Source organism: Staphylococcus simiae (assembly GCF_002902085.1).
GTDB classification, from domain to species: domain Bacteria; phylum Bacillota; class Bacilli; order Staphylococcales; family Staphylococcaceae; genus Staphylococcus; species Staphylococcus simiae.
This window is the reverse complement of record NZ_PPQR01000034.1, coordinates 1-44,231: the sequence shown is the minus strand read 5'-3', so window position 1 is coordinate 44,231 and position 44,231 is coordinate 1. Positions and strand designations below refer to the sequence as shown.

Sequence of the window (44,231 nt, the reverse complement as noted above, 5' to 3'; positions counted from 1 at the left end):
ATGTATACTATAACTAAACGTTTTCGTTATAAACCTTTTAATAAAAGAAAAAGTTATTATGATAAAATTAATTCAATTCTCAAAAGATTTAGAATTGAATATCAAATTACTGTAAGCCCTATCTTGTATATGCTACAATTTATATTGGTGGAGGGGTGACATATTGAATAACATCCAACAATCATTTTTAAATACATTAAAAGTTGAAAGAAACTTTTCTGAACATACATTAAAATCATATCATGATGATTTAGTTCAATTTAATCAATTTTTGAAACAAGAACATTTAGAATTAAATACGTTTCAGTATCGAGATGCTAGAAATTATTTAAGTTACTTATATTCAAATAAGTTGAAAAGAACTTCAGTATCTCGTAAAATCTCAACGTTACGTACTTTTTATGAATATTGGATGACTATGGATGACTCCATCATTAATCCATTTGTGCAATTAGTACACCCTAAAAAAGAACAATATCTTCCTCAATTTTTCTATGAAGAAGAGATGGAAGCTTTGTTTAATACGGTACAACAAGATGCCAAAAAAGGTATTAGAGATAGAGTGATTTTGGAATTGTTGTATGCAACAGGTATTCGAGTATCTGAATTAGTTAATATTAAGCGACAAGATATTGATATGTATTCTAATGGCGTAACGGTTTTAGGAAAAGGTAATAAACAACGCTTTGTTCCTTTCGGTGAATTCTGTAAACAAAGTATTGAACAATATTTATCTGATTTCAAACCAATACAACATTCAAAACATGATTTTTTGATTGTAAATTTAAAAGGTGAAGCAATTACTGAACGTGGTGTTAGATATGTCCTTAACGACATAGTTAAACGTACATCAGGAGTAAGTAAGATACACCCTCATAAATTAAGACATACTTTTGCTACACATTTATTAAATGAAGGTGCTGATTTACGGACTGTTCAAGCACTATTAGGACATGTAAATTTATCGACAACAGGAAAATATACTCACGTATCGAATCAACAATTGAGAAAGGTGTATTTAAATGCACATCCTAGAGCAAAAAAGGAGAATGAATAATGAGTAATAATACTTTACATGCAACGACTATTTATGCCGTAAGACATAATGGAGAAGCAGCTATGGCTGGTGATGGGCAAGTGACATTAGGACAACAAGTCATTATGAAACAAACTGCCCGCAAAGTAAGACGCTTATATGATGGCAAAGTTTTAGCTGGTTTTGCTGGAAGTGTTGCTGATGCCTTTACACTATTTGAAAAATTCGAAACAAAATTACAACAATTTAGTGGTAATTTGGAGCGAGCTGCAGTCGAATTAGCACAAGAATGGCGTGGAGATAAACAATTACGTCAACTTGAAGCGATGTTGATCGTCATGGATAAAGATGCAATTTTAGTCGTAAGTGGTACTGGTGAAGTTATAGCACCAGATGATGACTTAATTGCAATTGGTTCTGGTGGTAATTATGCTTTAAGTGCAGGTAGAGCATTAAAACGACATGCATCACATATGTCAGCTAAAGAAATGGCTTATGAAAGCCTTAAAGTAGCATCAGATATTTGTGTCTTTACGAATGATAATATTGTGGTAGAGACATTATAAAGTTAGAAATTTGGAAATGAATACTGAATTTTAGTGCAAAATGGAGGAATGAAATTAATGGATACAACTGGAATTAAATTGACTCCAAAAGAGATAGTATCAAAATTAAACGAATATATTGTTGGACAAGATGATGCTAAGCGTAAAGTTGCGATTGCTTTACGTAATAGATACAGAAGAAGCTTATTAAATGAAGAAGCTAAGCAAGAAATATCTCCTAAGAATATTCTTATGATTGGACCAACTGGTGTAGGTAAAACTGAAATTGCAAGAAGAATGGCCAAAGTTGTTGGTGCACCTTTTATTAAAGTTGAAGCTACTAAATTCACAGAGGTAGGTTATGTTGGTCGAGATGTTGAAAGTATGGTAAGAGATTTAGTAGATGTTTCAGTTAGGTTAGTAAAAAATAACAAAAAAGCATTAGTTAAAGATGAAGCAACAAATAAAGCAAATGAAAAACTTGTCAAATTGTTAGTACCAAGTATGAAAAAGAAAGCCTCACAATCAAATAATCCGCTGGAATCTCTATTTGGAGGTGCGATTCCTAATTTTGGTCAAGACAATGAAGAAGAGGAAGAAGCACCAACTGAAGAAATTAAAACGAAGCGTTCTGAAATTAAACAACAATTGCTAGAAGGTAAACTTGAAAAAGAAAAGGTACGAATTAAAGTAGAACAAGACCCTGGTGCTTTAGGCATGTTAGGAACGAATCAAAATCAACAAATGCAAGATATGATGAATCAATTAATGCCTAAGAAAAAAGTTGAAAGAGAAGTTGCAGTTGAAACAGCACGTAAAATTTTGGCAGATGACTTTGCTGACCAATTAATCGATCAAGAGACAGCAAATCAGGAAGCATTAGAATTAGCCGAACAAATGGGGATTATTTTCATTGATGAAATAGATAAAGTAGCTACTAATAATCAAAATAGTGGACAAGATGTTTCTAGACAAGGTGTACAAAGAGATATTCTACCAATTTTGGAAGGTAGCATGATACAAACAAAATATGGTACTGTGAATACTGAACATATGTTATTTATTGGAGCAGGCGCATTTCATGTTTCTAAGCCGAGTGATTTAATTCCTGAATTACAAGGTCGATTTCCAATTAGAGTTGAACTCGATAGCCTAACAGTAGCAGACTTCGTAAGTATTTTAACAGAACCTAAGTTATCGTTAATTAAGCAATACGAAGCATTATTACAGACAGAAGAAGTAACAGTTAATTTTTCAGATGAAGCCATAACGCGTTTAGCTGAAATAGCTTATCAAGTAAATCAAGATACTGATAATATAGGTGCTAGAAGATTGCATACTATTTTAGAAAAAATGCTCGAAGATTTATCATTTGAAGCACCAAATATGCCGCATGCTGTTGTAGATATAACACCTCAATATGTTGACGATAAACTAAAATCAATTTCAACAAATAAGGATTTAAGTGCATTTATTTTATAAAATATAAAAGGAGAAAGATTCATGAGCTTATTATCTAAAACTAGAGAATTAAACACATTATTACAAAAACACAAAGGTATAGCTGTAGATTTTAAAGATGTTGCACAAACAATTAGTAGCGTAACAGTTACGAATGTTTTCATCGTATCGCGTAGAGGTAAAATTTTAGGATCGAGTTTGAACGAATTATTAAAAAGTGAACGAATTATTAGTATGTTAGAAGAAAGACACATTCCAAGTGAATATACTGATCAATTAATGGAAGTTAAACAAACTGAATCTAATATTGATATTGATAATGTTTTAACAGTATTCCCACCAGAAAATAGAGAAGTTTTCATCGATAGCAGAACTACAATCTTCCCAATTTTAGGTGGTGGAGAGAGATTAGGTACACTTGTATTAGGTAGAGTACATGATGATTTTAATGAAAATGATTTAGTATTAGGTGAATATGCTGCAACAGTTATAGGTATGGAAATTTTACGAGAAAAACACAATGAAGTTGAAAAAGAAGCGAGAGACAAAGCTGCAATTACTATGGCAATTAATTCACTGTCTTATTCAGAAAAAGAAGCCATTGAACATATCTTTGATGAATTAGGTGGTACTGAAGGATTGTTAATCGCATCAAAAGTTGCTGATAGAGTTGGAATTACAAGATCTGTAATTGTTAATGCCTTGAGAAAACTTGAAAGTGCCGGTGTTATAGAATCACGTTCTTTAGGTATGAAAGGTACCTTTATTAAAGTTAAAAAAGAAAAATTCTTAGATGAATTAGAAAAAAGTAAATAGATATTACTAGAGATAGATAAGTTTGATATTTTATTCAGTCAATTGCTTATCTGTCTCTTTTAAATCTTATAAAAACTATTTGCTTTTAAGCATACAATATGTTATATTTATCTTCGGCTATAAAGCCAATACACACATTACAAATAACGATATGTAAATGGTGCAATACTTGAAGTATTGTTTTTACAGTAGTTTGTAATGGAGGTAATTTAACCATTAGGAGGAATTTATCATGGCAGTAATTTCAATGAAACAATTGCTAGAAGCAGGTGTTCACTTCGGTCACCAAACACGCCGTTGGAACCCAAAAATGAAAAAATACATCTTCACTGAAAGAAATGGTATTTATATCATCGACTTACAAAAAACAGTGAAAAAAGTTGACGAAGCTTATTACTTCTTAAAACAAGTATCTGAAGATGGCGGTAAAGTCTTATTCGTAGGTACTAAAAAACAAGCACAAGAATCAGTTAAAGCTGAAGCAGAACGTGCTGGACAATTCTACATTAACCAAAGATGGTTAGGTGGATTATTAACTAACTATAAAACAATCTCAAAACGTATCAAACGTATCTCTGAAATTGAAAAAATGGAAGAAGATGGTTTGTTCGAAGTATTACCTAAAAAAGAAGTTGTTGAACTTAAAAAAGAATACGACCGTTTAATCAAATTCTTAGGCGGTATTCGTGATATGAAAACAATGCCTCAAGCATTATTCGTAGTTGACCCTCGTAAAGAGCGTAACGCTATTGCTGAAGCACGTAAATTAAATATTCCTATCGTAGGTATCGTTGATACTAACTGTGATCCAGATGAAATCGATTACGTTATCCCAGCAAACGATGATGCTATTCGTGCCGTTAAATTATTGACTGGTAAAATGGCAGATGCTGTCTTAGAAGGACAACAAGGCGTATCTAATGAAGAAGTTGCTGCAGAGCAAAACATCGATTTAGATGAAAAAGAAAAATCAGAAGAAACAGAAGCAACTGCAGAATAATCACTGTTGACTCTGACTTGATATAGTTTTAAATGGGTGATAAGATATATATGCTTATCACCTTTTTTAAAAGAAAAATATAAATGATATGTTAAAGCTAACTGTTATTTTTATTTATGTTAAGATTTTTAGATAATTAAAGCTATGAGCCTAATAATAGCTTCAGTTATGAACAATCATTTAACTATAAAAAATTGCAAATATAGACTATTGGCAATTAAACCTAAATTAATGCTAAAATTAAAAACAAATATTGATATAATTTATTGGAGGAATAAAGAATGGCTACTATTACAGCAAAACTTGTTAAAGAATTACGTGAAAAAACTGGCGCAGGCATGATGGATTGTAAAAAAGCGCTAACTGAAACAGATGGCGATATTGATAAAGCGATTGATTACCTACGTGAAAAAGGTATTGCTAAAGCAGCTAAAAAAGCTGACCGTATTGCTGCAGAAGGTTTAGTACACGTTGAAGTAAAAGGTAATGAAGCTGCAATTGTTGAAATTAACTCAGAAACTGACTTCGTTGCTCGTAACGAAGGTTTCCAAGAATTAGTTAAAGAAATTGCTAACCAAATTCTTGAATCTAAAGCAGAAAATGTTGACGCTTTAATGGAAACTACTTTACCAAACGGTAAATCAGTTGACGAAAGAATGAAAGAAGCTATTTCTACAATTGGTGAAAAATTAAGCATTCGTCGTTTTGCAATAAGAACTAAAACTGACAATGATGCATTTGGTGCTTACTTACACATGGGTGGACGTATCGGTGTGTTAACAGTAGTTGAAGGTTCAACTGACGAAGAAGCAGCTAAAGATGTAGCTATGCATATTGCTGCAATCAACCCTAAATATGTTTCTTCAGAACAAGTTAGTGAAGAAGAAATTAATCATGAAAGAGAAGTATTAAAACAACAAGCTTTAAATGAAGGTAAACCAGAAAAAATCGTTGAAAAAATGGTTGAAGGACGTTTACGTAAATATCTACAAGAAATTTGTGCTGTAGACCAGGACTTCGTTAAAGACCCAGATCAAACAGTTGAAGCTTTCTTAAAATCAAAAGGTGGAAAACTTGTTGACTTCGTACGTTATGAAGTAGGAGAAGGTATGGAAAAACGCGAAGAAAACTTTGCTGACGAAGTAAAAGGACAAATGAAATAATCTGTCATAAAGTATAACAAGGAAGAAGACACCTATAGTACGACTTATTACTGTGTTTCACATGTTGATAAGGAGTAACCGTGTCTTCTTTACTTGTATATGTTACATATATTCACGATAGAGAGGATAAGACAATGGCTCAAAATTCTAAATATAAACGTGTAGTTTTAAAACTAAGTGGTGAAGCACTAGCAGGAGATAAAGGATTTGGTATCAATCCAATTATTATTAAAAGTGTTGCCGAACAAGTTGCAGAAGTAGCAAAAATGGACTGTGAAATTGCAGTTATTGTTGGTGGAGGTAATATTTGGAGAGGTAAAACTGGTAGTGATTTAGGCATGGATAGAGGTACTGCTGACTATATGGGTATGTTAGCTACTGTTATGAATGCATTAGCATTACAAGATAGCCTTGAACAATTAGATTGTGATACACGTGTCTTAACATCTATTGAAATGAAGCAAGTTGCAGAACCATACATTCGTCGTCGTGCAATTAGACACTTAGAGAAGAAACGAGTAGTGATTTTTGCTGCTGGTATTGGTAATCCATACTTCTCAACTGATACAACTGCTGCATTAAGAGCTGCAGAAGTAGAAGCAGATGTTATTTTAATGGGTAAAAACAATGTTGATGGTGTTTACTCAGCAGATCCTAAAGTAGATAAAAATGCAGTTAAATATGAACACTTAACTCATATTCAAATGCTACAAGAAGGTTTACAAGTAATGGATTCAACTGCATCTTCATTCTGTATGGATAATAATATTCCATTAAACGTATTCTCTATTATGGAGGAAGGAAATATTAAACGTGCTGTAATGGGTGAAAAAATTGGTACGTTAATTACAAAATAAAATACGAGGTGTTTTTATAATGAGTGACATTATTAATGAAACTAAATCAAGAATGAAAAAATCAATCGATAGTTTGTCTCGCGAACTTGCTAATATTAGTGCAGGACGAGCTAATTCCAACTTATTAAATGGTGTAACAGTTGATTACTATGGTGCACCTACGCCAGTTCAACAATTGGCTAGCATCAATGTTCCAGAAGCACGACTACTAGTTATTTCTCCATATGATAAAACATCAGTTGGAGATATTGAGAAAGCAATTATTGCAGCCAATTTAGGTGTTAATCCAACAAGTGATGGTGAAGTAATTCGTATTTCTGTACCTGCTTTGACTGAGGAACGTAGAAAAGAATTAGTTAAAGATGTAAAAAAAATCGGGGAAGACGCAAAAGTCTCTGTTCGCAATATTCGTCGTGATATGAATGAACAATTGAAAAAAGATGAAAAAAACGGTGATATTTCAGAAGATGAATTAAGAAGCCAAACAGATGATGTTCAAAAAGCTACTGATAGTTCTATCAAAGAAATTGATCAATTAGTTGCTGATAAAGAAAAAGACATCATGTCAGTATAAAAATTGTCGATTTAATTATCAAAACGATGAGATTATTGTGATAAATTAAATATTCATAAAAATGTATGAGTGATATCACATTTAATACTGTTAAGTGCACAAACACTTTATTAGCGAGTATATAAGATAAAATAAAATTATATAATTAGAATGAAGTGCTTCGTTTTAACATCAGTAGGTATGTCACGTTCATGATATAAACTGTACCGAGTACGACTTTGGTACAGTTTTTTTATTTGCTTATTCAATGCGTTAAATGAGTATGATAAAATGATAGATGATTGTTTAATACATATACTATATAACAGAGATGATCAGGCTCGGAGGAAAGACCATGTTTAAAAAGCTAATAAATAAAAAGAATAATATAAAAATCCAAGATGATAATTTGGATTTAGCAAATATACCTGAACATATTGCTATCATTATGGACGGAAATGGCAGATGGGCAAAGAATAGAAAAATGCCTAGAATCAAAGGTCATTACCAAGGAATGCAAACAGTGAAGAAAATAACGCGTAAAGCAAGTGATATAGGTGTTAAATATTTAACATTATATGCCTTTTCCACAGAAAATTGGTCAAGACCTGAAAATGAAGTAAATTATATTATGAATTTACCTGTAGATTTTTTAAAAACATTTTTACCAGAACTTATTGAAAAGAATGTTAAAGTTGAAACAATTGGGTTTACAGATAAACTTCCTAAAAAAACATTAGAAGCTATTAATAATGCGCAAGAAAAAACAGCTAATAATACTGGTTTGAAATTGATATTTGCTATAAATTATGGTGGTAGAGCAGAAATTGTACATAGTATAAAAAATATGTTTGAAGAGATGCAACAACAAGGGTTAAACAGTGATATTATCGATGAAGCATATATAAACAATCATTTGATGACTAAAGATTATCCAGATCCTGAATTATTGATTCGTACATCTGGAGAACAAAGAATAAGCAACTTTTTAATTTGGCAAGTTTCATATAGTGAATTTATCTTTAATCAAAAATTATGGCCTGACTTTGATGAAGATGAACTAGTAGAATGTATTAAAATTTATCAGTCACGTCAACGTCGTTTTGGCGGATTAAATGAGGAGTAGTAAAGTATGAAAGTAAGAACGCTAACTGCAATCATTGCCTTATTGGTTTTCTTGCCCATATTGTTAAAAGGTGGACTAATTTTAATGTTATTTGCTAATCTATTAGCATTAATTGCATTAAAAGAGCTACTCAATATGAACATGATTAAATTTGTTTCTTTTCCAGGAATAATAAGTGCAATCGCATTAATCATTATTATGTTACCTCAAGATGCTGGTGTATGGGTACAAGTGATACAATTAAAAAGTTTAATTGCAATGAGTTTTATTGTTTTAAGTTATACAGTCTTATCTAAAAATAGATTTAGTTTCATGGATGCAGCTTTTTGCTTAATGTCAGTGGCATATGTAGGCATAGGATTTATGTATTTTTACGAAACGCGATCTGAAGGGTTACATTACATATTATTTGCTTTTTTAATTGTTTGGCTTACTGATACAGGTGCATATTTATTCGGTAAAATGTTTGGTAAACATAAATTATGGCCAGTAATTAGTCCGAATAAAACAATCGAAGGTTTTATTGGAGGACTGTTCTGTAGTTTATTGGTCCCAATAATTATGTCATTTTTTGTAGAGTTTAGTATGAATATGTGGTTATTATTAGCGATAACTATCGTATTAAGTCTGTTTGGACAATTAGGAGATTTAGTGGAGTCTGGTTTTAAGCGTCATTTTGGTGTAAAAGACTCTGGACGAATTTTACCTGGACATGGTGGTATTTTAGATCGATTTGATAGTTTTATGTTTGTACTACCATTACTAAACATTCTATTAATTCAAATTTAATGATTTGATTTATGTTTTTAATCTGTGAAAAGCTATATTAAATTAAGAATTATATTAAGTGCTGAGATTTTTCAATTGCTAAAGTAATAATAAAACTAATAAATTTGAAAGCACACATGTTGAGGAGTTATTGAGATATATTCATATCTTATAACTCCTTTTGAAAATCTTAAGCAATTTTTTCAGAAATTCGTACTTTATTGTTTGTTATTAAATAAGTACATATTATAATAATGATATTATGTTTATAAACTAACGTAACAATCGAAATATACAACAATCGAGGTGTAGCTAATGAGCTATTTAATTACAATTATTGCTTTCATTATAGTGTTCGGTGTATTAGTAACTGTTCATGAATATGGGCATATGTTTTTTGCAAAAAGGGCTAGCATAATGTGCCCAGAGTTTGCTATCGGTATGGGTCCGAAAATTTTCAGTTTTAGAAAAGATGAAACATTATACACAATCCGTCTATTACCAGTCGGAGGTTATGTTCGTATGGCAGGAGATGGTTTAGAAGAACCTCCTGTTGAACCAGGTATGAATATTAAAATTAAATTAAATGACCAAGACGAGATCACACATATTATTTTAGACGATCAACATAAGTTTCAACAAATTGAAGCGATTGAAGTAAAAAAATGTGATTTCAAAGATGATTTATTTATTGAAGGTATAACTGCATATGATGACTTAAGACATCGCTTTAATATAGCTAACAAAGCATATTTTGTTGAAAATGGTAGTTTAATACAAATAGCACCACGCGATCGTCAATTTACACATAAGAAACCTTTAGCCAAATTTTTAACTTTATTTGCAGGACCACTGTTTAACTTTATATTAGCTTTAGTGTTATTTATTGGTTTGGCTTTTTACCAAGGTACACCCACTGCATCTATTGCACAAGTTGCCAATAACACTCCAGCACAACACGCTGGTTTACAAAAAGGTGATAAAATTGAACAAATCGGCCCATATAAAATTTCCAAATTTGAAGATGTCGATAAAGCATTAGCCAAAGTAAAAGATAATAAAACAACTGTAAAATATGATAGGGATGGTAAATTACATTCTGTAGTATTGACTCCTAAAAAAGTCGAACAAAAAGTTACTAAAGTCTCTTCAGTTACTAAATATCAATTAGGATTCCAACCAGCAAATGAACATACATTATTAAAGCCATTTAAATATGGATTTGATAGTTTTATTCGAGGTGGGACACTTATTTTTACTGCTGTAGTAGGAATGATAGGTAGTATTTTCACAGGTGGATTCTCATTTGATATGTTAAATGGACCAGTTGGTATTTATCATAATGTTGATTCAGTAGTTAAATCTGGCATTATAAGTTTAGTAGGCTACACGGCTTTACTAAGTGTTAACTTGGGTATTATGAATTTAATTCCGATACCAGCACTAGATGGTGGAAGAATTTTATTTGTTATTTATGAAGCAATATTTAGAAAACCAGTGAATAAGAAAGCTGAGACTGCTATTATAGCAATCGGTGCAATCTTTATGATAATTGTTATGATATTAGTCACTTGGAATGACATACAACGATATTTCTTATAATTAAAATGGAGGATAATTAAAAATGAGACAATCCAAAGTATTTATACCTACAATGAGAGAAGTTCCTGCAGAAGCTGAAGCGCTGAGTCATCGCTTACTATTAAAAGCAGGCTTAATTAAACAAAGTACAAGTGGTATTTACAGTTATTTGCCATTAGCTACACGAGTATTAAATAATATTTCATCAATTATTCGTCAAGAGATGGAGAAAATTGATGCTGTAGAAATATTAATGCCAGCTTTACAACAATCTGAATTATGGGAAGAATCAGGTCGCTGGGGTGCATACGGTCCTGAATTAATGCGTTTAGAAGATAGACATGGACGTCAATTTGCACTTGGTCCTACACATGAAGAACTAGTAACATCATTAGTTCGTAATGAATTAAAATCATACAAACAATTACCAATGACACTATTCCAAATTCAATCTAAGTTTCGTGATGAAAAGCGACCACGATTTGGCTTGTTACGTGGTAGAGAATTTATAATGAAAGATGCTTATTCATTCCATGCTGATGAAGCATCATTAGATAAGACGTATCAAGATATGTATCAAGCTTATAGTGAAATATTTAAACGTGTGGGCATAAATGCTAGACCAGTAGTAGCTGACTCTGGTGCAATTGGTGGAAGTCATACACATGAATTTATGGCGTTAAGTGAGATTGGCGAAGATACAATTGTATACAGTCAAGAAAGTGACTATGCTGCTAATATTGAGAAAGCAGAAGTCGTGTATCATGCTAATCCTAAATATACAGACATTAAAGATTTAGAAAAGATTGAAACACCTAATGTTAAAACAGCACAAGAACTAGCTGATTTCTTAAATAAACCACTTGATGAAATTGTTAAAACAATGATTTTTAAAGTTGATGGCGAATTTATTATGGTATTAGTTAGAGGTCATCATGAAATTAATGATGTTAAGTTGAAAGCGTATTTTAGTACAGATAATATCGAAATGGCTACTCAAGACGAAATAATTAATTTAGTTGGTGCTAATCCAGGTTCTTTAGGACCGATTGTTGACAAAGATATAAAAATTTACGCAGATAACTATATTCAAGATCTTAATAATATTGTTGTGGGTGCCAATGAAGATGGCTATCACTTAATTAATGCTAATGTCAATAGAGATTTTAACATTGATGAATATGGTGATTTTAGATTTATTTTAGAAGGTGAAATGTTAAGCGATGGTTCTGGAGTTGCACATTTTGCTGAAGGTATAGAAGTAGGACAAGTATTTAAATTAGGTACTAAATATTCTGAAACAATGAACGCTACATTTTTAGATAATCAAGGTAAAGCACAACCTTTAATTATGGGATGTTATGGTATCGGTGTATCAAGAACATTAAGTGCTGTAGTAGAACAAAATAATGACGATAACGGAATTATTTGGCCTAAGTCAGTAACACCATTTGATATACATCTTATTACCATAAACCCTAAAAAAGATGATCAACGTGAATTAGCAGATAAATTATATGAAGCATTTAATGCTGACTATGAAGTATTGTATGACGATCGTCAAGAACGTGCCGGCGTTAAATTTAATGACGCAGATTTAATTGGTCTACCAGTTAGAATTGTAGTAGGTAAGCGTGCTGCTGAAGGTATTGTTGAAGTTAAAGATCGTTTGACTGGTGACAGTCAAGAAGTAGAAGTTAATGACTTGAAAAATGTCATAACTGATATGTATTATAACGCAAAATAATATTAATCATAATTTAAGAGTAGGATTCAATAAAGGATAGTAAACTAATATCTCATTGATTCCTACTCTTATTATGTATACAAATACATGTTACATCATGTAGCATGCTAATTTTAGTTAAAGCTGCATTAATAGCAAAATAAAATTTGTTATCAATGAAAAAACATTCAATGCGTAGTATAATGGTATATAAAATTGTGTTATCAAGATAGACAAAACCATAATTAATTACATAGAAGTGATACATTATGCAAGGTCAATCTGTCTCAAGAAAAAGTTATAAAACAGTAATATACAGTTAAGGTGGTAATTGTCTTGGCAATGACAGAACAACAAAAATTCAAAATATTAGCTGATCAAATTAAAATATCTGATCAACTAGATGAAGAGATTATCAACTCTGGTGAATTAACACGTGTAGATGTGTCAAATATAAATAGAACATGGGATTTTCATATTAAATTACCTCATTTTTTAGCGCACGAAGATTATTTACTTTTTATTAATGCAGTTGAACAAGAATTTAAAGATATAGCAAAAGTCAGTGTTAAATTTTCAATTACTGATAATGCCAATCAAGATGAGCATGCCCTTAAATATTTTAGTCATTGCATTGATCAAACAGCACTGTCACCAAAAGTTAAAGGTCAATTAAAGCAGAAAAAGTTAATTATGTCTGGCAATATTTTAAAAGTAATGGTATCAAATGATATTGAACGCAACCATTTTGATAAGACGTGTAACGGTAGTTTAGTTAAAGCATTCCAAAATTGTGGTTTTGATATTACGAAAATTGTCTTTGAAACAGATGACAACGATCAAGATCAAAACTTAGCTTCTTTAGAAGCACATATTCAAGAAGAAGATGAACAAAGTGCGCGTGAGGCTACCGAAAAATTAGAAAAAATGAAAGCTGATAAAGCTAAACAACAAGATAATAACGAAAGTTCGGTCGATAAATGTCAAATTGGTAAACCAATTCCAGTGGAAAATATTAAATCCATTGAATCTATCATCGAAGAAGAATTCAAAGTTGCTATCGAAGGTGTTATTTTTGATATTAACTTGAAAGAATTGAAAAGTGGACGTCATATTGTCGAAATTAAAGTAACTGACTATACTGACTCACTTGTATTAAAAATGTTTACTCGTAAAAATAAAGACGACTTAGAACATTTTAAAGCGTTGAGTGTTGGTAAATGGATTAGAGCACAAGGGCGTATTGAAGAAGATTCATTTATTAGAGACTTAGTGATGATGATGTCTGACATCGAAGAAATTAAGAAAACACCTAAAAAAGATAAAGCTGAAGATAAAAGAGTGGAATTTCACCTACATACAGCAATGAGTCAAATGGATGGTATTCCAAACATTGGAGCATATGTTAAGCAAGCGGCTGACTGGGGACATCCTGCTATTGCTGTAACTGATCATAATGTAGTGCAAGCCTTTCCAGATGCCCATGCAGCTGCTGAAAAAAATGGTATTAAAATGATTTATGGTATGGAAGGTATGCTTGTAGATGATGGTGTGCCTATTGCATACAAACCAAAAGATATTCCTTTAAAAGATGCAACATATGTTGTTTTTGACGTGGAAACGACGGGTTTATCTAATCAATATGACAAAATAATAGAACTTGCAGCAGTAAAAGTGCATAATGGAGAAATTATTGATAAATTTGAACGTTTCAGTAATCCACACGAACGATTATCAGAAACTATCATTAATCTAACGCATATTACAGATGATATGTTAGTTGACGCCCCTGAAATAGAGGAAGTGTTGACTGAATTTAAAGACTGGGTTGGGGATGCCATATTTGTTGCTCATAATGCATCCTTTGATATGGGCTTTATTGATACTGGATATGAGAGACTTGGCTTTGGTACTTCAACAAATGGTGTTATTGATACATTAGAGTTGTCGCGAACAATTAACACGGAATATGGTAAACATGGCTTGAATTTCTTAGCTAAAAAATATGGTGTAGAGTTAACACAACATCACCGCGCTATTTATGATACTGAAGCAACAGCTTACATTTTCATAAAAATGGTACAACAAATGAAAGAACTTGGCGTAAATAATCATGCAGACATTAATAAAAAGCTTAGTAATGAAGATGCCTATAAACGTGCTAGACCCAATCACGTAACATTAATTGTTCAAAACCAACAAGGCTTGAAAAATTTATTTAAAATAGTAAGTGCATCATTAGTCCAATATTATTATAGAACACCTAGAATTCCACGTTCATTGTTAAATGAATATAGAGAAGGAATTTTAGTTGGTACAGCATGTGATGAGGGCGAATTATTTACTGCAGTTATGCAAAAAGATCAAAGTCAGGTAGAAAATATTGCCAAATATTATGATTATATTGAAATTCAACCACCAGCACTTTATCAAGATTTAATAGATAGAGAATTAATACGTGATAATGAAACATTACAGGAAATATATCAAAGACTGATCCATGCTGGGGATACAGTAGGAATTCCTGTCATAGCAACAGGTAACGCACATTATCTTTATGAACATGATGCGATTGCCCGTAAAATATTAATTGCATCACAACCAGGTAACCCGTTAAATAGATCAACATTACCAGAAGCACATTTTAGAACCACAGATGAAATGCTAAATGAATTACATTTTTTAGGTGAAGATAAAGCGTATGAAGTTGTTGTCAAAAATACTAATGACTTAGCTGATCGTATTGATAAAGTCGTACCGATTAAAGATGATTTATTCACACCACGTATGGAAGGTGCAAATGAAGAAATTAGAGAATTAAGTTATTCCAATGCACGTAAGTTGTATGGTGAAGAGTTACCTCAAATTGTTATTGATAGATTAGAAAAAGAATTGACTAGTATTATAGGGAATGGATTTGCGGTTATTTATCTAATCTCACAACGTTTAGTTAAAAAATCATTAGATGATGGTTACCTTGTAGGGTCACGTGGTTCTGTTGGCTCTAGCTTTGTTGCTACTATGACTGAAATAACAGAGGTTAATCCATTGCCGCCACATTATATTTGTCCAAATTGTAAGACGAGTGAGTTCTTTAATGATGGTTCTGTTGGCTCAGGGTTTGACTTACCAGACAAAAATTGCGATACATGTGGTGCACCATTAATAAAAGAAGGACAAGATATACCTTTCGAAACTTTCTTAGGATTTAAAGGAGATAAAGTACCTGATATCGACTTAAACTTTAGTGGTGAGTATCAACCCAATGCGCATAACTATACTAAGGTGTTATTCGGTGAGGACAAAGTCTTTAGAGCCGGCACAATCGGTACTGTTGCTGAAAAGACTGCCTTTGGATATGTCAAAGGTTATTTAAACGACCAAGGTATTCATAAACGTGGTGCAGAAATTGATCGTCTTGTTAAAGGTTGTACAGGCGTAAAACGTACTACCGGACAACATCCAGGAGGTATCATTGTAGTACCAGATTATATGGACATATATGATTTTACACCGATACAATATCCAGCTGATGATCAAAATTCCGCTTGGATGACAACGCATTTTGATTTCCATTCAATTCATGACAATGTATTGAAACTTGATATATTAGGACACGATGATCCAACGATGATTCGTATGCTTCAAGATTTATCTGGAATTGACCCTAAAACAATACCAGTAGATGATAAAGATGTTATGAAAATTTTTAGTAGTCCAGAAAGTTTAGGTGTTACTGAAGATGAAATTTTATGTAAAACAGGTACGTTCGGTGTTCCTGAATTTGGTACTGGATTTGTACGTCAAATGTTGGAAGATACTAAACCAACATCATTTTCAGAGTTAGTACAAATATCTGGATTGTCACATGGTACTGATGTGTGGCTAGGAAATGCACAAGAACTAATTAAAGCTGGTATTTGTGATTTATCTAGTGTTATTGGTTGTCGTGATGATATTATGGTTTACTTAATGTATGCAGGGTTAGAACCATCTATGGCATTTAAAATAATGGAATCTGTGCGTAAAGGTAAAGGTTTAAGTGATGAAATGGAAGCGGCTATGAAGGAAAATAATGTACCTGATTGGTATTTAGATTCTTGTTTGAAAATTAAATATATGTTCCCGAAAGCCCATGCTGCAGCTTACGTCTTAATGGCTTTAAGAATCGCCTATTTTAAAGTACATCATCCGTTATATTATTATGCTGCTTATTTTACAATTAGAGCGTCAGATTTTGATTTAATCACAATGATTAAAGATAAAACAGGCATAAGAAACACTGTTAAAGATATGTATTCTCGTTATATGGATTTAGGTAAAAAAGAAAAAGACGTTTTAACAGTGTTAGAAATTATGAATGAAATGGCACACCGAGGCTATAGCATGCAGCCTATAAGCTTAGAAAAGAGTAAAGCGTTTGAATTTGTCATCGAAGATGATACGTTAATTCCGCCATTTATTTCTGTGCCAGGCTTAGGTGAAAATGTTGCCAAACGTATTGTTGAAGCACGAGATGAAGGACCGTTTTTATCTAAAGAAGATTTAAATAAAAAAGCAGGACTTTCCCAAAAAGTAATTGATTATTTAGATGAGCTAGGTTCACTGCCAAACTTACCAGATAAGGCGCAATTATCTATTTTCGATATGTAACTTAATAACAGTCTACTTAAAGTATTAGATATTAAGTTATAATTTTGTATAACAATCATATAATAGAGTTACGATATATAGTTATTTGTTTAGTCATGCAACTTATGATATAATTAATTTGCTTAAAAAATTAGTGACTCAGGCAGAAGAGTGGGGAATTCCCGCTCTTTTCTATTTGCCAAAAAAGGAGGCCTGTATGAGTAAAATAACTGAACAAGTTGAAACAATTATTCAACCAATAATGGACGAATTAAACTATGAGCTTGTAGATATTGAATATGTTAAAGAAGGTAAAGATCATTTTTTACGTATTTCAATTGATAAAGAAGGCGGCGTTGATTTAAATGACTGTACATTAGCTTCTGAACGTATCAGTGAAGCTATGGATGCCAATGATCCTATTCCGGAAATGTACTATTTAGATGTAGCATCACCTGGAGCTGAACGTCCAATTAAAAAAGAACAAGACTTTTATAATGCCGTCAATCAACCTATATTCGTCTCATTGTATTTACCTATCGAAGGCAGTAAAGAATGGTTGGGTGTTCTAAAATCTGTTGATGACGATTATATCGTTGTGCAGGTGAAAATTAAATCAAGAACAAAAGATATAGAAATACCACGAGATAAAATTGCAAAAGTACGTCACGCAGTTATGCTTTAACGTGATGAGGAGGAAAAACCGTGTCAAGTAATGAACTATTATTAGCAACTGAATACTTAGAAAAAGAAAAGAAAATCCCTAGAGAAGTGTTGATAGATGCGATAGAAGCTGCATTAATCACAGCCTACAAAAAGAACTACGATAGCGCAAGAAACGTACGTGTTGAGTTGAACATGGATCAAGGAACATTTAAAGTTATTGCACGTAAACAAGTAGTTGAAGAAGTTTTTGACGACAGAGATGAAGTAGATTTAAGTACTGCTTTAGTTAAAAATCCTGCATACGAAGTTGGAGATATTTATGAAGAGGATGTCACACCTAAAGATTTTGGTAGAGTTGGTGCACAAGCTGCAAAACAAGCAGTTATGCAACGTCTACGTGACGCTGAACGTGAGATTCTTTTTGATGAGTTTATTGACAAAGAAGAAGATATATTAACTGGAATTATCGATCGTGTTGACCATAGATATGTATATGTTAATTTAGGTCGTATAGAAGCTGTACTTTCAGAAGCTGAAAGAAACCCTAATGAAAAATATATTCCGAATGAACGCATTAAGGTATATGTAAACAAAGTTGAGCAAACAACAAAAGGACCTCAAATTTTTGTGTCTCGAAGCCATCCTGGATTATTAAAACGTCTATTTGAACAAGAAGTACCTGAGATTTACGATGGTACTGTAGTAGTTAAATCAGTTGCTCGTGAAGCTGGAGATCGATCAAAAATTAGTGTGTATTCTGACAATCCAGATATTGATGCAGTAGGTGCATGTGTAGGTGCTAAAGGTGCCCGTGTTGAAGCAGTAGTCGAGGAACTTGGTGGAGAAAAGATTGATATCGTTCAATGGAATGAAGATCCAAAAGTATTTGTTAAAAATGCTTTGAGCCCTTCACAAGTGTTAGAAGTCATTGTCGATGAAGCAAATCAATCAACTATTGTAGTGGTACCAGATTATCAATTATCATTAGCGATTGGTAAAAGAGGTCAAAATGCGCGCTTAGCTGCTAAATTGACTGGTTGGAAAATCGATATTAAATCTGAAACAGATGCACGTGAAGCAGGTATATATCCTGTAGTTGCAACTGAAGAAGTAATTGAAGAAGCTGCAGTAGCAGGTGAAAATGAAGACATTGTTATCGATGATATTGATAAAGATGAAACAAATTTAACAGCAGCTGAATTAATTGTTGAATCAGATGATGAAAAAGAATCAGAATAATAAGTTGGAGTGAAGTCTATGAAAAAGAAAAAAATTCCAATGCGTAAATGTATTCTTTCAAACGAAATGTATCCTAAAAAAGATATGATTCGTGTTGTTATCAACAAAGATGGTGAAATTTTCGCTGATGCTTCAGGTAAACAACAAGGTAGAGGTGCTTATGTTTCTAAAAATGTTAACATGGTAGAACAAGCACAACAAAAAGAAGTATTGGAGAAATATTTTAAAGCATCAAAGGAACAACTCGCTCCTGTGTATAAAGAAATTATTAGGTTAATTTATAGAGAAGAGATTCCAAAATGACAACTGACCAAATTTTTAATTTTTTAGGTTTAGCCATGAGAGCAGGTAAAGTTAAAACTGGTGAATCAGTCATTGTTAATGAAATAAAAAAGCGCAATTTAAAATTGGCTATTATAGCTACTGACGCGTCAAGTAATACTACAAAGTTAATTAAAGATAAATGTAACAGCTATAAAGTTCCAGTACGCGTCATTGGAACGAGAAATGAATTGGGGATAGCACTTGGCAAAGGAGAACGTGTAAATGTAGGGATTACAGATCCTGGGTTTGCCAAAAAATTGCTATCAATGATAGATGAATATCATAAGGAGTGATTATATGAGTAAAAAAAGAATTTACGAATATGCGAAAGAATTAAATCTAAAGAGTAAAGAAATTATAGATGAGTTAAAAAGCATGAACATAGAAGTATCAAATCATATGCAAGCTTTGGAAGATGATCAAATCAAAGCATTGGATAAAAAGTTCAAAAAAGAACAAACGACTAACAAAGATACTCAAAATAATCACCAAAAATCAGGCAATAAAACTCAAAGCAACAAACCAAATCAACAAAATAACAAACAACAAAAGAATAAACCAAACAACCAACAAGGTAACAATAAAAAGAATAATAAAAATAACAAGAAAAATAATAAAAACAACAAAAAGCAAAATAATCAACCTGCAGAACCAAAAGAAATTCCATCAAAAGTTACGTATCAAGATGGTATCACAGTAGGAGAATTTGCTGAGAAATTAAATGTTGAATCATCAGAGATTATCAAAAAGTTATTCTTATTAGGTATTGTTGCTAATATTAATCAGTCATTAGATCAAGAAACAATAGAATTAATTGCAGATGATTATGGTGTAGAACTTGAAGAAGAAGTTGTTATTAATGAAGAAGATTTAGCAACTTATTTTGACGATGAAACAGATGATCCAGATGCAATTGAGAGACCAGCGGTAGTTACAATTATGGGACACGTTGACCATGGTAAAACAACATTACTTGACTCTATTCGACATACTAAAGTGACAGCAGGAGAAGCTGGAGGTATCACTCAACATATTGGTGCTTATCAAATTGACAATGATGGTAAAAAAATCACATTCCTAGATACACCTGGACATGCTGCATTTACTACAATGCGTGCACGTGGTGCTCAAGTAACAGATATCACTATATTAGTGGTTGCAGCAGATGATGGTGTAATGCCACAAACAATTGAAGCCATTAACCATGCTAAAGAGGCAGAAGTACCTATTATTGTTGCAGTAAACAAAATTGATAAACCAACTTCTAACCCAGACCGAGTTATGCAAGAGTTAACCGAATATAATTTAGTGCCTGAAGATTGGGGCGGTGACACAATCTTTGTACCACTATCAGCATTAAGTGGTGACGGTATCGAAGATTTATTAGAAATGATTGGCTTAGTTGCAGAAGTGCAAGAATTAAAAGCTAACCCTAAAAAACGTGCAGTCGGTACTGTTATTGAAGCAGAATTAGATAAATCACGTGGACCATCAGCTTCATTATTAGTTCAAAATGGTACTTTAAATGTTGGTGACTCTATTGTCGTCGGTAATACGTATGGTCGTATTCGCGCAATGGTGAATGATTTAGGTCAAAGAATTAAAACAGCTGGACCATCAACACCTGTTGAAATAACTGGTATTAATGATGTCCCTCAAGCTGGTGATCGCTTCGTAGTCTTTAGTGATGAAAAACAAGCACGTAAAATTGGTGAATCTAGACATGAAGCTAGTGTTATTCAACAACGTCAGGAAAGTAAAAATGTAACACTTGATAATTTATTTGAACAAATGAAACAAGGTGAAATGAAAGATCTTAATATCATTATTAAAGGTGATGTGCAAGGATCTGTAGAAGCATTAGCCGCTTCATTAATGAAAATAGATGTTGAAGGTGTAAATGTACGTATTATTCATACTGCAGTTGGTGCTATTAACGAGTCTGATGTAACTTTAGCTAATGCATCAAATGGTATTATTATCGGCTTTAACGTGCGTCCAGACTCTGGTGCGAAACGTGCAGCTGAAGCTGAAAATGTAGACATGCGTTTACACAGAGTTATTTACAACGTTATTGAAGAAATTGAATCAGCAATGAAAGGTCTACTTGATCCTGAATTTGAAGAACAAGTTATTGGTCAAGCAGAAGTACGTCAAACATTTAAAGTTTCTAAAGTTGGAACAATTGCGGGCTGTTATGTAACTGAAGGTAAAATTACTCGTAACGCAGGCGTGCGTATTATTCGTGATGGTATTGTTCAATTTGAAGGTGAATTAGATACACTTAAACGTTTTAAAGATGATGCTAAAGAAGTAGCAAAAGGCTATGAATGTGGTATCACTGTTCAAAATTACAACGATTTAAAAGAAGGCGACATTATTGAAGCATTCGAAATGGTTGAAATAAAAAGATAATATCGCTTAATATTAAAAAACCGAAAGTCAGTAAAACAACTAATTTTCGGTTTTTTTAGGTTATGTATCTTTATGACAACTATGGCAAGACTGACTGGGTTTTAAAAAGTTGATTTATCAACATTTTGAAAACCAGTCAGTTACTGTCAAATGCTTAATGTTAAGTGCGAATACTTTTGTCCTGGGTTCTGAAATGCAATTTTATGAAAATAAATGTTTAATATATATTTTTTTGTAAATTATATATATTGAACAGCCTAAAATATAAAGATTGCATATACTTAAACAGCTAAAAGTGTACATTGTTAAACTATCATTTCCAATTTTAAATAAATACAAATACTTAATACTATTAAACTTTCTTCAATATTTAGCTATAAAATTGTTAGGAGTGTAGTAAATTGAGTCAGCTTATCGAACGTTTCCATTTTACACTAATGAATTTGGTGATACTTGTAATATTTTCGTTAAGTCTTACAGATTTCTACTCTAGAAATATAATGACAATGTTTGTTTTACTGTTACTTATAGTTATACCAACTTTTTTCTTTGAATTATTGGTCCCAGAATCAATGAATTTACAACAAAAAGGTAAGTGGTATCTACTTACAATATTACCTTATATGCTAATTATCGTTACCATTTTTATTTACATGATATTCTAATGCCATATATATTATTCTTTTATAATTTTTAACAGTAAACATATAATCTACTAAAAAATATAGACAACATTTGATTTTGTATGCTGAATTTATTAAAATAACGTGTGAACTAAAAAGTTATATGGATGACATAACTATCAATAAACTTAATAACAGAGATGAAAGAGGTGACATAATGAGTAATATGAGAGCAGAACGTGTTGGTGAACAAATGAAAAAAGAATTAATGGATATCATCAACAATAAAGTAAAAGATCCACGTGTTGGTTTTATTACGATTACAGATGTTGTATTAACTAATGATTTATCACAAGCGAAGGTCTTCTTAACGGTTCTCGGTAATAAAAAAGAAGTCGAAGATACTTTTAAAGCATTAGAAAAGGCAAAAGGTTTTATAAAATCTGAATTAGGTTCAAGAATGAGATTACGTATTATACCAGAGTTAATGTATGAATATGATGAATCAATTGAATATGGTAATAAAATTGAACGCATGATTCAAGATTTACACAAACAAGATAAATATTAGCAAATTAGTAATCTGGGATGTGTTAAACAAACTTCTTATTCAATTTAAAGCATGCAGTTGCGAATGATTGAGTACAAAGTTTTTGTAACATATTCCTTTTTTTATGTGAAAATTATCGTAAAATAGGCATGCTTGCAAATTGTATTGAAATTTTTACTATTAATGGTCTTTCATTATGCCAATTTTGGTATCAAACATTTTATGTTTAGTATGCATCTATTAAAGATTTGCCAATCTAGTACTATAAAATTACAATATATTTTTAATAATTAATAATAATCATGCTCAAAACTAAGATTCTTAAAATTAATAAAGTAGGTGAAAAGATGTATAACGGTATTTTGCCAGTGTATAAAGAACGTGGACTAACAAGTCATGATGTGGTCTTTAAATTACGTAAAATATTAAAAACTAAAAAAATTGGTCATACCGGAACATTAGATCCAGAAGTTGATGGTGTTTTACCAATCTGTATTGGACCAGCTACAAGAATTAGTGATTATATTATGGATATGGGTAAATCATATGTAGCAACTATCACAATCGGTCGTAGTACGACAACCGAAGATCAAACTGGTGAAACAATAGCGCAAAGTAATGTTGACGTTGGGGGAATTACTGTTGATCAAGTAGATGATGTGTTGCAACACTTCCAAGGTCATATAAGTCAGACACCGCCAATGTATTCATCTGTTAAAGTTAATGGTAAAAAATTGTATGAATATGCTAGAAATAATGAGACAGTCGAACGACCAACTAGAACAGTAATGATTTATAACATTAAACGAATTTCAGAATTGAATTTCACAGATAATGAATGTAACTTTGATATTACTGTTACTTGTGGTAAGGGCACTTATATTCGCACACTTGCCACGGATATCGGGAAAGCGTTAGAATTCCCTGCACATATGTCTAAATTAACTAGAATTGAATCTGGTGGCTTTAAATTAGAGGATAGTTTAAGTTTAGAAGATATTAAAGTATTACATGAGCATGATTCATTACAAACTAAATTGTTTCCTATAGAATATGGGTTAAAGGGTTTGTCTCAGATAATTATAGAAGATCCACAAGTGAAGCAACGAATTTTAAATGGCCAAAAATTTTATACACGACAATTCAAGCAACAATTTAATGAACAAGTTGTTTTTATTGATCATAGTACGAAGAAAGCATTGGCTATTTATATGATTCATCCTGATAAATCTGCAGAAATCAAACCTAAAAAAGTCTTTAACTAAAGGAGATATGAATTATGAAAGTCATAGAAGTGACACATCCTATACAAAAAGATCAATATATAAATGAGGATGTAGCAATGGCATTTGGCTTTTTTGATGGTATGCACAAAGGCCATGATAAAGTTTTTGAAATTTTAAATGATAAAGCAAAAGAACATCAATTAAAAAAAGCTGTGATGACATTCGATCCGCATCCATCAGTTGTTTTAAACCCAAAGCGTAAGAGAACAACATATTTAACGCCACTTGCAGATAAACTAGAAAAAATTGCGCAACATGACATTGATTATTGTATCGTTGTTAATTTTTCTTCTAGATTTGCTAATGTCACAGCTGAAGAATTTGTGCAGGACTATGTTATTAATAACCACGTCAAAGAAGTTATTGCAGGTTTTGACTTTACATTTGGCAAATTTGGTAAAGGCAATATGTCAGTGTTAAAAGAATATAATGAATTTAATACTACGATTGTTAAAAAACAGGAATTTGATGACGAAAAAATTTCAACTACTGAGATTAGACAAGCGTTATTAGACGGAGAACTTCAAAAAGCTAATAGAGAACTTGGTTACATTTATTCTATAAAAGGAACTGTAGTTCAAGGTGAAAAACGAGGTCGTACTATCGGCTTCCCAACTGCTAACATTCAACCTAGTGATGACTACTTATTACCACGTATCGGTGTCTATGCTGTTAGTATAGAAATTGGTGCTGAAAATAAATTATATCGTGGAGTTGCTAATATCGGAGTTAAACCAACATTTCATGATCCTCAAAAAGCAGACGTTGTTATAGAAGTTAATATTTTTGATTTTGATGAAAATATATATGGTGAACGTGTTGTCGTTTATTGGCATCACTTTTTAAGACCAGAGGTTAAGTTTGATGGTATTGATCCTTTAGTTAAGCAAATGAATGAAGATAAAGAGCAAGCTAAATATTTATTATCTGTTGATTTTGGTGATGAAGTATCTTATAATATTTAAAGTTGCATGTAATTATTTTAGGATAATTATGTCACACCTCTTTCTTAGTGAGTCGATTCTCCAACGCTTAACTCAGATTGAGGAGTATATACAATTTAAGGAGGAAATTGATTATGGCAATTTCACAAGAACGTAAGAACGAAATTATTAAAGAATACCGTGTACACGAAACTGATACTGGTTCTCCAGAAGTACAAATCGCTGTTTTAACTGCAGAAATTACTGCATTAAATGAACATTTACGTACACACAAAAAAGACCACCATTCACGTCGTGGATTATTAAAAATGGTAGGTCGTCGTAGACATTTATTAAACTACTTACGTAGTAAAGATATTCAACGTTACCGTGAATTAATTAAATCATTAGGTATCCGTCGTTAATCTTAATATAGTCTTTTAGGTTGGAGCATATTTATGTTCCAACCTTCATTTTTGTATTTATGAATTAACTAATGATTTAGACTGAAATATATAACTAAAATTAATAAAGAAAGATTTTGAAATTTAACAAATAATAGGGTGGGTTAATAATCTCTAGTTATTAAAATAGATTGCTATCCCATCCTATTTTTTTGTAATTCTATATATAACACTGATATAAAAATATCTAAATAAATGATATGATATAAATATTAGATTCAAGAGAGGAGATTCGTAATGTCTCAAGAGAAAAAAGTTTTTAAAACTGAATGGGCAGGCAGATCTTTAACGATTGAAACAGGACAATTGGCTAAACAAGCTAACGGTGCTGTCTTAGTACGTTATGGTGATACAGTAGTATTATCAACTGCTACTGCTTCTAAAGAACCACGTGATGGTGATTTCTTCCCATTAACAGTAAACTATGAAGAAAAAATGTATGCCGCTGGTAAAATTCCAGGTGGATTTAAAAAACGTGAAGGTAGACCAGGTGATGATGCAACATTAACAGCACGCTTAATTGATAGACCGATTAGACCGTTATTCCCTAAAGGTTATAAACATGATGTTCAAATCATGAATATTGTGTTAAGTGCTGATCCAGACTGTTCACCACAAATGGCTGCCATGATAGGCTCATCTATGGCTTTAAGTGTATCTGACATTCCATTCCAAGGACCTATCGCAGGGGTAAACGTTGGATATGTTGATGGTAAATATGTTATTAATCCAACAGTCGCTGACAAAGAAGTTTCAAGATTAGACTTGGAAGTAGCTGGCCATAAAGATGCTGTAAATATGGTAGAAGCTGGAGCTAGTGAAATTACTGAAAGCGAAATGCTGGAAGCTATCTTCTTTGGGCATCAAGAAATTCAACGATTAGTAGAATTTCAACAACAAATTATAGATCATATTCAACCCGTTAAAAGTGAATTTATACCTGTTGAACGTGATGAAGCATTAGTAGAACGTATTACAGCATTAACAGAGCAAAAAGGTCTAAAAGATGCTGTATTGACATTCGATAAACAGCAACGTGATGATAATTTAGATGCTATTAGAGATGACATTGTTGCTGAATTTATAAATGAAGAAGATCCTGATAATGAATTATTAATTAAAGAAGTTAATAGTATTATCAATGATTTAATTAAAGAACAAGTAAGACAATTAATTGCTGAAGATAAAGTAAGACCAGATGGCCGTAAACCAGATGAGATTAGACCATTAGATTCAGAAGTAGGTTTATTACCAAGAGCTCACGGTTCAGGTTTATTCACTCGTGGACAAACTCAAGCGTTATCTGTATTGACTTTAGGTGCATTAGGTGATTACCAATTAATAGATGGCATTGGTCCTGAAGAAGAAAAACGATTTATGCATCATTATAATTTTCCTAATTTCTCAGTTGGGGAAACTGGTCCAGTTCGTGCACCTGGTAGACGTGAAATTGGACATGGCGCATTAGGTGAAAGAGCTTTAAAATATATCATTCCAGATATTGCTGATTTCCCATATACAGTACGTATCGTCAGTGAAGTACTAGAATCAAATGGTTCTTCATCTCAAGCGTCTATTTGCGGATCAACATTAGCATTAATGGATGCGGGTGTTCCAATCAAGGCGCCGGTTGCTGGTATTGCTATGGGTCTAGTTACAAGAGATGATAGTTATACAATTTTAACTGATATTCAAGGTATGGAAGATGCTTTAGGTGATATGGACTTTAAAGTAGCTGGTACTAAAGAAGGTATTACTGCCATTCAAATGGATATTAAAATAAATGGTTTAACACGTGAAATCATTGAAGAAGCCTTAGAACAAGCAAGACGTGGACGTTTAGAAATTATGGATCATATGTTACAAACGATAGATCAACCACGTTCAGAATTAAGTGCTTATGCACCAAAAGTTGTCACAATGACGATTAAACCTGAGAAAATCAGAGATGTTATTGGGCCAGGTGGTAAGAAAATTAATGAAATCATTGATGAAACTGGTGTTAAATTAGACATTGAACAAGATGGTACAATCTTTATTGGTGCAGTTGATCAAGATATGATTAATCGTGCACGTGAAATCATTGAAGACATTACACGTGAAGCTGAAGTAGGACAAGTGTACAACGCAAAAGTTAGACGTATTGAAAAATACGGTGCATTTGTTGAACTATTCCCTGGTAAAGATGCATTACTTCATATTTCACAAATTTCTAAAGATAGAATTAATAAAGTAGAAGATGTATTAAAAATTGGAGATACAATAGAAGTTAAAATAACTGAAATTGATAAACAAGGTCGTGCTAATGCGTCACATAAAGTATTGGACGAGAAATAATGAGTATCTGACAAGTTAATGTTAGTCTGTTTTTAATTATGAAACTGTTGAATAATCTTAATGATTGTTCAGCAGTTTTTTTACGAGGAATATAAACGTTTAGATTCAAATGTTTATTTTAGTCTTTAAAATTGAGGAATGAATATGTGATCTGGATAAACAGCTTTTATAATTCATATAATAAGATAATCAGTCACTATGTGGATCCTTAATTATAAAATATTAATAGATCATCATTTTATGTCTTGCTGGTCTGATAGGACTCATATGTAAAAACACATGTCAATCTTACATTAATGCTCCAGACCAGCATCTGCGGAATCAATTTTTTTGACAATTGACTTCAATATTATTTCTATGATGATAAAAATTCAGAAGTAAGAATGTTAGTATAAAAATAAGTATTTTTTAATAACGGTTTGAAATAGGACAATGACACTTAATAGTGACGATAAAGATGTATAACAATATACAAATGCAATTGTAAGTCAACTTGAACTAACATTTCTATTACATAAAGAAAAATTTCAACCACAATAATTCTCTAATGTTGATGATATGAATAGAAATGGTATCAAAAATAATTTTCATCGTTATTTATGATAAGCGGAATGATATCAAAGTGAATAATAGTGTACATCATGCGTGTTTTCACTTATAATAAATGGTGAGTTTATATATGGACGGGCAACAAATTTAGGAGGTAAAATTTTGAGTTTAATAAAGAAAAATAATAAAGATATTCGCATTATTCCACTCGGTGGTGTTGGCGAAATAGCTAAAAATATGTACATCGTTGAAGTAGACGATGAAATGTTTATGTTAGATGCTGGATTAATGTTTCCAGAAGATGAAATGTTAGGGATAGATATTGTTATTCCTGATATTTCTTATGTAATTGAAAATAAAGATAAATTAAAAGGTATATTCTTAACTCATGGACACGAACATGCTATTGGCGCGGTGAGTTACGTTCTTGAACAATTAGATGCACCAGTATATGGTTCAAAATTAACAATAGCGTTAGTAAAAGAAAGTATGAAAGCCCGTAACATTGATAAAAAAGTACGCTATTATACTGTGAACCATGATTCTATTATGAGATTCAAGAATGTCAATGTAAGTTTCTTTAACACTACACATAGTATTCCAGATAGTTTAGGTGTTTGTATCCATACTTCTTATGGTTCAATCGTATACACAGGAGAATTTAAATTTGATCAAAGTTTACATGGTCATTATGCTCCAGATTTTAAACGTATGTCTGAAATTGGAGAAGAGGGCGTTTTTGTGTTAATCAGTGACTCAACTGAAGCGGAGAAACCAGGGTACAATACACCTGAAAATGTTATTGAACATCATATGTATGACGCATTCGCTAAAGTACATGGACGTTTAATCGTATCATGCTATGCTTCTAATTTTATTCGTATCCAACAAGTATTAAATATAGCTAGTAGATTAAATAGAAAAGTATCTTTCTTAGGTCGTTCTTTAGAAAGTTCATTTAATATTGCTAGAAAAATGGGATATTTTGATATTCCCAAAGATTTACTAATTCCAATTACGGAAGTTGATAACTATCCTAAGAATGAAGTTATTATCATTGCTACAGGAATGCAAGGTGAGCCAGTCGAAGCTTTAAGTCAAATGGCTCAACACAAACATAAAATTATGAATATAGAAAAAGGAGATTCAGTATTTTTAGCAATTACAGCTTCAGCTAATATGGAAGTGATTATTGCAGATACTTTAAATGAATTGGTACGTGCCGGTGCACATATTATTCCAAATAATAAAAAAATCCATGCATCTAGTCATGGATGTATGGAAGAATTAAAAATGATGTTAAATATAATGAAACCTGAGTTCTTTATACCGGTACAAGGTGAATTTAAAATGCAAATTGCTCATGCGAAGTTAGCAGCAGAGGCTGGTGTATCTCCAGAAAAGATCTTCCTTGTAGAAAAAGGTGACGTTATTAATTATGATGGTAAAAATATGATCTTAAATGAAAAAGTTACATCAGGAAATATCTTGATAGATGGTATAGGCGTCGGTGATGTAGGTAATATCGTATTACGAGATAGACATTTATTAGCTGAAGACGGTATATTTATAGCTGTTGTGACATTAGATCCTAAAAATAGAAAAATTGCAGCTGGTCCAGAAATTCAATCAAGAGGCTTTGTTTACGTTAGAGAAAGTGAAGATTTGCTACAAGAGGCAGAAGATAAAGTGCGTGAAATTGTAGAAGCTGGCTTACAAGAAAAGCGTATTGAATGGTCTGAAATTAAACAAAATATGAGAGACCAAATTAGTAGGCTATTATTTGAAAGTACTAAACGTCGTCCTATGATTATTCCAGTTATATCAGAAATATAATCTTAATTAACAAACATTAAAAGAGGTTAGAACAATTCACAAAATATAAATTTAGTATTTACTATGACTTTATATTTTATACTAATATAGTTGAAATAATGTTTTGTGTTATTTCAATTGATGAATTAGTTACAAGTGAGGTTGTTCTTACCTCTTTCGACGTCTCATAATAAAATGATTTATCACCATATAATTTTAACAAGAAGGAGGTGTCTCAATTGCCACAAACCAAAAGAAAAACCACATCAAAGAAAAAAGGAACAACAAAAAGACGCACAAATTCTAGAAAAAAACAAAATGATAATCCTATAAGATATGTCATAGCCATCTTAGTAGTTATCTTAGTTATTTTAGGGATTTTCCAATTAGGAATTATTGGACGTGTCATTGATAGCTTCTTTAATTATTTATTTGGATTTAGTAGATATTTAACGTATATCTTAGTGTTATTATCAACAGGTTATCTAACATATTCTAAGCGTATTCCTAAATCTAGAAGAACTATAGGTTCAATTGTGTTACAATTTGCGCTACTATTTTTATGTCAACTTATATATTATTTCAACAGTGGGATTAAATCTGAACGTGAACCTGTACTAACATACGTATACAAATCATATGAACAAACCATGTTCCCTAATTTTGGTGGAGGTGTTTTAGGGTATTATTTATTCATTCTTAGTGAACCATTAATTTCAATTGTTGGAGTTGTATTAATTACACTTTTATTACTTATTTCTAGTATGATTTTATTAACTAATCATCGCCATAGAGATGTATCTAAAATTGTTTTAGAAAATATTAAATCATGGCTTAGTACTATGAAAATCAAAATGCAAGCGCGTTCTGAACAACGTGCAAAGAAAAAAGAGGAGAAATCACAACTTAAATCACAAAAAGCTGAGGAGCAAAGAGTAAATGAAGTAACTGTTAAAGACGTAAGCGACTTACCTGAAGTCTCTGAAGTATCTAATGATAGACCAATACCTATTTTTGGTCATGATGACAGTGAAGAACAACCTCAACAATCCTCTCGCAAGAAACGTTTATATAATCAAGATAATAATAAATCAAGTGATACAGCTGAAGGAAGACTTTCTGATAAAAATAATACACAGCAGTCATTAGAAAACGATGGCAACTCAGAAGTTGAAGGATCTATTGTAGAAGCGGGAGAAGTTACGAATGTTGAATATGTTATACCACCATTAACATTATTAAATCAACCAGCTAAACAACAAGCAACTTCTAAAAGTGAAGTACAACGTAAAGGTCAAATTTTAGAAAATACAATGAAAGATTTTGGCGTTAATGCCAAAGTGACGCAGATTAAAATTGGACCTGCAGTTACACAATATGAAATTCAACCAGCACAAGGTGTTAAAGTTAGTAAAATTGTCAATTTACATAATGATATTGCACTGGCACTAGCTGCTAAAGACGTTAGAATTGAAGCGCCAATTCCTGGTAGATCTGCAGTTGGTATTGAAGTTCCAAATGAGAAAATCTCATTAGTTTCTCTTAAAGAAGTTTTAGATGAGAAATTTCCGTCTAATAATAAATTAGAAGTTGGGTTAGGAAGAGATATCTCAGGTGATCCGATTACTGTTCAACTTGATGAAATGCCACATTTATTAGTAGCTGGTTCGACAGGTAGTGGTAAATCTGTATGTATTAATGGCATCATTACAAGTATTTTATTAAACGCTAAACCGCACGAAGTTAAATTAATGTTAATTGATCCGAAAATGGTTGAATTAAATGTTTATAATGGCATTCCGCATCTATTAATTCCAGTTGTGACAAATCCACATAAAGCCGCACAAGCTTTAGAAAAGATCGTTGCAGAGATGGAAAGACGTTATGATTTATTCCAACATTCTTCAACTAGAAATATTAAAGGGTATAATGCTTTTATACGTAAACAAAATCAAGAATTAGATGAAAAACAAGCAGAACTACCATATATCGTTGTAATCGTCGATGAATTAGCTGACTTAATGATGGTTGCTGGTAAAGAAGTGGAAAATGCCATACAGCGTATTACACAAATGGCACGTGCAGCGGGTATACATTTAATCGTTGCAACACAAAGACCATCTGTTGATGTTATAACAGGAATTATTAAAAATAATATACCATCACGAATTGCTTTTGCTGTTAGTTCGCAAACAGACTCACGAACAATCATAGGCACTGGTGGTGCAGAGAAATTGTTAGGTAAAGGTGATATGCTTTATGTTGGTAATGGTGATTCTACTCAAACTAGGATTCAAGGTGCATTTTTAAGTGATCAAGAAGTTCAAGATGTTGTAAATTACGTTGTCCAACAACAGCAAGCGAATTATGTTAAAGAAATGGAACCTGATGCACCAGTTGATAAATCTGAGATGAAAAGTGAAGATGCCTTATATGATGACGCATATTTATTTGTTATTGAACAACAAAAAGCAAGTACGTCACTACTACAACGTCAATTCAGAATTGGTTATAATAGAGCGTCAAGATTGATGGACGATTTAGAACGTAATCAAGTGATTGGTCCACAAAAAGGTAGTAAGCCAAGACAGGTATTAATTGATCTAAATAATGACGAGGTGTAACAATGTCAGAAGTAAACGCTATTTATAAAGTAAAACAATACATTTTAAATTTGATAGAGCAAAATAAATTACATAATGGTGAAACTTTACCAAGTGATTTAACTATTGCTCGACAATTAAATGTTAAAACTGATGATGTCAATGAAGCAATTAAGTCATTAATTACTGAACAAGTCATTAAAGATAATTTTGAAGAGGGTACAAGTGTGAAAACACTACCCCCTTTCTTTTATCCATTAAATGAATTAGTAAGCATCGGACAAATGATTAAAAATGCTGGGTATGAAAGTGGTACCGAATATTTAAATTTTGATGAACAACCTGCAACGTCATTAGATGCATCATTATTAAATGTTAAAGATGGTGATGCTATCACTCTTATCGAACGATTAAGAACAGCTAATGGTAATCCTGTTGTTTATTGCATGGATAAAATTGCCAAAAAAAATTTGACTTGCACGGGTTATCAAATGAGTAACGGTTCAATTTTAAGTGCAATTAAAACACAAAGTGGACATAATATTTGTTATGCTGATACAGAAATTGAAGCGGTTAACTATGAACCGCGTATTTCAGAAGTTTTAAATGCATCATTGCATGAAGGATTAATTTTATTAAAAATAACACATTATAATGAATGTAATGAACCGGTATTATATTCATTAAATTATATGAAAAATAGCTTAGTACAATTTAAGTTATCTCGAAAAATATAGTTATACACATAATAAAGGAGTTAATAACTTGGAAAAAAGTTCATCATCCAATATACATATAAATATTGCACCAACAACAAAATTTAAGACAACAACAATTGTTTTTAAATTTATGGCACCTTTAGACTACGACACAATAACAGCACGTTCATTATTAAGTAAAATTTTAGTACGAGCTACAAAATTATGGCCGACAGATAAATTGTTTAATAATCATTTGGCAGAGTTATACGGTGCTTATGTAAATAGCACAGTTACGAAATTTAAAGATCAGCATGTTATTACGTTATCATTAGAAATTGTCAATGAGCGTTATTTAAAAAATCATGAATCTCTGCTTGAACAAGGATTAAACTTATTATATGAAATCATTTGGAATCCTTTAATTAAGGATAATGCGTTTGATACTAATATTGTTGAACAAGAGAAAACGTTACTACAAAAGAAAATAGAAGCAATGGTGGATAACAAAGCACAATATTCATTTTTAAAAATGTTAGATCATATGTTTGAAGATGAAGCATACAAATATTTATCAACTGGGCAAATAGAACAAATACCACATATTACTGCGCAAAGTTTATATCAAACATATCAATCAATGATTAATAATGACAACTGTGCAGTGTATGTAGTTGGGAATGTTGATGATTCAGAAGTAGTAACTAAAATAAAAAATATGTTTCCAATAAGACCATTTGCTACCACATTGCAACAGAGAAATAATTCAAAAAATATAAGTGTTACAGAGCCTAATTATATTGTTGCTTACGATGAAGTCGATCAAGCTAAATTAAATTTAGGATATCGATTTAATACTAAATATGGCGATAAAAATTATGCAGCGTTTGTTGTTTTTAATATGATGTTCGGTGGAGATCCATCATCTGTATTATTTAATGAAGTGAGAGAAAAACAAAGTTTGGCATATTCTATTCATTCGCAAATTGATGGTAAAAATGGCTATTTATTTGTCTTAAGTGGTGTTTCAAGTGATAAATATGAAATAGCAAAACAAACTATTATATCGGAATTTAATAAACTTGCGAATGGAGAATTCTCTGAAGAAAAGTTAGAGCTGGCAAAAAAAATAATTATATCCCATAGATTTGAATCTGAAGATAGACCAAAAAGTATTATCGAAATTATGCATAACCAAATTTTGTTGGATCATCCGCAAACAAAGGATGATTTTATAAAAGAAATCAGTAATGTAAATTATCAAGATATTATGGCCGTTGCAAAAGAGGCATATTTAGATACAGTTTATGTATTAACCAAAAGAGGTGACGATGAATGAAGCAACATTATTATGAACAAATAGATGAAAGGGTATATGAGAAGAAATTAGATAATGGTTTACGATTATTTATTATACCTAAAGCAGGATTTCAAAAGACGTTTGTCACATATACTACACAGTTTGGTTCTTTAGATAATGAATTTAAACCATTAGGACAAAACCAGTATGTTACTGTACCAGATGGTGTTGCTCATTTTTTAGAACATAAACTATTCGAAAAAGAAGAAGAAGACTTATTTACAGCATTCGCTGAAAACAATGCTCAAGCAAACGCGTTTACTAGTTTTGACCGTACAAGTTATTTGTTTAGTGCTACTGATAATATTAAAAGTAATATTGAACGTTTGTTAACGATGGTAGAAACGCCATACTTCACTAAAGAAACAGTTGATAAAGAAAAAGGTATCATTGCAGAAGAAATTAAAATGTATCAGGAGCAACCTGGATATAAATTGATGTTTAATACTTTACGTGCGATGTACTCAAAGCATCCTATACGCGTTGATATTGCTGGTAGTGTAGAAAGTATATATGATATTACGAAAGATGACTTATATTTATGTTATGAAACGTTTTATCATCCCTCTAATATGGTGTTATTTGTTGTTGGAGATGTTAATCCTAATGATATTTGTCAAATAGTAGAAGAACATGAAAATAAACGTAATAAAACGGATCAACCGAAAATAGCAAGAGCTATAATTGATGAGCCTGAAGAAGTTAACCAAACATTTGTAACTGAAGAAATGAATATCCAATCACCAAGACTAATGCTTGGTTTTAAAAATAAACCATTGTCAGAAGAGCCTCACAAATATGTACAAAGAGATTTGGAAATGTCATTATTCTATGAACTTATTTTTGGGGAAGAAACAGATTTTTATCAACAATTATTAAATAAAGGATTAATTGATGATACATTTGGTTATCAATTTGTCTTAGAACCGACATATAGTTTTTCTATCATTACAAGTGCAACGCAACAGCCAGATGAACTAAAACAACTATTGTTAAATGAAATAATGACATATAAAGGTAATTTACAAGATCAACAAGCATTTGAATTACTAAAAAAACAATTCATTGGTGAGTTTATTTCTAGTTTGAATTCTCCAGAATATATTGCTAATCAATATACTAAATTGTATTTTGAAGGTGTAAGTGTTTTTGATATGTTAGATATAGTTGAAAATATTACTTTAGATAGTATAAACGAAACAACATCACTATATTTAAATCTAGAACAGCAAGTAGACAGTCGTTTGGAGATCAAAGCGTAATGAAGGCTTTAGTCATTGGTGGTTCTGGATCAATTGGTTCAGCAATAGTAAAGCGCTTGTTACAAGATGGTTATGAGGTGTATTTACACTATTGTCATGCAGATATTGTGCAATTAGAAGCTCAATATCGTGGTGAAAGGATTCATTTTATTCAAGCAGACTTATCACAGCCCCTTGATTTGGATGCTACTTTTAATGTCATAGAGGAATTAGATTGTCTCATTTATACGAGTGGACAGGCACTATACGGTATGCTCCAAGATATGACGGATGATCAAATAAATAATAGTTATCAATTAAATGTTCTACAATTAATTAGGATGTGTCGCTACTTTGTCGATCAATTACGTCAAAGTCAAAATGGTAGAATTATTGTTATTTCATCTATATGGGGTGAAACTGGGGCGAGTATGGAAACGATATATTCAGCAATGAAGAGTGCACAGCTTGGTTTCGTTAAAGCATTGAGTCAAGAATTAGCATTAACAACTGTTACGGTTAATGCCATTACACCTGGTTTTGTTGCAGGAAACATGGCTCAACATTGGGATGAAACAGAGTTGACAAGTATAATAACTGACTTACCACAGCAACGTATGGTATTACCTTCTGAAATTGCACATACTTGTGCATATTTATATCACTACCAAGCTAAAAGTATTACTGGAACGATTCAAAAAGTTAACGGTGGTTGGTATCTATAAATCAATAACATTAGAAATTTTTTAATGTTATAATATGACTATTAAAATTGAATTTTTAGTATTGCTAAACTAACAAGGGGTGTGGGTTTACCATGACTATGGCACAAAAAAAAGAATGGTACCTGGAATATGAAATAGAAATGAATCGTCCCGGATTATTAGGTGATGTTTCTAGTTTACTTGGTATGCTTGGTATCAGTATCGTTACAATAAACGGCGTTGATCAAGGCAAACGCGGTTTGTTAATTAAAACAGATAGTTTAACTAAAGTAGAACGTTTCGAACAAATTGCACGTGAAATTAATGAAATTGAGATAACTAAATTAAAAAAGCCTGAACTTCGTGATCGTTTAGCTGTAAGACATGGTCGATATATAGAACAGGATGCTAAAGATAAGAAGACTTTTAAGTTTGAACGTGAAGATTTAGGATTATTAGTTGATTTTTTAGCAGAATTGTTTAAAGAAAAAGGGCATAAATTAATAGGAATTAGAGGTATGCCTAGAGTTGGCAAGACAGAATCAATTGTAGCAGGTAGTGTTTGTGCGCATAAGAGATGGTTATTTATTAGTTCAACACTCATTAAACAAACTGTTCGAAGCTCTCTAATTAAAGGTGAGTACGATTCTAATCATGTTTATATTATTGATGGTGCAGTAACTGCTCGTGAGACAAACCCTAAACATCAAGAACTCGTGACAGAAGTAATGACCTTACCGTCTATTAAAGTTGTAGAGCACCCTGATTTATTTGTAGAGACAAGTTCTTATACTATGGAAGATTTTGACTATATTATTGAATTAAGGGAAAATGAAAATCAAGAAATAACATATGAAGATATGAAACAACAAATAATTCAAAGTAAAAATAATTTAGATTTTGGAGATCCATTTGTTGGAGGATTCGGATTCTTTGAGTAAATGTTAGTTAGGAGGTTCTTTATTGAAGACAATTGGTGAAGTATTAAAAGGTAGACGAGAAAGATTAGGTATGACTTTGACTGAATTAGAACAATTGACTGGTCTTAAAAGATATTTATTAGTACATATTGAAAATAACGAGTTTAATTTAATACCTAATCCTAATTATAGTGAAGGATTTATTCGGAAATACGCAAGTGTTGTTAATATTGAACCTAACCAACTTATTCAAGCTCATCAAGATGAAATTCCATCTAATCAACAACAACTTGACAAAGTCATAACAGATTTTAGTAATGGTAATGAAATAACTTATAAAAGTAAATCTAAAGAACCATTACAACTATTAGTAATCATGGGATTAGTCATTTTGATTACTATTGTATTATGGATTCTGTTAGTTTTAATATTTTAACAACAATAACAAAATATGAAATGAGGATTTAAGATGAATATTCCAAATCAGATAACGGTATTCAGAGTTGTATTAATACCCATTTTTATCTTATTTGCATTAGTAGATTTCGGATTTGGCAACGTATCATTTATAGGTGGCTATGATATAAGAATAGAACAATTAATTAGTGGTTTAATTTTTATCATTGCGTCTCTCAGTGATTTTGCAGATGGATATTTAGCACGTAAGTGGAATTTAGTAACTAATATGGGTAAATTTTTAGATCCACTAGCAGACAAATTATTAGTAGCTAGTGCGCTTATTGTTATGGTACAACTTGGTTTAACTAATTCTGTTGTAGCCATTATTATAATTGCTAGAGAATTTGCAGTTACAGGATTACGTTTATTACAAATTGAACAAGGATTCGTTAGTGCTGCTGGACAACTTGGTAAAATTAAAACAGCTGTAACAATGGTAGCAATCATTTGGTTGCTATTAGGTGACCCAATGGCAATATGGCTTGGATTCTCTATAGGTCAAATATTATTATATATCGGTGTATTATTTACAATCTTGTCAGGTATTGAATATTTCTATAAAGGCAGAGATGTATTTAAACACTAATTATTTTGGGAAGTTTAGTTAGTATTAAAGCTTTATAAATTTAATATTTATGGCTCTATAATAAATTCGGTTGATAAGATAATTTGAAGGTTATCTTACCAACCGAATTTTTTGAAAAAAGGTTCTATAATAAATCGGACTGATAGAAAATTTTAAGTTATTTTCTATTAGTCCGATTTTTTGAATTTTGAATATGAAAAAAACGCAATTATCTCTATAATTAAAAGTGACTAAACAAATAACCTAAGGAGATAATGCGCCTATGTCTAACAATATTATAAAAAAATCAGATTTTCAAATTAGAAAAAAGTGATTTAAAAATTACTATCAGTCAAATGATTATAGTGTAGAGTACGATAGAAATAAATTTTCAAATAGTTATATCGTCGATGTCGGTTTCGTACGTTAATATATTCTCATGTATATTTATGATAACGGGTCGCATCTGATAAGTCTTACTAAGATGATAAACATTAATAAATCAATGAACTACAATCCAAACTATTATTGCCAATCCTACAATAATAACTATAGAATACATTTTAGATTCAGTTTTTGTGGCAAGTCTTCAGGTAATAATTGATAATACAATTTAAATTGCAGTTATTTTGAAACTCATTTTTAGAAATTTTTAGAAGATTTGTTTATAATAGATTTGTTATGCAAAAGGGGGAGACAAATGAAAATCTCAATAATAGCAGTCGGTTCAGAATTATTACTAGGTCAAATTGCAAATACTAATGGACAATTTCTATCCAAGTTATTTAATGAAATTGGTAAAGATGTTGTTGAACATACAGTTATTGGTGATAATCCAGATCGCTTAGAACACGTAATTCGAAGCGGTTTAGAACGATTTGATGCGTTGATTTTAACAGGTGGCTTGGGACCGACAAAAGATGATTTAACTAAACATACGGTTGCCAAAGTTCTCAATAGAGAGTTGATAACCGATGAACCTTCACTTGAATATATTGAAGGTTATTTTCGAGAACAGGGTCAAGAAATGACACCAAATAATAAACAACAAGCTTTAGTTATAAAAGATTCAATAGTATTACCTAATCGTCATGGAATGGCACCAGGTATGTTAATTGAAACTGATAATAAAAAAATTGTCATGTTACCAGGTCCACCAAAAGAAATGCAACCTATGGCTAAACATGAGTTATTACCACATTTTATGGACAATAAAAGAATCATACACTCAGAATTACTTAGGTTTGCTGGAATAGGAGAGTCCAAAGTAGAAACTGTGCTTATGGATATGATAGATCAACAAACTAATCCAACAATCGCACCATTAGCTGGCAGTCATGAAGTTTATCTTAGATTAACTGCAAGTGCAGAATCTAAGACTGAGGCTGAAAATTTAATAACACCAATTAAAAAAGAAATTTTGGATAGAATTGGTGAATTCTATTATGGCTCAGATGATATATTATTAGAACAAGCAGTTATGCAACATATTAAAACCCCATTTGCAATATATGATGGTGTAACAAATGGAGCATTATTCAATAGATTAAAAAATGTGGATGAATATAAAATGGCTAAAGGCTCTATTATCGATTCAGAATACATCATTAATAAAAACAATAGTATCGAGGAACAATTATTAGAAGCAACGAATTATACAGCTTCTCTATATCAAGTTCCTTTAGCAGTTTCTATTTTGAATCAAGATAACACTGTTTATTTGGCACTATTGGAAAATGAAAAGTTAACTATTGAGTCATTTAAAATGGCACAATCAAGAAATTTAATGCATAGCAGAAGTCAAAATTATGCTTTAATAAGATTATTAAATGTATTTGACTGAGGCGTTAAATTTTAATAATTGGTAATTATATAAGTACATTTGTTCGATTCTGTTGTAAGAAACAACTAAAATATACGAACAAATATTCGCAAAACACTTGTAATTCAATTAAAATCCTTGTATAGTATTGGTAAGATAATAAAAAGAAACAAGCTCACTTAGGAGGTCTCGCTTTGGATAATGATCGTCAAAAAGCTCTAGATACAGTAATAAAAAATATGGAAAAGTCTTTTGGTAAAGGTGCAGTAATGAAACTTGGGGACAATAAAGCCCGTCGTGTTTCCAGTACATCAAGTGGTTCAGTGACTTTGGATAATGCATTAGGCGTCGGTGGATACCCTAAAGGACGTATTATTGAAATATATGGTCCTGAAAGTTCTGGTAAAACGACTGTAGCACTTCATGCCATTGCTGAAGTACAAAGTAATGGAGGTGTAGCAGCATTTATAGATGCTGAACATGCGTTAGACCCAGTCTATGCTCAAGCATTAGGCGTAGATATTGATAATTTATATTTGTCACAACCTGACCATGGCGAACAAGGTTTAGAAATTGCAGAAGCATTTGTACGAAGTGGTGCTGTTGATGTTGTAGTAGTTGACTCAGTTGCAGCTCTAACACCTAAAGCTGAAATTGAAGGTGAAATGGGAGATACACATGTCGGTTTACAAGCACGTTTGATGTCACAAGCCTTACGTAAGTTGTCGGGTGCTATTTCTAAATCTAATACAACAGCTATTTTTATTAACCAAATTCGTGAAAAAGTTGGTGTTATGTTCGGTAACCCTGAGACAACTCCAGGTGGTAGAGCATTGAAATTCTATAGTTCTGTTAGACTAGAAGTACGTCGTGCTGAACAATTGAAACAAGGACAAGAAATTGTTGGTAATAGAACTAAAATTAAGGTTGTTAAGAATAAAGTTGCACCCCCATTTAGAGTTGCAGAAGTAGATATTATGTATGGACAAGGTATCTCTAAAGAAGGCGAACTCATTGATTTAGGTGTTGAAAACGAAATTGTTGATAAATCAGGTGCTTGGTATTCATATAATGGTGAAAGAATGGGCCAAGGTAAAGAAAACGTTAAAATGTACTTAAAAGAGAATCCTCAAATTAAGGAAGAAATTGATCGTAAATTACGTGAAAAACTTGGAATTTTTGATGGTGACGTTGAAGGTTCTGAAGAGGAAGCTCCTAAGTCACTTTTTGAAGATGAAGAATAAAAACAAATCTTTAAATATTTATAGCTTCGAAGTATAACGATTGTTGTACTTTGAAGTTTTTTTATGGCAAATTTTAAATGTGTTAGCGTTTTATAATTACAATAGAGATGCTTACAGATTTTCTAATATAGTTGACTGGTAGTTTTGATAGTCCTCTACCTTTTCTAATAGATGTTAATAAAATAAATTAGATATACTTTTAATGGTATTTATACATTCAATTTGATAATTAAGACAATAGATTTAACGATGAATTTATTGATAATAAAATTATATTTTTAATAGTCTAATAATTAGGATTTTCAACAGACATTAGTTGTAATATCTTCTAAAAGTGCAAATAGATAACTTGACACTTATCCGTTTAAAACCGTACAATTAATGTGTATGATTTATATATAATTTCATAAAGTCATATTGAATTTCATATACAGACGAAACCCTAGAAAAAGGAGGTGTTTATGTGAATTTATTAAGCCTCCTACTCATTTTGCTGGGGATTATTCTAGGCGTTGTTGTAGGGTATGTTGTAGCCCGAAATATATTGCATCAAAAGCAATTACATGCAAGACAAACTGCCGAAGATATTGTAAATCATGCCAATAAAGAGGCTGACAATATCAAGAAAGAAAAATTACTTGAGGCAAAAGAAGAGAATCAAATTTTAAGAGAACAAACTGAAGCTGAACTACGTGAAAGACGTGGTGAACTTCAACGACAAGAATCCCGCCTTCTTCAAAAGGAAGAGAACTTAGAGCGAAAATCTGATTTACTTGATAAAAAGGATGAGATTTTAGAGCAAAAAGAATCAAAAATTGAAGAAAAACAACAACAAGTAGATGCAAAAGAGAGTAGTGTTCAAACGTTAATAATGAAGCATGAACAAGAATTAGAACGCATCTCCGGTCTCACTCAAGAAGAAGCTGTTAATGAACAACTTCAAAGAGTGGAAGAAGAACTGTCACAAGATATTGCAATACTTGTTAAAGAAAAAGAAAAAGAAGCTAAAGAAACAGTTAATAAAACAGCCAAAGAATTATTAGCTACTACAGTGCAAAGATTAGCAGCAGATCATACAAGTGAATCTACTGTATCAGTTGTTAATTTACCAAATGATGAGATGAAAGGTCGTATTATTGGTAGAGAAGGACGAAATATTCGCACACTTGAAACTTTAACTGGAATTGATTTAATTATTGATGATACACCAGAAGCTGTAATTTTATCTGGTTTTGATCCAATAAGAAGAGAAATTGCAAGAACAGCACTTGTTAACTTAGTATCTGATGGTCGTATTCACCCAGGAAGAATTGAAGATATGGTCGAAAAAGCAAGAAAAGAAGTAGATGATATTATTCGTGAAGCTGGTGAACAAGCGACGTTTGAAGTTAATGCATATAATATGCATCCAGATTTAGTTAAAATTTTAGGACGTTTAAATTATCGTACAAGTTATGGTCAAAATGTTCTTAAACATTCTATTGAAGTAGCACATCTAGCAAGTATGTTAGCTGCAGAATTAGGTGAAGATGAAACTCTAGCTAAACGTGCAGGACTATTACATGATGTAGGTAAAGCAATTGATCATGAAGTAGAAGGTAGTCATGTTGAAATAGGTGTAGAATTAGCTAAAAAATATGGTGAAAATGAAACAGTAATCAATGCGATTCATTCACATCATGGAGATGTAGAACCAACGTCAATTATTTCTATTTTAGTGGCTGCTGCAGATGCATTGTCAGCTGCACGACCAGGTGCTAGAAAAGAAACATTGGAAAACTATATTCGTCGATTAGAACGATTAGAAACGTTATCAGAAAGTTATGACGGTGTTGAAAAAGCATTTGCAATACAAGCAGGAAGGGAAATCCGTGTGATTGTCTCCCCTGAAGAAATTGATGATTTAAAATCATATCGATTAGCAAGAGATATTAAAAACCAGATTGAAGAAGAATTACAATATCCTGGTCATATCAAAGTGACAGTTGTTCGAGAGACTAGAGCAGTAGAATATGCAAAATAATTTTTGTCTCCCTCACATTTTGTGGGGGAGTTTTCTTTAGGTTCTATAATAAATCGGACTGATAGAGAATTTTTAATTATTTTCTATTAGTCCGATTTTTGTATTTTGAATATGAAAAAAGCGCAATTATCTCTATA

At 31.8% G+C, this 44,231-nt stretch carries 34 protein-coding genes and 2 pseudogenes; all 36 read left to right on the top strand.

The window, feature by feature from the left end; translation table 11 throughout:
* The first annotated feature begins 163 nt into the window (after positions 1-163).
* The 36 genes and pseudogenes from xerC to rny all read left to right on the top strand — a co-directional run bounded on the left by xerC (position 164) and on the right by rny (position 44,094).
* On the top strand, positions 164-1,057 hold the full coding sequence (gene xerC, locus CD113_RS05605; protein ID WP_002462112.1) for a tyrosine recombinase XerC: 894 nt from the start codon (positions 164-166) through the stop codon (positions 1,055-1,057).
* Positions 1,057-1,602, top strand: coding sequence for an ATP-dependent protease subunit HslV (gene hslV, locus CD113_RS05600; protein ID WP_002462110.1), 546 nt, complete (start codon positions 1,057-1,059; stop codon positions 1,600-1,602). The genes xerC and hslV overlap by 1 nt, the downstream gene beginning before the upstream one ends.
* Positions 1,603-1,659: 57 nt before the next feature.
* Positions 1,660-3,063, top strand: coding sequence for an ATP-dependent protease ATPase subunit HslU (hslU, locus tag CD113_RS05595; RefSeq protein WP_002462109.1), 1,404 nt, complete (start codon positions 1,660-1,662; stop codon positions 3,061-3,063).
* A gap of 21 nt (positions 3,064-3,084) precedes the next feature.
* Positions 3,085-3,858, top strand: a complete 774-nt coding sequence (gene codY / locus CD113_RS05590) for a GTP-sensing pleiotropic transcriptional regulator CodY (RefSeq protein WP_002462108.1) — start codon at positions 3,085-3,087, stop codon at positions 3,856-3,858.
* Between the two features lie 232 nt (positions 3,859-4,090).
* Complete coding sequence (gene rpsB / locus CD113_RS05585) at positions 4,091-4,858, top strand: 30S ribosomal protein S2 (protein ID WP_002462106.1); 768 nt, start codon at positions 4,091-4,093, stop codon at positions 4,856-4,858.
* A gap of 281 nt (positions 4,859-5,139) precedes the next feature.
* Positions 5,140-6,021, top strand: coding sequence for a translation elongation factor Ts (tsf, locus tag CD113_RS05580; RefSeq protein ID WP_002462105.1), 882 nt, complete (start codon positions 5,140-5,142; stop codon positions 6,019-6,021).
* Positions 6,022-6,155: 134 nt separating this feature from the next.
* Entirely contained in the window at positions 6,156-6,878 is a 723-nt protein-coding gene (gene pyrH / locus CD113_RS05575; RefSeq protein ID WP_002462103.1) for a UMP kinase, read from the top strand.
* 19 nt (positions 6,879-6,897) lie between these two features.
* Positions 6,898-7,452, top strand: a complete 555-nt coding sequence (frr, locus tag CD113_RS05570; RefSeq protein WP_095092672.1) for a ribosome recycling factor — start codon at positions 6,898-6,900, stop codon at positions 7,450-7,452.
* A 334-nt stretch (positions 7,453-7,786) separates the two neighbouring features.
* Positions 7,787-8,557 carry an isoprenyl transferase gene (locus CD113_RS05565; RefSeq protein ID WP_002464269.1) on the top strand — a complete coding sequence of 257 codons (771 nt, stop codon included), beginning with the start codon at positions 7,787-7,789 and terminating at the stop codon, positions 8,555-8,557.
* 6 nt (positions 8,558-8,563) lie between these two features.
* Entirely contained in the window at positions 8,564-9,346 is a 783-nt protein-coding gene (locus CD113_RS05560) for a phosphatidate cytidylyltransferase (protein WP_002464268.1), read from the top strand.
* Positions 9,347-9,640: 294 nt separating this feature from the next.
* Positions 9,641-10,927 (top strand): RIP metalloprotease RseP, encoded by a 1,287-nt coding sequence (rseP, locus tag CD113_RS05555; RefSeq protein ID WP_002464267.1) that lies wholly within the window; start codon positions 9,641-9,643, stop codon positions 10,925-10,927.
* Positions 10,928-10,949: 22 nt separating this feature from the next.
* Positions 10,950-12,653, top strand: coding sequence for a proline--tRNA ligase (locus CD113_RS05550; protein WP_002464266.1), 1,704 nt, complete (start codon positions 10,950-10,952; stop codon positions 12,651-12,653).
* Positions 12,654-12,974: 321 nt separating this feature from the next.
* A complete protein-coding gene (locus CD113_RS05545) occupies positions 12,975-17,285 on the top strand; it encodes a PolC-type DNA polymerase III (protein ID WP_088177488.1) in 4,311 nt (1,436 codons plus the stop codon).
* 196 nt (positions 17,286-17,481) lie between these two features.
* Complete coding sequence (gene rimP, locus CD113_RS05540; protein WP_002464264.1) at positions 17,482-17,949, top strand: ribosome maturation factor RimP; 468 nt, start codon at positions 17,482-17,484, stop codon at positions 17,947-17,949.
* A 20-nt stretch (positions 17,950-17,969) separates the two neighbouring features.
* Positions 17,970-19,169, top strand: a complete 1,200-nt coding sequence (gene nusA / locus CD113_RS05535; protein ID WP_002464263.1) for a transcription termination factor NusA — start codon at positions 17,970-17,972, stop codon at positions 19,167-19,169.
* Positions 19,170-19,187: 18 nt separating this feature from the next.
* On the top strand, positions 19,188-19,472 hold the full coding sequence (gene rnpM / locus CD113_RS05530) for an RNase P modulator RnpM (protein ID WP_095092673.1): 285 nt from the start codon (positions 19,188-19,190) through the stop codon (positions 19,470-19,472).
* Complete coding sequence (locus CD113_RS05525) at positions 19,469-19,786, top strand: L7Ae/L30e/S12e/Gadd45 family ribosomal protein (protein WP_002464261.1); 318 nt, start codon at positions 19,469-19,471, stop codon at positions 19,784-19,786. The genes rnpM and CD113_RS05525 overlap by 4 nt, the downstream gene beginning before the upstream one ends.
* Before the next feature lie 4 nt (positions 19,787-19,790).
* The gene (gene infB, locus CD113_RS05520) at positions 19,791-21,908 is read left to right on the top strand and encodes a translation initiation factor IF-2 (RefSeq protein ID WP_002464260.1); all 2,118 of its coding nucleotides are present in this window, start codon (positions 19,791-19,793) and stop codon (positions 21,906-21,908) included.
* Between the two features lie 840 nt (positions 21,909-22,748).
* Positions 22,749-23,102 carry a 30S ribosome-binding factor RbfA gene (gene rbfA, locus CD113_RS05510; RefSeq protein ID WP_002464258.1) on the top strand — a complete coding sequence of 118 codons (354 nt, stop codon included), beginning with the start codon at positions 22,749-22,751 and terminating at the stop codon, positions 23,100-23,102.
* Between the two features lie 326 nt (positions 23,103-23,428).
* Entirely contained in the window at positions 23,429-24,346 is a 918-nt protein-coding gene (truB, locus tag CD113_RS05505; protein ID WP_002464257.1) for a tRNA pseudouridine(55) synthase TruB, read from the top strand.
* A gap of 14 nt (positions 24,347-24,360) precedes the next feature.
* The gene (gene ribF, locus CD113_RS05500; RefSeq protein ID WP_002464256.1) at positions 24,361-25,332 is read left to right on the top strand and encodes a riboflavin biosynthesis protein RibF; all 972 of its coding nucleotides are present in this window, start codon (positions 24,361-24,363) and stop codon (positions 25,330-25,332) included.
* A 113-nt stretch (positions 25,333-25,445) separates the two neighbouring features.
* Entirely contained in the window at positions 25,446-25,715 is a 270-nt protein-coding gene (gene rpsO, locus CD113_RS05495; RefSeq protein ID WP_002464255.1) for a 30S ribosomal protein S15, read from the top strand.
* Positions 25,716-25,991: 276 nt separating this feature from the next.
* Entirely contained in the window at positions 25,992-28,091 is a 2,100-nt protein-coding gene (gene pnp, locus CD113_RS05490) for a polyribonucleotide nucleotidyltransferase (RefSeq protein WP_002464254.1), read from the top strand.
* A gap of 711 nt (positions 28,092-28,802) precedes the next feature.
* Complete coding sequence (gene rnjB / locus CD113_RS05480; RefSeq protein ID WP_002464253.1) at positions 28,803-30,476, top strand: ribonuclease J2; 1,674 nt, start codon at positions 28,803-28,805, stop codon at positions 30,474-30,476.
* Between the two features lie 218 nt (positions 30,477-30,694).
* Positions 30,695-31,526, top strand: a pseudogene (locus tag CD113_RS13035) (cell division protein FtsK); the annotation flags it as partial.
* Positions 31,527-31,609: 83 nt separating this feature from the next.
* Positions 31,610-33,079 (top strand): annotated as a pseudogene (locus CD113_RS13030) (DNA translocase FtsK); the annotation flags it as partial.
* A gap of 2 nt (positions 33,080-33,081) precedes the next feature.
* On the top strand, positions 33,082-33,795 hold the full coding sequence (locus CD113_RS05470; RefSeq protein ID WP_002464251.1) for a GntR family transcriptional regulator: 714 nt from the start codon (positions 33,082-33,084) through the stop codon (positions 33,793-33,795).
* A 28-nt stretch (positions 33,796-33,823) separates the two neighbouring features.
* Entirely contained in the window at positions 33,824-35,095 is a 1,272-nt protein-coding gene (gene yfmF / locus CD113_RS05465; protein ID WP_002464250.1) for an EF-P 5-aminopentanol modification-associated protein YfmF, read from the top strand.
* Positions 35,092-36,378 (top strand): EF-P 5-aminopentanol modification-associated protein YfmH, encoded by a 1,287-nt coding sequence (gene yfmH / locus CD113_RS05460; protein ID WP_002464249.1) that lies wholly within the window; start codon positions 35,092-35,094, stop codon positions 36,376-36,378. The genes yfmF and yfmH overlap by 4 nt, the downstream gene beginning before the upstream one ends.
* Positions 36,378-37,082, top strand: coding sequence for an elongation factor P 5-aminopentanone reductase (gene ymfI, locus CD113_RS05455; RefSeq protein ID WP_002464248.1), 705 nt, complete (start codon positions 36,378-36,380; stop codon positions 37,080-37,082). Before yfmH ends, ymfI begins: the two co-directional genes overlap by 1 nt.
* A gap of 92 nt (positions 37,083-37,174) precedes the next feature.
* A complete protein-coding gene (locus CD113_RS05450; protein WP_002464247.1) occupies positions 37,175-38,002 on the top strand; it encodes a YmfK family protein in 828 nt (275 codons plus the stop codon).
* Positions 38,003-38,024: 22 nt separating this feature from the next.
* Positions 38,025-38,417 (top strand): helix-turn-helix domain-containing protein, encoded by a 393-nt coding sequence (locus CD113_RS05445; protein WP_002464246.1) that lies wholly within the window; start codon positions 38,025-38,027, stop codon positions 38,415-38,417.
* A gap of 33 nt (positions 38,418-38,450) precedes the next feature.
* Positions 38,451-39,026 (top strand): CDP-diacylglycerol--glycerol-3-phosphate 3-phosphatidyltransferase, encoded by a 576-nt coding sequence (gene pgsA / locus CD113_RS05440; RefSeq protein WP_002464245.1) that lies wholly within the window; start codon positions 38,451-38,453, stop codon positions 39,024-39,026.
* Between the two features lie 679 nt (positions 39,027-39,705).
* On the top strand, positions 39,706-40,848 hold the full coding sequence (locus CD113_RS05435; protein ID WP_002464244.1) for a CinA family nicotinamide mononucleotide deamidase-related protein: 1,143 nt from the start codon (positions 39,706-39,708) through the stop codon (positions 40,846-40,848).
* A gap of 173 nt (positions 40,849-41,021) precedes the next feature.
* On the top strand, positions 41,022-42,071 hold the full coding sequence (gene recA / locus CD113_RS05430) for a recombinase RecA (protein WP_002464243.1): 1,050 nt from the start codon (positions 41,022-41,024) through the stop codon (positions 42,069-42,071).
* Positions 42,072-42,534: 463 nt separating this feature from the next.
* Positions 42,535-44,094 carry a ribonuclease Y gene (gene rny, locus CD113_RS05425; protein WP_002464242.1) on the top strand — a complete coding sequence of 520 codons (1,560 nt, stop codon included), beginning with the start codon at positions 42,535-42,537 and terminating at the stop codon, positions 44,092-44,094.
* Positions 44,095-44,231 lie beyond the last annotated feature (137 nt).

Bases quoted from the DNA above. Each gene is read 5' to 3' on its own strand.
- pnp (WP_002464254.1), top strand. From the start codon at position 25,992: ATGTCTCAAGAGAAAAAAGTTTTTAAAACTGAATGGGCAGGCAGATCT.
- frr (WP_095092672.1), top strand. From the start codon at position 6,898: ATGAGTGACATTATTAATGAAACTAAATCAAGAATGAAAAAATCAATC.
- CD113_RS05545 (WP_088177488.1), top strand. From the start codon at position 12,975: ATGACAGAACAACAAAAATTCAAAATATTAGCTGATCAAATTAAAATA.
- rbfA (WP_002464258.1), top strand. From the start codon at position 22,749: ATGAGTAATATGAGAGCAGAACGTGTTGGTGAACAAATGAAAAAAGAA.
- ribF (WP_002464256.1), top strand. From the start codon at position 24,361: ATGAAAGTCATAGAAGTGACACATCCTATACAAAAAGATCAATATATA.
- rpsO (WP_002464255.1), top strand. From the start codon at position 25,446: ATGGCAATTTCACAAGAACGTAAGAACGAAATTATTAAAGAATACCGT.
- hslV (WP_002462110.1), top strand. From the start codon at position 1,057: ATGAGTAATAATACTTTACATGCAACGACTATTTATGCCGTAAGACAT.
- rnpM (WP_095092673.1), top strand. From the start codon at position 19,188: ATGAAAAAGAAAAAAATTCCAATGCGTAAATGTATTCTTTCAAACGAA.
- CD113_RS05450 (WP_002464247.1), top strand. From the start codon at position 37,175: ATGACTATGGCACAAAAAAAAGAATGGTACCTGGAATATGAAATAGAA.
- tsf (WP_002462105.1), top strand. From the start codon at position 5,140: ATGGCTACTATTACAGCAAAACTTGTTAAAGAATTACGTGAAAAAACT.
- CD113_RS05565 (WP_002464269.1), top strand. From the start codon at position 7,787: ATGTTTAAAAAGCTAATAAATAAAAAGAATAATATAAAAATCCAAGAT.
- pgsA (WP_002464245.1), top strand. From the start codon at position 38,451: ATGAATATTCCAAATCAGATAACGGTATTCAGAGTTGTATTAATACCC.
- yfmH (WP_002464249.1), top strand. From the start codon at position 35,092: ATGAAGCAACATTATTATGAACAAATAGATGAAAGGGTATATGAGAAG.
- codY (WP_002462108.1), top strand. From the start codon at position 3,085: ATGAGCTTATTATCTAAAACTAGAGAATTAAACACATTATTACAAAAA.
- CD113_RS05470 (WP_002464251.1), top strand. From the start codon at position 33,082: ATGTCAGAAGTAAACGCTATTTATAAAGTAAAACAATACATTTTAAAT.
- rpsB (WP_002462106.1), top strand. From the start codon at position 4,091: ATGGCAGTAATTTCAATGAAACAATTGCTAGAAGCAGGTGTTCACTTC.
- rseP (WP_002464267.1), top strand. From the start codon at position 9,641: ATGAGCTATTTAATTACAATTATTGCTTTCATTATAGTGTTCGGTGTA.
- CD113_RS05525 (WP_002464261.1), top strand. From the start codon at position 19,469: ATGACAACTGACCAAATTTTTAATTTTTTAGGTTTAGCCATGAGAGCA.
- CD113_RS05550 (WP_002464266.1), top strand. From the start codon at position 10,950: ATGAGACAATCCAAAGTATTTATACCTACAATGAGAGAAGTTCCTGCA.
- truB (WP_002464257.1), top strand. From the start codon at position 23,429: ATGTATAACGGTATTTTGCCAGTGTATAAAGAACGTGGACTAACAAGT.
- pyrH (WP_002462103.1), top strand. From the start codon at position 6,156: ATGGCTCAAAATTCTAAATATAAACGTGTAGTTTTAAAACTAAGTGGT.
- CD113_RS05560 (WP_002464268.1), top strand. From the start codon at position 8,564: ATGAAAGTAAGAACGCTAACTGCAATCATTGCCTTATTGGTTTTCTTG.
- rimP (WP_002464264.1), top strand. From the start codon at position 17,482: ATGAGTAAAATAACTGAACAAGTTGAAACAATTATTCAACCAATAATG.
- infB (WP_002464260.1), top strand. From the start codon at position 19,791: ATGAGTAAAAAAAGAATTTACGAATATGCGAAAGAATTAAATCTAAAG.
- ymfI (WP_002464248.1), top strand. From the start codon at position 36,378: ATGAAGGCTTTAGTCATTGGTGGTTCTGGATCAATTGGTTCAGCAATA.
- CD113_RS05435 (WP_002464244.1), top strand. From the start codon at position 39,706: ATGAAAATCTCAATAATAGCAGTCGGTTCAGAATTATTACTAGGTCAA.
- hslU (WP_002462109.1), top strand. From the start codon at position 1,660: ATGGATACAACTGGAATTAAATTGACTCCAAAAGAGATAGTATCAAAA.